47 protein-coding genes are annotated in these 49871 nt (G+C 42.0%); 30 read left to right on the top strand and 17 right to left on the bottom strand.

Annotated elements, in window-relative coordinates; genetic code table 11:
- Positions 1-152 precede the first annotated feature (152 nt).
- Both gppA and rhlB read right to left on the bottom strand, forming a co-directional pair.
- Positions 153-1658, bottom strand: a complete 1506-nt coding sequence (gene gppA / locus PULV_RS00530) for a guanosine-5'-triphosphate,3'-diphosphate diphosphatase (RefSeq protein WP_193330602.1) — start codon at positions 1656-1658, stop codon at positions 153-155.
- 14 nt (positions 1659-1672) lie between these two features.
- Entirely contained in the window at positions 1673-2938 is a 1266-nt protein-coding gene (gene rhlB / locus PULV_RS00525) for an ATP-dependent RNA helicase RhlB (protein WP_086746012.1), read from the bottom strand.
- Between the two features lie 92 nt (positions 2939-3030).
- Between rhlB and trxA the strand changes: the two genes are divergently transcribed.
- From trxA to PULV_RS00510, 3 genes are all read left to right on the top strand, one after another.
- Positions 3031-3357: a thioredoxin TrxA gene (gene trxA, locus PULV_RS00520; RefSeq protein WP_086746013.1), complete on the top strand. Its 327-nt coding sequence runs from the start codon at positions 3031-3033 to the stop codon at positions 3355-3357.
- 167 nt (positions 3358-3524) lie between these two features.
- The gene (gene rho, locus PULV_RS00515) at positions 3525-4784 is read left to right on the top strand and encodes a transcription termination factor Rho (RefSeq protein WP_086746014.1); all 1260 of its coding nucleotides are present in this window, start codon (positions 3525-3527) and stop codon (positions 4782-4784) included.
- Between the two features lie 115 nt (positions 4785-4899).
- Positions 4900-6156 carry a methyl-accepting chemotaxis protein gene (locus PULV_RS00510; protein ID WP_086746015.1) on the top strand — a complete coding sequence of 419 codons (1257 nt, stop codon included), beginning with the start codon at positions 4900-4902 and terminating at the stop codon, positions 6154-6156.
- A gap of 12 nt (positions 6157-6168) precedes the next feature.
- Here PULV_RS00510 and PULV_RS00505 read toward each other — a convergent pair whose 3' ends face one another.
- Positions 6169-6948: an amidohydrolase gene (locus PULV_RS00505; protein WP_086746016.1), complete on the bottom strand. Its 780-nt coding sequence runs from the start codon at positions 6946-6948 to the stop codon at positions 6169-6171.
- Entirely contained in the window at positions 6936-8078 is a 1143-nt protein-coding gene (locus tag PULV_RS00500; RefSeq protein ID WP_193330601.1) for a methionine aminotransferase, read from the bottom strand. The genes PULV_RS00505 and PULV_RS00500 overlap by 13 nt, the downstream gene beginning before the upstream one ends.
- A 153-nt stretch (positions 8079-8231) precedes the next feature.
- On the opposite strand from PULV_RS00500, the gene PULV_RS00495 reads away from it, so the two are divergent.
- From PULV_RS00495 to PULV_RS00480, 4 genes are read left to right on the top strand one after another with little or no spacing between them, the layout of a single operon-like run.
- Positions 8232-8846 (top strand): methylthioribulose 1-phosphate dehydratase, encoded by a 615-nt coding sequence (locus PULV_RS00495; RefSeq protein ID WP_086746018.1) that lies wholly within the window; start codon positions 8232-8234, stop codon positions 8844-8846.
- The gene (gene mtnC / locus PULV_RS00490; protein WP_193330600.1) at positions 8843-9529 is read left to right on the top strand and encodes an acireductone synthase; all 687 of its coding nucleotides are present in this window, start codon (positions 8843-8845) and stop codon (positions 9527-9529) included. The genes PULV_RS00495 and mtnC overlap by 4 nt, the downstream gene beginning before the upstream one ends.
- The gene (locus PULV_RS00485; protein ID WP_086746020.1) at positions 9526-10068 is read left to right on the top strand and encodes a 1,2-dihydroxy-3-keto-5-methylthiopentene dioxygenase; all 543 of its coding nucleotides are present in this window, start codon (positions 9526-9528) and stop codon (positions 10066-10068) included. Before mtnC ends, PULV_RS00485 begins: the two co-directional genes overlap by 4 nt.
- A 12-nt stretch (positions 10069-10080) precedes the next feature.
- On the top strand, positions 10081-10428 hold the full coding sequence (locus PULV_RS00480) for a gamma-glutamylcyclotransferase family protein (RefSeq protein WP_086746021.1): 348 nt from the start codon (positions 10081-10083) through the stop codon (positions 10426-10428).
- 6 nt (positions 10429-10434) lie between these two features.
- Here the strand turns inward: PULV_RS00480 and PULV_RS00475 are convergent, their stop codons facing one another.
- From PULV_RS00475 to mtnA, 3 genes are all read right to left on the bottom strand, one after another.
- The gene (locus tag PULV_RS00475) at positions 10435-10695 is read right to left on the bottom strand and encodes a Rho-binding antiterminator (protein ID WP_193330599.1); all 261 of its coding nucleotides are present in this window, start codon (positions 10693-10695) and stop codon (positions 10435-10437) included.
- Positions 10696-13524 carry a response regulator gene (locus PULV_RS00470; protein WP_193330598.1) on the bottom strand — a complete coding sequence of 943 codons (2829 nt, stop codon included), beginning with the start codon at positions 13522-13524 and terminating at the stop codon, positions 10696-10698.
- 142 nt (positions 13525-13666) lie between these two features.
- Complete coding sequence (gene mtnA, locus PULV_RS00465) at positions 13667-14689, bottom strand: S-methyl-5-thioribose-1-phosphate isomerase (protein WP_086746024.1); 1023 nt, start codon at positions 14687-14689, stop codon at positions 13667-13669.
- Between the two features lie 181 nt (positions 14690-14870).
- On the opposite strand from mtnA, the gene mtnK reads away from it, so the two are divergent.
- Positions 14871-16073, top strand: a complete 1203-nt coding sequence (mtnK, locus tag PULV_RS00460; protein WP_086746025.1) for an S-methyl-5-thioribose kinase — start codon at positions 14871-14873, stop codon at positions 16071-16073.
- A gap of 103 nt (positions 16074-16176) precedes the next feature.
- Positions 16177-16779 (top strand): DNA-J related domain-containing protein, encoded by a 603-nt coding sequence (locus PULV_RS00455; protein WP_319608723.1) that lies wholly within the window; start codon positions 16177-16179, stop codon positions 16777-16779.
- 40 nt (positions 16780-16819) lie between these two features.
- Here the strand turns inward: PULV_RS00455 and PULV_RS00450 are convergent, their stop codons facing one another.
- The gene (locus tag PULV_RS00450) at positions 16820-17404 is read right to left on the bottom strand and encodes a hypothetical protein (RefSeq protein WP_086746027.1); all 585 of its coding nucleotides are present in this window, start codon (positions 17402-17404) and stop codon (positions 16820-16822) included.
- Between the two features lie 343 nt (positions 17405-17747).
- Between PULV_RS00450 and PULV_RS00445 the strand changes: the two genes are divergently transcribed.
- The 10 genes from PULV_RS00445 (at position 17748) to PULV_RS00400 (ending at position 26649) form a co-directional block, all read left to right on the top strand.
- Complete coding sequence (locus tag PULV_RS00445; RefSeq protein WP_193330597.1) at positions 17748-19193, top strand: sensor histidine kinase; 1446 nt, start codon at positions 17748-17750, stop codon at positions 19191-19193.
- Positions 19183-20535, top strand: coding sequence for a sigma-54-dependent transcriptional regulator (locus PULV_RS00440; protein WP_086746029.1), 1353 nt, complete (start codon positions 19183-19185; stop codon positions 20533-20535). The genes PULV_RS00445 and PULV_RS00440 overlap by 11 nt, the downstream gene beginning before the upstream one ends.
- Before the next feature lie 351 nt (positions 20536-20886).
- A complete protein-coding gene (locus PULV_RS00435) occupies positions 20887-21102 on the top strand; it encodes a hypothetical protein (protein ID WP_086746030.1) in 216 nt (71 codons plus the stop codon).
- A 5-nt stretch (positions 21103-21107) separates the two neighbouring features.
- Complete coding sequence (locus PULV_RS00430) at positions 21108-21368, top strand: hypothetical protein (protein WP_086746031.1); 261 nt, start codon at positions 21108-21110, stop codon at positions 21366-21368.
- Between the two features lie 347 nt (positions 21369-21715).
- A complete protein-coding gene (locus PULV_RS00425; protein WP_086746032.1) occupies positions 21716-22138 on the top strand; it encodes a hypothetical protein in 423 nt (140 codons plus the stop codon).
- Positions 22138-22803, top strand: coding sequence for a hypothetical protein (locus tag PULV_RS00420; protein WP_086746033.1), 666 nt, complete (start codon positions 22138-22140; stop codon positions 22801-22803). Before PULV_RS00425 ends, PULV_RS00420 begins: the two co-directional genes overlap by 1 nt.
- A gap of 109 nt (positions 22804-22912) precedes the next feature.
- Positions 22913-24391, top strand: coding sequence for a 4-hydroxy-3-polyprenylbenzoate decarboxylase (ubiD, locus tag PULV_RS00415; protein WP_086746034.1), 1479 nt, complete (start codon positions 22913-22915; stop codon positions 24389-24391).
- Positions 24392-24445: 54 nt separating this feature from the next.
- On the top strand, positions 24446-25159 hold the full coding sequence (fre, locus tag PULV_RS00410; RefSeq protein WP_193330596.1) for an NAD(P)H-flavin reductase: 714 nt from the start codon (positions 24446-24448) through the stop codon (positions 25157-25159).
- A gap of 102 nt (positions 25160-25261) precedes the next feature.
- A complete protein-coding gene (locus tag PULV_RS00405) occupies positions 25262-26077 on the top strand; it encodes an alpha/beta hydrolase (protein WP_193330595.1) in 816 nt (271 codons plus the stop codon).
- Between the two features lie 164 nt (positions 26078-26241).
- On the top strand, positions 26242-26649 hold the full coding sequence (locus tag PULV_RS00400; protein ID WP_405127475.1) for a CBS domain-containing protein: 408 nt from the start codon (positions 26242-26244) through the stop codon (positions 26647-26649).
- A 141-nt stretch (positions 26650-26790) separates the two neighbouring features.
- Here the strand turns inward: PULV_RS00400 and add are convergent, their stop codons facing one another.
- From add to cyaY, 8 genes are all read right to left on the bottom strand, one after another.
- Positions 26791-27789: an adenosine deaminase gene (gene add / locus PULV_RS00395; RefSeq protein WP_086746037.1), complete on the bottom strand. Its 999-nt coding sequence runs from the start codon at positions 27787-27789 to the stop codon at positions 26791-26793.
- A gap of 81 nt (positions 27790-27870) precedes the next feature.
- Positions 27871-30561, bottom strand: a complete 2691-nt coding sequence (locus PULV_RS00390; RefSeq protein ID WP_193330594.1) for a CHASE domain-containing protein — start codon at positions 30559-30561, stop codon at positions 27871-27873.
- A 103-nt stretch (positions 30562-30664) separates the two neighbouring features.
- Entirely contained in the window at positions 30665-31786 is a 1122-nt protein-coding gene (locus tag PULV_RS00385) for a heme biosynthesis HemY N-terminal domain-containing protein (RefSeq protein WP_086746039.1), read from the bottom strand.
- Complete coding sequence (locus PULV_RS00380; protein WP_086746040.1) at positions 31783-33618, bottom strand: uroporphyrinogen-III C-methyltransferase; 1836 nt, start codon at positions 33616-33618, stop codon at positions 31783-31785. The genes PULV_RS00385 and PULV_RS00380 overlap by 4 nt, the downstream gene beginning before the upstream one ends.
- On the bottom strand, positions 33618-34556 hold the full coding sequence (gene hemC, locus PULV_RS00375; protein WP_086746041.1) for a hydroxymethylbilane synthase: 939 nt from the start codon (positions 34554-34556) through the stop codon (positions 33618-33620). Before hemC ends, PULV_RS00380 begins: the two co-directional genes overlap by 1 nt.
- A 35-nt stretch (positions 34557-34591) precedes the next feature.
- Entirely contained in the window at positions 34592-35443 is an 852-nt protein-coding gene (locus PULV_RS00370; RefSeq protein ID WP_086746042.1) for a DUF2914 domain-containing protein, read from the bottom strand.
- Between the two features lie 20 nt (positions 35444-35463).
- Positions 35464-36120 carry an alpha/beta hydrolase gene (locus PULV_RS00365; protein ID WP_086746043.1) on the bottom strand — a complete coding sequence of 219 codons (657 nt, stop codon included), beginning with the start codon at positions 36118-36120 and terminating at the stop codon, positions 35464-35466.
- Entirely contained in the window at positions 36120-36440 is a 321-nt protein-coding gene (cyaY, locus tag PULV_RS00360; RefSeq protein WP_086746044.1) for an iron donor protein CyaY, read from the bottom strand. Before cyaY ends, PULV_RS00365 begins: the two co-directional genes overlap by 1 nt.
- 142 nt (positions 36441-36582) lie before the next feature.
- Here cyaY and lptM point away from each other — a divergent pair, with 142 nt between their 5' ends.
- From lptM to PULV_RS00310, 10 genes are all read left to right on the top strand, one after another.
- Positions 36583-36765: an LPS translocon maturation chaperone LptM gene (lptM, locus tag PULV_RS00355; RefSeq protein ID WP_140372901.1), complete on the top strand. Its 183-nt coding sequence runs from the start codon at positions 36583-36585 to the stop codon at positions 36763-36765.
- A gap of 1 nt (position 36766) precedes the next feature.
- Positions 36767-38017, top strand: a complete 1251-nt coding sequence (lysA, locus tag PULV_RS00350) for a diaminopimelate decarboxylase (RefSeq protein ID WP_086746045.1) — start codon at positions 36767-36769, stop codon at positions 38015-38017.
- A 26-nt stretch (positions 38018-38043) separates the two neighbouring features.
- A complete protein-coding gene (dapF, locus tag PULV_RS00345) occupies positions 38044-38874 on the top strand; it encodes a diaminopimelate epimerase (protein ID WP_086746046.1) in 831 nt (276 codons plus the stop codon).
- Positions 38871-39482 (top strand): DUF484 family protein, encoded by a 612-nt coding sequence (locus tag PULV_RS00340; RefSeq protein ID WP_086746047.1) that lies wholly within the window; start codon positions 38871-38873, stop codon positions 39480-39482. Before dapF ends, PULV_RS00340 begins: the two co-directional genes overlap by 4 nt.
- Entirely contained in the window at positions 39479-40399 is a 921-nt protein-coding gene (gene xerC / locus PULV_RS00335) for a tyrosine recombinase XerC (protein WP_193330593.1), read from the top strand. The genes PULV_RS00340 and xerC overlap by 4 nt, the downstream gene beginning before the upstream one ends.
- A gap of 27 nt (positions 40400-40426) precedes the next feature.
- The gene (locus PULV_RS00330) at positions 40427-41128 is read left to right on the top strand and encodes an HAD-IA family hydrolase (protein ID WP_086746049.1); all 702 of its coding nucleotides are present in this window, start codon (positions 40427-40429) and stop codon (positions 41126-41128) included.
- A gap of 92 nt (positions 41129-41220) precedes the next feature.
- The gene (locus tag PULV_RS00325) at positions 41221-42168 is read left to right on the top strand and encodes a chemotaxis protein CheV (protein WP_086746050.1); all 948 of its coding nucleotides are present in this window, start codon (positions 41221-41223) and stop codon (positions 42166-42168) included.
- 170 nt (positions 42169-42338) lie between these two features.
- The gene (gene uvrD, locus PULV_RS00320; protein WP_086746051.1) at positions 42339-44504 is read left to right on the top strand and encodes a DNA helicase II; all 2166 of its coding nucleotides are present in this window, start codon (positions 42339-42341) and stop codon (positions 44502-44504) included.
- The gene (locus tag PULV_RS00315) at positions 44505-46610 is read left to right on the top strand and encodes a tRNA(Met) cytidine acetyltransferase TmcA (protein WP_086746052.1); all 2106 of its coding nucleotides are present in this window, start codon (positions 44505-44507) and stop codon (positions 46608-46610) included.
- The gene (locus PULV_RS00310; RefSeq protein ID WP_193330592.1) at positions 46573-47670 is read left to right on the top strand and encodes an ABC transporter substrate-binding protein; all 1098 of its coding nucleotides are present in this window, start codon (positions 46573-46575) and stop codon (positions 47668-47670) included. Before PULV_RS00315 ends, PULV_RS00310 begins: the two co-directional genes overlap by 38 nt.
- Here PULV_RS00310 and PULV_RS00305 read toward each other — a convergent pair.
- The gene (locus tag PULV_RS00305) at positions 47667-48827 is read right to left on the bottom strand and encodes a hypothetical protein (protein WP_405127476.1); all 1161 of its coding nucleotides are present in this window, start codon (positions 48825-48827) and stop codon (positions 47667-47669) included. The genes PULV_RS00310 and PULV_RS00305 overlap by 4 nt on opposite strands.
- A 138-nt stretch (positions 48828-48965) precedes the next feature.
- Here PULV_RS00305 and PULV_RS00300 point away from each other — a divergent pair, with 138 nt between their 5' ends.
- Positions 48966-49793 (top strand): CZB domain-containing protein, encoded by an 828-nt coding sequence (locus tag PULV_RS00300; protein ID WP_086746055.1) that lies wholly within the window; start codon positions 48966-48968, stop codon positions 49791-49793.
- Positions 49794-49871: the final 78 nt, after the last annotated feature.

Below are 49871 nucleotides of genomic sequence, written 5' to 3'. Positions count from 1 at the left end.
CTGCCGTCTCAGTGGGGTCGCATTATAGAGCGGCGAACTTTTTTGGCAAGGGTTATTTTAAGAAAAATGCAAAAAAGATCGTTTTAGGGCGAAATTAGTACGAAACGCTCAAAAAGAGTACTTTTATGATGTGTTTCGTACATGTAAATGGTTTAGCTTTGGAATAAAACCAGTTCCCACCCTGCTTTTTTCTGGTATTGAACTTCTTGTTCTAACTCTGTTTGCATCAGTGGGTGCTGTGATAACCAGTGGCTAGGTAAACTTAGTACTAATTTATCTTGCTCAGCGTGTAGTGTGATATCAGGTAATACGTCATTTTTTCTTCGCATTGTTAAAATTACCGCTAAACGCAGTATTCTTAAAATACGCATTACAAATTCGTCCTGATTACCAAATGTCTGTAATGATTTTCGCTCTATATCTGCACGGTGCTGCTTAACCAACTGTCCGATGATTTTATGTTGAGTCTGACTATAACCGGGCATATCGGTATTTCTAATAATGTAGCTAGTATGCTTTTGATACTGTTTGTACTCTATCAGTAATCCGACTTCATGTAGTTGAGCTGCAGCATAAAGCAAAGACACACCTTCGTGTTCTTCTATCTCCCAGCTTGTTTCAACTTGCAAAGCAAGAGTTCGTGTTAATTCTGCAACTCTGTGCCCTTGAACTTGATCGACATGATAACGCTCAATAAAGCTATCAATTGTTCTCTGACGTATATCATGATTTTGCAGCTCTGGAATCATGCTATATAGTACACCTTCACGAAGTGCACCTCCGGCTAATCCCATCGTTTCAATTTCAAGCGCTTCGAATAAAGCTATCAAAATTGCAAGTCCTGAAGCAAAAACCAACCGACGCTCTTCTAATAACCCCGGTAGCTCTAACTTATGAATATTTTTATAGAGTACTGCTTGATGCTTGATCGCATTTAGTTTATCCAGTGTTAGCAGATCATCTTGCCTTTGAGCAATCATGATTTCCTGAATAGCCTGCACGGTTCCAGATGCACCTGAGACACTTAGCCAACCAGTTTCTTTATATTGCTGCGAGATTTTAGCAATAACTAAATGTGCAGCTTTAATTGCGTCGTTGAAATTTTGGTGGGTTAGCTCGCCATCTTTAAAGTAGCGCTCCAAATAAGTGACGCACCCCATATTGAGGCTCTTATAATGCAATGGCGTGAAACCATCACCTATGACAACTTCTGTGCTGGCTCCACCAATATCAATAACTAATTGCTTGCCGATCGCTGCCGACGTGTAAGCGACACCTTTATAAATGGTCTTCGCTTCAGTTTCACCACTTATAATATTGATTTTATGATTGAGGATTTTTTCTGCTTGCTCAATAAACTGATCAGCATTAGTTGCTAAGCGCAAAGTGGCTGTTGCCACTATAGTAATATTGGTTGCTGGGATATCTTGTAATCGCTCAGCAAATAGTGACAAACACTCCCAACCTCGTTGCATAGCTGCAATACTGAGAACATTATCACTATCAAGACCTGCGGCTAAACGCACTTTACGCTTTAACCGCCCAATGGTCTGTAAACTCCCGGCCACTGATTTTGCAATCAGCATGTGAAAACTATTTGAACCTAAATCAATTACAGCATACACATTTTGATGCTGTTGAAATTGAGCACCGGTCATTTCTACCTCTTGTACTATCTCGCTCTATGTCGAGCGTTATGGGGTCTATTGCCACCTGAACGAGAGTTTTGCGATTGTGGCGCGCGCTTTCGTTGGATCCTAGGTGCGGGTATATCATCTATTAAGGCTGTTTTGTCATAATGTGACAGTGGAATAGCATGCTCCACATATTCCTCAATAGGGTCAAGATTATATGCATATTGCTCACACGCAAAGCTAATTGCTTTACCTGATGCGCCTGCACGCCCTGTTCTGCCGATTCGGTGAACGTAATCTTCACAGTCATCTGGTAAATCAAAATTAAAGACATGACTAACCGCCGGAATATGAAGACCGCGCGCCGCAACATCTGTGGCAACCAGAAAGTCCAAATTACCTGCAGTAAATTGCTCTAAAATCGAAATTCGTTTTTTCTGATTTACATCGCCCGTTAATAATCCAACACGATGATCTGCCGCTTTAAGCCATGCATATACCGTTTCGCACATATGCTTTGTATTAGAAAACACAATCGCTTTGTCTGGCCATTCTTCTTCTATTAATGTAAGCAGTAACGGAATTTTATCGGTTTGAGCAGTATGGAATAACTCTTCCACAATTCGTTTACCGGTTTTTTGACTTGGTTCTACTTGCACATGAATTGGATTTGTCATGTGTTCGAAGGCCAACTCTTGAACACGATACGATAACGTTGCCGAGAATAATAAATTTAACCTCTGTGATGCATCTGGCATACGTCTAAATAAATAACGAATGTCTTTAATAAAGCCCAAATCAAACATTCGATCGGCTTCATCTAAGACCACAACTTCGATTTCGTTCAGGCTGTAAGCGCCTTGTTTGTATAAATCGATCAGACGACCCGTAGTGCCAATTAAAATATCTACACCTTTTTCGAGCTGTGCTAGTTGTTTTTCATATTCCTCGCCACCATATACTAAACCTAAGTTAAGATTACAGTGCGGCGCTAAAATTTTAGCATCTTTGTGGATCTGAACAGCTAACTCCCTTGTGGGAGCCATGATCAGGGCTCTTGGGTGTTTGCTTTGGGCTTTTTTGTTTTGCAAAAGGTGATGACATGTCGCGGTTAAAAACGCGAGTGTCTTCCCTGTTCCTGTCTGAGCTTGCCCTGCAATATCGCGTTTTTCGATAGCAAAAGGTAAGCACTGGGCTTGAATTGGCGTACAAAATTCAAAGCCATTTTTAGTCAGGCCAGAAACAACTTCTGGTGCAAGATCAAAGTCCGCAAACTTTTTTTCTGATAGATGTGTATTATTCATAGCGATAAAGCATAACGCTTAAGCTTGCAATAAGAAACAAGAGTGTTTAAATACACATTAAATAAATTTGCTAATATATGATGGAGAGCTCAATGAGCGACAAAATAATCCAATTAACTGATGATAGTTTCGAAGCAGACGTACTTAAGTCTGAAAAACCAGTCCTAGTTGATTTCTGGGCTGAGTGGTGTGGTCCTTGTAAAATGATCGCCCCTATCTTAGATGATGTGGCAGGTGAGTTTGCTGATCGTGTAGTTATTGGTAAATTAAACATCGACCAAAACTCAGGCACTCCGCCTAAATTTGGTATTCGTGGCATTCCAACTTTGTTGCTTTTCAAAGATGGCCAAGTAGCTGCGACAAAAGTAGGTGCACTCTCTAAAACTCAACTTGTTGAATTTTTAGAAAATAACATCTAAATAAGAAAAGGGCTCTGCCCTTTTTTTTTATTTTATTTTTATAAGAGCTGGACGCACTAAAAAATAGCTGCTAGCTTATTAAGCCAAAGATACATCCCTTAGTTAATTTCAAAATACCGCAACTCAAATTAAGTTTGAGCATTTTAAACAGTAAAGAACCCACCAATATGCATTTACGCGAATTAAAAGACAAGCCTATCAATGAGCTTGTAAAGCTAGCCGAGTCCATGGGACTTGAAAACGTAGCCCGCTTAAGAAAACAAGATATTATTTTTGCCATTTTAAAGTCTCACGCTAAAAGCGGTGAGAATATTTTTGGCGGCGGAGTACTCGAAATCCTTCAAGATGGTTTTGGCTTTTTAAGATCATCTGAAGCGTCTTACCTAGCAGGTCCTGATGACATATATGTCTCACCAAGCCAAATTCGCCGCTTTAGTTTACGTACCGGTGACTCGATATCTGGTTTGATTCGCCCACCTAAGGAAGGCGAACGTTATTTTGCTTTACTAAAAGTGAATGAAGTTAACTTTGACCGTCCTGAAAGCTCTCGTACTAAAATCCTTTTTGAAAATTTAACCCCTCTTCATGCCAATGAGCGTTTACGCATGGAGCGTGGAAATGGTAGTACTGAAGACATCACGGCACGAGTATTAGATCTTGCCTCACCTATCGGACGAGGACAGCGTGGCTTATTAGTTGCGCCGCCAAAAGCCGGTAAAACGATGTTATTACAAAATATCGCGCAATCAATCACTCATAACTATCCTGAGTGCGAGCTAATGGTACTTCTGATCGACGAACGTCCAGAAGAAGTTACCGAAATGCAGCGCCTTGTTAAAGGTGAAGTGGTTGCTTCTACCTTCGATGAACCAGCCAGCCGTCACGTTCAGGTTGCCGAGATGGTCATCGAAAAAGCAAAACGTTTAGTTGAACATAAAAAAGACGTCATTATTCTTTTAGATTCGATTACTCGTTTGGCACGCGCCTATAACACCGTTATTCCTTCTTCAGGTAAAGTTCTAACTGGTGGTGTTGATGCGAATGCACTTCACAAACCAAAGCGTTTCTTTGGTGCAGCGCGTAACGTAGAAGAAGGCGGCAGCTTAACAATTATTGCCACCGCTCTAATCGATACCGGCTCTAAAATGGATGAAGTTATCTATGAAGAGTTTAAAGGTACCGGTAATATGGAACTCCACTTAAACCGTAAAATTGCAGAAAAACGCGTTTTCCCTGCGATTGACTTTAATCGCTCAGGCACACGCCGTGAAGAATTACTTACTAAAGCAGATGAATTACAAAAAATGTGGATTCTGCGTAAGATTGTTCATGAGATGACTGAGATTGATGCGATGGAGTTTTTAATCGATAAATTATCGATGAGCAAAACCAACGATGAGTTCTTTGATTCAATGAAGCGCAAGTAAGCATCAAAAACATAAAAAACTCACGCCTGACCTAGTCAGGCGTTTTTTTTGGTTCGTGATTTTTCTATTTTTGAACTATACCTACTGTATTGTTAATTAAATCAATTATGACATTATGCAGGCTTCAAAAATCACTTTACTCTCGTTATCATCCCTTTCCATAATTCACTTAGCTTGTTTATCTTATTTCGAAGTAAACACAATACTGACAATTCTTATTATTTGTGCTGACATAGCTATTATTGCAGCCTTATATTTCTACCTAAAAACACATCCCTCTTTTAAAGAACAATATCTATTTAACTTTGCCAATGCAGTGAACAATCCAGAAAAAATTAATTTAAAATTTCGCTACCAAGATACAGGTCAATTACCCCCTAAAGAATGCGTTGATATCAATAATTGGCTAGAGTTGATGGACCATTTACTCAACGAGATTTATTCATCTTCAGCAAGACTCTCCCCTATGGCCAATGAACTTAGGGATACCTACACCTCCATGAGTCAAAAAGCCACTATGCAGCATAATCATGGAGAAGTGCTCGGTGAATCCATGAATGCCATGATTGAGGTATCACGTAGCCTCGATGAGAACCTTGAGAAAATTTATCAAGCGGTTGGATCAGCAACCAGATCAGTGAAACAAACACGCCAAGATGCCAATAAAAGCCAGTCCAGCCTACTCAATTTAGCTGAGCAAATAGAACAAACCAGCAAACAAATAGATGAACTCAAGCACGATAGCGACCAAATCAGTTCCATTATTGAAGTTATCAATGCTATTGCAGAGCAAACCAATCTTCTCGCGCTCAATGCTGCAATTGAAGCTGCACGCGCTGGTGAGCAAGGACGTGGTTTTGCCGTGGTCGCTGATGAAGTGCGCAACTTAGCCGCACGCACCAGTAAATCAACGCAAGAAGTCAGCACCATGATAGCTAAAATTCAAAAAGGTACAGATACGGTGCATCAATTGATGCTCAAAGGACAAGAAGAAACAGAACAAACAGTGGCCCTCTCAAAAGAAGCCACAAACGAAGTGGATCATATCGAAGCATCAATGCTCGATATTCACTCGTTATCTGAGCAAATTCATCAGCAAGTCACACAACAAAAAGCTGTTTCTGACGAAGCACAGTTATCTGTTGACGCAATGATGGAACTCAACTCTGACGCATTATCCAGTACAAAAATTCAGGTAATCTCAAGTGATGATTTACAAAAATTAGCTCAGAGCTTAAAAGAAAAGCTCGAAATGTTCGACTTTTCAGATATGGATTGGGACACCAAACAACGTCCAGCAAAACAACAAAAAATAGAGTTAAGCACCCAAAAAGAAGCAGACTTAAAACTCGGTGAAGTCGAGCTGTTTTAGCTCGACGTTCAGTTATGATTCGATGGAAAAAACATCAGCATCTAAAAATGCCGGAAACGACGTTTTAAATTGTGCTAAAGCCTGCAAATCAAGTGTTAGCTTACAAATAGCCTCCTGATTATCGGGTGCAATCCCCAAAGGCTCACCAACAAAATCATACCCAGCTGTACCGCCATTATGCGCGACGCCATTACCATCCTCGCCGACACGATTAACACCCAATACAAAGGCTTGATTTTCCATCGCCCGCGCTTTTAATAGGGTATCCCAAATATGCCGCCTGGCTGCTGGCCAATTAGCGACATTGACGAGCACATCATAATCATTGCAATTGCGTGACCACACAGGAAAGCGCAGGTCATAACAAACAAGTGGTAGAATGCGTACCCCTTTGACTGTCAACACTGTTCTGTTTGTGCCTGCAACAACAAAATCGCCCTCGTTACCAAGGCGAAACAAATGACGTTTATCATAAAACTGCACATCACCATTAGGCCATACCCAAAAGAAACGATTCGCTGCTTTATTGCCTTGATGAACGAGCACTGATCCGGCAATCACCGCATCGAGTGTCGCTGACATCTTTTTCATCCAAACAAGTACATCTTCGCCAGTCTCATCAACTCGTATACGTCGCTCGGCAATAGCAAAACCAGTTGCAAACGTCTCTGGCAATAAAATCAGATCCACATCCTTACATTCTAGGAGCTGTGTCGATAGCTTCGCTAAATTAGCGGCGCGATCGCACCACTGAATATCCGTTTGCACAAGCGCAACAGTTAAAGTTGACATAATTTCTCCGCAGCAGCGATAAGCGTCTCATCGTTTTTGGCAAAACATAAGCGAATAACTTTGTCTGTTGATTTTGCCTTATAAAACACACTCAGTGGAATCGCCGCCACCCCAACCTTTTGCGCCAACCAATGGCAAAAATCCACATCATTCAGGTCTGAAATATCGCTGTAATCTAACAATAAGAAATATGTTCCTTCACTCGCAAGCAACTTAAATCGGCTCGCAGATAATGCCGCAACTAATACATCTCGTTTTTGCTGATAGAAGCCAGCTAATTGCTCAACATGCTCAGGTTGTTGCTCAAGCATTGCAGCTAAACCATGCTGAGCAGGGGTAAAGCTTGAGAATGTCACGTACTGATGGATTTTCCTAAACTCAGCCGTTAACTGAGGCGGCGCAACACAATATCCCATTTTCCAACCAGTACAGTGAAATGTTTTGCCAAAGCTAGACACCACAAATGCACGCTTGAATAACGCGTCGTACATCAACGCACTTAAATGTGTGACACCATCAAAGGTAATATGTTCGTAAACTTCATCGCTAATTAGGTAAAGGTCGTGCTTTTCAATCAAACCTGTAAGCGCTGTGATATCGTGTGGTTTGAGTACTTTACCCGTTGGATTGTGCGGAGTATTAATAATAATGGCGCGGGTTTTATCATTGACCGCAGCTTCAACAACCTGCCAATCAATTGCATAGTCAGGAGCAGTTAGGTGGATATGCTTACACGTGCCGCCAGCAAGCTCAATGGCAGGTTGGTATGAATCATAGGCTGGATCAAAAATAATCACTTCATCACCAGGCCTAACCAAAGTTTGGATCGCAACAAACAACGCTTCTGTTGCACCTGAAGTGACAGTGACCGTTTGTTCGCCATTAAGCTGTGTACGATATTTACGTGCGATAAGCGCGGCGATTTGCTGCTGCAAAGATGCAATACCGGATGAGGGTGAATATTGGTTTAACCCACGCTCAATATAAAGTGCCACTTGGTTTTTTAGAAACTCAGGGGTATCAAATTCAGGAAAACCTTGTGATAAATTTATCGCTTGATGTTGATTTGCCAATGCTGACATTTGAGTGAAAATGCTCGTTCCGAGCGCTGGTAGCTTACTTTGAAACACCCTTACACCTTCATATTTAATTCAGAATACCACTTGTTTGTTTTACCATGAAAACAAACAAAACAACAAAAACAGTATATAGTTTTCAGTTAAAAGCGATGGTATTATTGCATAAAATGGATGTATAGCCATCTAAACGTTTTAAGGGGCAAAATGCAAAACCGATACGCAATTGAGCAACTCATCGAAGCCGGTGAGTGGATCAGCCAAAAAGGCTGGGTGCCCGCAACGGGCGGCAATTTTTCAGCTAAAACAGATAGTGGCTTTGTTGTCACTGCCAGCGGTCACGATAAAGGCCAATTAACAGCTGAGCATTTTTTACAGTTTGATATCCATGGGCAAATCGAATCTGGTGCAGGTAAACCCTCTGCAGAAACTGATTTACACCTTAGTCTTTATCAATTAGACGACCAAGCAACATGCGTTTTGCACACTCATTCTGTGGCGGCGACTGTGTTATCGCGTTTTATAACAACAGATACACTGATGATCACTGGTTACGAAATGCAAAAATCCCTAACAGGCGTGGCCAGTCACGAAGAAACCATTCAAATTGCGATTTTTGATAATGACCAAGATATTGAACGATTGGCTGAAAAAGTAACTGCTCGCTATCAGCACTCACCTCTCTATCATGGCATTCTCATCCGCGGCCATGGTCTGTATGCGTGGGGGCGTTCTCCTGCCGAGACCCGCCGTCACCTCGAAGGATTGGAGTTTTTATTTGCATGTGAATTAGAGCGCATTAAATTAGAGGCATCATTATGATCAAAGCATTTATCACCGATATTGAAGGTACCATTACTCGCATCTCTTTTGTGAAAGACATTTTGTTTCCTTATGCAGCCAAGCACATTGCTGAATTTGTCCGTAAAAATCACGCCCATGCTGAGGTGAGCGAACAAATTGAGGCGGCTAAAGTAGCTATGAAGCAACCTGATGCAACTTTAGATGATGTTATAACAACCTTACAGCATTGGATTGAGACCGACCAAAAAATCACCCCTTTAAAACAATTACAAGGGATGATTTGGCAACATGGTTATCAAAATAACGATTTCACAGGGCACCTCTATCCTGATGCTTATCAATTTTTACAGCAACAGAATAATCAAGGATTCGCACTTTACGTGTACTCTTCGGGCTCAGTAAAAGCACAACATTTATTGTTTGAATTTTCTGATTATGGCGATATTCGTGCATTGTTTAGTGGTTATTTTGACACTTTAGTCGGAGGGAAAAAATCAGCTAGTTCTTATCAAAACATCATGGAGCAACTCCCTTACAGTGCCCATGAAGTGATCTTTTTATCCGATGTACTCGATGAACTCGATGCAGCTAAAGCTGCCGGATTACACACCTGTCATTTAGTGCGCGATGGCCAAGAAACCTCACCTGAGCACTTCTCGATTGGTGATTTCACTGAATTTACTCTGGAGCAATATCGATGAGCCAACTAAGCATTTATCACACCTCAGAAAACGTCACACCGATTTTTCACAGCCAAGATCATCAAGAAATAGCAACGCAATTAGACAAAGTGTCTGTTCGCTTTGAACGCTGGCAAGCTGCCACCACCATTACCGATGAAACGTCAAACGAGATGATTTTAAACGCTTATCAACAAGATATTGATCGACTAAAAAGCGAAGGTGGCTATTGCACTGTGGATGTCATTTCCCTCGCTAAAGGCAATCCGAATGCTGCTCAGCTACGTGAAAAGTTCTTATTTGAGCACACTCATAACGAAGACGAAGTGCGCTTTTTTGTCGCCGGTCAAGGGTTATTCTGCTTGCATATCGATGACAAGGTGTATCAAGTTTTATGTCAACGAGGGGATTTAATTTCCGTACCAGCAAATACTCCGCACTGGTTTGATATGGGATCCGATCCTGAATTTACAGCAATCCGTTTATTTAATAATGAAGCTGGTTGGGTCGCTCACGGCACTCAGTCAGAGATTGCCTCTCAGTTCCCACAGCTCAACTAAAGGAGTTAAACAATGGAAGCGCTTTTTTCTTATGGCACTTTGCAGCAGCAAGCAGTACAGCTTGATACCTTTGGTAGAAAGTTAATTGGCGAAGCTGATACATTAGCTGGTTTTATTATAGATAAAGTCGAAATTACCGATGCAGCAGTGCTAAAAAGCAGTGGCCAACGCTTTCATCCTATTTTGCGCCATTCTGGCAATCTTAACGATTGCGTGCCTGGCACAATTTTTTTAGTCACTCACGATGAACTCAAGCAAGCTGATGACTATGAAGTGGATGATTATAAACGGGTATTATTAACATTTGTTTCAGGTAAACAAGCTTGGTGCTATGTTGACGCTCAAACGACACAATTCTAAAATAACTTAAAAAGTCACGACGTCAAAAAAGCGGTTTTTTGTGATTGCTGTCAGTACTGAAATCTCACTGAGTGCAATCGCTACAATTTGTTGCTCAGTTTGAATTTTTAACACTTCAACCTTGTCATCAGAACCATCATTTGCAGCTTGATAGGTCGTGGTCAGGGCATAACCGCTCACTATTTGCTGATCTTTGAGCTGCAACTGGATACGATAACCGTACAAACACGCCACCTCGACATAATCATGGCCAGCACACTGCATCATTTACACCTGCACTTCCATGGTTAAATATTGCTTCACGCTCTCAACCGCCTCTGCCACTTCATCGAAATCTTCATACTTAATCACTTGTTCAAGATAACGCGCCGCACTCGCTAATTGTTCAAACTGGAACATCGCCGCTGCACCTGCAATTTTATGAGCCTGCTGACCGAGTTGATTAAAGTCACCTTGAGAATATGCCAGCGCGAGATCTAAAGCCTCTTGCTGAAAACTACTTTGAAAACGCTCAATTAAGTCAGACATATCGATTTGTTCGAGCAACTCAGGTGCTTTTTCCATCAGCTCTTTTTGCGCCAAATGCTTAGCAAGAGTTTCGATAAACAGCTTGCGCTCAATGGGCTTTTTCAAATGATCATTAAAGCCTAACTCATAATACTGTTTGACTTCATGGGCCATAGCATTGGCTGTCAGCGCGATAATTGGCGTATTACAACCGCACTCTTTCAACAACTTAAACGCTGCGATTCCATCCATTTCTGGCATTTGGATATCTAGCAAAATAATATCGATATCCGTTTTAAGCGCTATTTCGACGGCTTGTTTGCCATTTTCTGCGCACAACACCGTAAAACCAAGTTTCTCTAACATCAAACTAATTAAACGTCGGTTATCTTCGTGATCTTCTGCCACTAAAACAACCCCTTCAAACAATGTCTGTGGCACTGTCTCTAACGGGGCTGGGCTCAGTTCTTCTTGGTAATCAAATAGCTGATCACAAGTTAAATGCAGCGTAAATTGGCTGCCATGGCCTAATTCACTATCGACACTAATGCTACTGTTCATTAGGTTAGCGAGCTGTTCTGATAAACACAAACCTAAACCTGAACCACCAAAACGACGACTAATTGTATTATCACCTTGCGTAAAGCTATTGAAAATATTGCCTAATTGCTCTTGTGTCATACCAATACCCGTATCGGCGATGCAGAACTTCAACCCGAACTTAGTCTCAGAAACCGTAAGGCTAACAGAGCCCTGATCGGTAAATTTCACGGCATTTGAACACAAATTTATTAAAATTTGTTTGAGCCTAAACTTATCCATTTCGATGTAAAAAGGCGAAGGTAAATGATGAATGAGCTCAAGCTTCAAACCTTTGCTACGCGCGGGTTCATCAAACATTTGCATCACGTCGCTCACTAAGCTCACTACATTATGTGGCATTTTATCGAGTGTGAGCTTATTGGCTTCAATGCGTGTTAAATCAAGGATATCGTTGATTAGCTCCAGCAGATGCAAGCTATTGGTATAGATGACTTGCACTTCATCACGTACCTTATCTGCCGATATGTCACCATTTATGATTAACTCAGCTTGCCCCATTACCGCCGTCAATGGAGTGCGGATCTCATGGCTCATATTGGCTAAAAACTGACTTTTAACCTCACTGGCACGTTGTAGCTTTTTACTTATTTCTTCTAGCTCTTCGCTGCGTTGTTTCACTTTTTCACTCAGTTGCAGCTTGGCATTTTCTGAAATAGCGCGACGGAACAGCAAAAATGTAGAGACCAGTAATAAAATCGCGACGACAATCGTAAAGTTTCGCTCAGTACGAGTTTGCGCCAAACTGAGGGCATCAATCCGGTTTGTTTGTTTGAGTTGTTTGACTTGTTGACTGAGCTGTTCTGAATCAAGTAACGCTTGGTATTGTGTCAATTTATCTTGTAGCTGCTTATCTGACTCATCTTTCACTTGGTCTTTGTAGCTTTGCAAGGCGCGCAATGCTTTGATTGGTTGCAGCTGAGATGCTGAGATGAGGGCGTGTAAGGTGAGGTTTTCTTTGAGCTGATCACGGTACATCATCTCACTTGACACTTCACTCGACTGATGTAAAAAATCAAGCGCTAACTCAAAGTTTTTCGCTATAAATGCTAATTTCGCTTGTGTGTATAAACTGCCTGCATAGGCCGCTTTATTACTCGATTGCTCAGCGACTTGCGCCGCCAATGTTGCATATTCATTGGCTTTAGCAATCTCTCCCGTCAAGCTATAGAGTTCTGCCAAATTATGATACTGCGAAGCACTGTTATAGGCATCACCTGTATCAAGGTAATATTGTAATGACTTTTGTAAGTACTGTTCGCTGAGCTGAAATTGACCATCATTTTTATAGGCCGCCCCGAGATCGCCGTAACCTAAGGCTAAACCTACTAAGTCATTAAGCGCTTGGCGCCGGGTTATGACCTGCTCCAGCATTTTAATCGCGTAGTCATTTTGCTTTAATCGTAAGTGCAACCCAGCAATATTAAATAAAATATCGACCTTATCTGTTTCTGAACCCAATTCGTTATAAATCGGCTGTGCTAACTGATAATATTTTAGCGCTTGCTCTACACTGCCCATCGCAGCATTCACTAAACCCAAATTATTGTAGGTTTTTGCGCGCATAAGCGGTTCATCTATTTCGACAAACAGCTGCTCGGCATATTGATACGCTAGCAATGCACTTGGGTTGTTACCCATCAAATAATGAATGACACCTAAGCGATTGTAAGCAGAAGCTTGCTCAAGTTTTAAATCATGTGTTTTAGCGACTTCTAGGGCATTATTTAATTGCGTAATCGTCTGTTGGTATTGCCCATTTTGATAGTAGATACGACTGATTTCAAAATAGACTGTAATTTTTTCAAGTGGCGAGAGTTCAGTTTGAGATAAGAAAAGATCAAGGGCTTTAATTTGGGCTTTATCATCGGGAAGAGCGCTAATTTCTGATATTTTAGCTGTAAATGGTGACGAGTTTTGCGCATACGCTGTCGTCATGCAACAACAAAATAGCACCGCTACCAACACTGTCCATATGCATTTAATCATCAAATTGCCTGCACGCCGTTTGACGTTCCTAAAATAATTATCGAGCCTTGTTTCCTCTTTATACCATTTTATATTTATTAAAAAAACTGCATTCAGATTAACCCCCTATCAAAGGAGTCATCTGAATGTATGTTGGTGTGAATTAAAGCATGCGCAACACGCCACTGTGCACATCCAACTGAGAATAAATTCCCGTGTCGAGTACCCAGCCAGTGACTAACTCTGCGGGCGTCACATCAAAAGCAGGATTATAAACCTGAGCATTATTAGGTGCCCACTGGCATTGTCCAAAACTGCCACTCACCCCTTTAACTTCAGCCGGTTCGCGCTGTTCTATGGGAATCGCCTCACCATTTTCACATTCAATATCTAACGTTGTGGTTGGTGCCACAACATAAAACTCAATGTCATGATGTTTTGCCAGCACAGCTAAGTTATAGGTGCCCACTTTATTGGCAAAGTCACCGTTTGCGGCAATACGATCAGCGCCGACAAAAATCTTATCCACCTTGCCCGCAGCCATTAAACTCGCCGCCATATTGTCACAAATCAATGTGTAAGGGACTTGCCAATGATCTAATTCATAAGCAGTCAGCCGCCCACCTTGTAGTAAAGGACGGGTTTCATCCACCCAAACATGGATTTTCTTATTTGCTTGATGCGCTTTATAAATCACACCCAAAGCAGTGCCGACGCCAGCGGTAGCCAAAGCTCCTGTATTGCAATGCGTTAAGATCTGATCGCCTTCTTGTACTAACTCGTTGCCAAAATTAGCCATAGAGTTACACAAAGCAATGTCTTGCTCAAAAATTTCCTCGGCACAGGTTTGAAGCGCGCGAATATACTCATCTTTAGCAACTGCGGCACTCATTTTATCCATACAATGCATTAGATTAACCGCTGTTGGTCGGGCTTGGCGTAATTGTGCGATGGCTTCGATTAACTGCTCTCGAGAACACTGTTGGCTTGCCAAATGAGCAACCAATAAACTGGCCCCAATGCCGATTAATGGTGCACCACGAATTTTAAGTGCTTTAATTAAACTTTCCATATCAGCGACCGACTCACAAGGCAGCCATACTTCTTGATGCGGTAATAAATATTGATCAAGCACCCATAACTGGTTGTCTTGATATTTTAGGCTAGCGGCTTGTAAATTTTTCATCGTGATATCCGATTTAAATTGTGAGGTAAGAGCTTAAAACTCAATTCATTCATACAAAACTGAGTTTAGCAAAGGAACTATTTTACCCTAGCAAGAACTCACCAGCAACAACAGAAGTATAGACATCTAAACACTTAAGGATATAGAATGCCGAAAGTCCAAATATTGATAAGGTGTGCAAATGAGCCAATATACCGCCTTCACAGAGCAAGATGCGCTTGCCTATGTTCAAGAAAAATCAGGATTATTTACTGCAGACGAACCACTAAACTGCTACGAGTTTGGTGATGGAAACTTGAATATGGTATTCAGGATCAGTAATCACACTGGGACGAGTGTTATTTTAAAACAAGCTTTGCCTTATGCACGTTGTGTTGGCGAGTCTTGGCCTTTAACACTAGACCGTGCGCGTATCGAAGCGCAAGCACTCATTGCCCACAGTAAAGTATGCCCTGAACACACAGTAAAAGTACTCGATTACAACCCAGATTTAGCGCTCATCTTATTAGAAGATTTAGGTGACATGCAGATTTTGCGAGGCGCGCAAAATCAAGCCAAACAATTTGACTTGCTAGGTGAGCACGTCGCTGATTACCTTGCCAAAACCGCCTTTTACTACTCTGACTTTTATTTAGATGCTCAAGAAAAAAAGGCTCTGGTTGCGCAGTTTATTAATCCCGAGCTTTGCCAAATCACTGAAGATTTATTTTTCAGTGATCCTTATCGCAAACACGAACGCAATAATTATCCTGCGCAATTGCAGCCACTCGTCTTAGAGCTTTGGCAAGATGACGCACTCAAAACAGCCGTTGCTCAATTAAAAGCCAAGTTTTTATCTTCCCCACAATCACTATTGCACGGTGATATGCACAGTGGCAGCATCTTCGTCGATGCACAGCAGACAAAAATGATTGATCCTGAATTTGCTTTTTTTGGCCCAATCGGTTTTGATCTTGGTTCATTTATTGGCAACTTGTTACTCAATTATTGCGCTCAAAATGGCCGCATTCAGGATGAAAATGAGCGCCACACGATGCAAGCTCACCTTTTGCATACTTTGCATACCACAGTGAGTGAGTTTGCCCGTCAATTCACCCAATTGGCTTCACAACATACGCAAGATGTTAATTTTCAAGAACCTGCGTATATCAGCGCCTTTATTCAGAGCGTAATCAAAGACGCGGTTGGCTATTGCGCAACTGAGCTTATCCGGCGCACAATCGGTCTAGCACATGTGGCCGATATTGATACTATTGCGGATGAAAGCGCGCGCTTAGATGTGCAACAGCAAACGATTAATTTAGGACGACAGCTCATCAAATCGGCTGACGATATTCACGACGCTCAGTCACTCAAAGCTGTCTTATCGTCATTACTAAATTAATACACTGACAACGTTTATAGATAAGGGCCTTGTTAAACAAGGCCTTTTTATTTTTAACTATCCCTGCTAACGTTTAAATACACATGTTTATAAAGGGTCAAACATTATCAATAATCCAATCCTTGATGACGTTTTAACTGCGTTGTTGCAGCAACCTCAGTGGAAAGTCCACGAACTCACTAGCATGCTCGGCAAACAAAATATCTTGACGACCTTAGACACAGATGCAAATAAAGACCTATTCAAACGCAATTTTTTGGTGATGAATGCATTGTTTACATTGCAAACAGAGCTACAAAAACAGCAGCTTAGTATTGAGATCGACAGCTTTAACGTCACACTGATTGATACCTCCCTTCATCCACGCCTTACCACTCCCAATACATTAGCGAACTATTATCTCAACTGGCAAAACTACGACACCAGCGCAGAAGAAATCACACAGTTATTGACCGATTTTTGGCAACAATTTGGCCAGCAATCTGACTTTTCATCAATCAATCACACACAAGTAGAGCAAGCGTTTGCGCGATTTGAACTAAACGCCACCAGCTCCTTTGAGGCCGTTAGCCAACGCTGGCGCCAATTGGCATTAAAGTATCACCCAGATAAAGCGGGAGGCGACACAGAAAAATTCCAACAATTACAAAATGATTGGCAATTGTTGAAACGTCATTTTAAATTGCTTTCAACCGCACAAACATAAAAAGCCACATGCAGTGGCTTTTTATCAACGCGTTAGGTCATTATTTGCTATTCAATAAGGTTTGAATCTCGTCAATCTGCTCAGGCGTTAATGTCGCGTTTTGTAACAACGATTTAATCACCGCAAATTCGTGGCCACCTTCTCCCTCGATATCCAAAGCAAACTTCATCACTTTGACATGTTCTGGGTGTTTTGGTGCGTTTGGCGCAGCCGGTGGGGGTGGGATATCGATATTCAGTTCATCGCCTTGGCTAATGAACACCATTTTGTGAGTGATATCATCGCCATCGGTGTAAGCTTCAATCACTTTATCTTTTAAGACAAAGACATTTTTACCTTCCCCTGACTCTATTTGTGTCAGTAATTTACGCACTTTCTCTTGAGATTCAGCGGGTAACTGGCTAATTTTTTCATCTAACTGCGCACTGCCCAGCTCCGACTTATCAAAGTGAATAACATGATTGCCTTGGCCTTCATTCACCATCACTTTCAGATCCGATAAATCTTGTTCAAGTTTAATCATTGTTGTTTGCGTGTTTTGCGCCGCAACTACCCCTGATGCCAACATCAACCCAGATACAAGTAACAACTGACTAAATTTATTTAAACTATGAGTAAGTAACATATTTTTCTCCTTGCGATACCATCGCTAATGATTGTTTAAGTGAATAACTCTCTTACCCTAATGAAAAATACATGCCAAATAAAAAACATGTTTATTTTTAATGCTTTAGCTTAAATTCAGGTTCAAAGCCCTCTCCCCGATATCCTGATATGAGGAAATGCGAATACTGATATCAGGAAACTCGGTTTTTCACCCGCGGCATAACACAGCGAATAAATTTAATTTCCCTTAAATTACAGAGCGTTAAAAATATGCTTTGTTGCTTATTTTATGGAATGTTTCTTGATAGATACGTACAAGGCATTTATGTTATCTGAGCGTGAGCGAACAATAAGGAGTTTCAGTGAGTATTCGACGGTATTTTATTTTAGGCATTAGTCTGATTTTTCTAGTACTTGCGGCCTGTCAGGCACTATTGGTGCTGTACTTTAAAGATCAAGTGCGCCAAGACATCACTCAGCAATCACAGGTCATTACTAAAAAGCTCATCGGCAAAGCCCGGGACGATCTCAATGAGCGAATTATTGAATTCAGCGACGCAACTCCCAAAGTCATCATGTTGTCTGATGGTATTACGGTTTCAAACACCAGTGTTCCGCCGCCACCGCCCCCTAAACCTGATGAGGTCAACGCGCCCAATGCACCTAAAGCACCTCATCCGACAGTGAAAAAATATGAATTTAGGATCAATACTGAGCAAAGTAGCAACAACACCGCAGTCGCACCAGATCAGCTCATTGAGCTTCATCAACAAGCACTCAGCAATGAACTCAATACGCTGTTTATCCAGCTCGAAAGTGATGAATCGATTCAACATGTCATTAATGGCGAATTTCGCAGCTTTACCACCAGCTCCAGTTTCGATCAATTTGCACAGTTGATTTTATGGAGCATTATTGCCTCAAGCCTCGTTGCTGTAATACTGATGGTGTATTTTACTCACGCGCTTACTCGTCCAATCACAGCATTAAATACCGGCTTTGTCGCGCTACGCAATGGCAAATTAGGTTGCCAAATCACACCGCAAGGGGTGGCCGAAATCGCTTCATGCATCACTCAATTTAACCATACCAGCCAGCGCTTAGCCCAATTGAGCGAAAGCGAAAAACAACTAGAACAACAACGCCAACTGGTTGAACTAGGCGAGCTCAGTCGTGCCGTTGCACATTCGCTTCGCAATCCCATTCATACGTTAGGACTCACTTTAGAGCAATATTGGCAAAGCCAATCAACCCAGCAGCAACAGCAATTACAACGCATCGCTCATAATAAAATTGCGCACCTCAATAAAAATATCACCGCGCTGCTCACTCTTAGCAATAATGATGTCCGACGCGATCAGCCAGTGCCGCTGTCAGCCGTCATTCAAGATATTTTGCTTGAACTTGGCAATCAACACGCACTCTTTACTCTTGAACTTGATCACTCACTGAGTCTATACGGATTAGAGTCTGAAATTCGCACCATTTTACACACTGTTATAGTCAATGCCGTTGAAGCGAATCAACTCAAAAGTAGCACGCGCAATGCAATCACCATTACGAGTCAACAAATTGAAAATAAAGTGGTTGTGAGCGTGCAAGATCACGGCCCAGGCTTTAGCGAGGCTATTTTAGCCCATTTATTCGAACCTCATATTAGTAGCAAAGCCGACGGAGCGGGAATGGGGCTCTATTTAGCCAATCGGATCGCGCATTTGTATTATCAAGGCACACTCAACGTCACCAATCAGGCCGAAGGTGCTTGCGTGACAATCACACTGACCACAGGGATTGACCATGAGCACTAACACCCCCATTTTATTAGTTGAAGATGATCATGCTCAAAATGAACTCATCAGCGCCATGCTCAGCGCGGCAAGTTATCAAGTATTTAGCGCCTTTAGTGTCGAAGATGCCATCGTACTATTAAAACAACACCCCCATATTCAACTGGTTTTTACCGATTGGAAACTGGGCCAGCTCAGTGGGCTTGATTTAATCAATTACATTCGAGGTAACAAACTAGAGCACGGTATCGTGGTCGCAACCGCATATGGCTCTATTGAACATGCCGTACAAGCGATTGAGCAAGGGGCTGATGATTACCTCAGCAAACCCTTTCAACGCCAAGAGTTATTGTTAGCCTTAGCGAAAGCGAACAAAGCCAATATGCTGCGTTTAACGAATCAACAACTCAATAACCAACTGACAGAGCAAAGCAGTTTAGTCGATATCATTGGTCATGCTCCCTGTATGCAAAAAGTGTTTCAACGCATTGAGCGAGTGAGTGCCACCAGCGCAACCGTGTTAATCAGCGGCGAAAGCGGCACAGGTAAAGAGCTGGCTGCTCGGGCATTGCATCAGCTGTCTCATCGCAATAATCGCGCCTTTATTGCCATCAATTGTGGTGCCATCCCCGAAAATCTCGCCGAAGCAGAGCTCTTTGGTTCAGTCAAAGGAGCGTTCACCGGCGCCACCCACGATAAACAAGGTAAGTTTTCGGCCGCGGATCAAGGTACTATTTTTCTCGATGAAATTGCTGAACTCAGCCTAAGCTTACAAACAAAATTACTGCGTTTGTTACAAGAAGGGGTAGTCACACCGATTGGCGCCAATCACGAACAAAAAATTGATGTCCGGGTTATTGCTGCCAGTCACAAGAACCTGCACCAGATGGTACAAGATGGCGAATTCAGAGAAGATTTATTTTATCGTTTAAATGTCGTGCCCATTCACATGCCACCACTGCGCGAACGTACAGAAGATATTCCGCGCTTAATTCAACATTTTTTAGCTTTGTTTAGCCAACGTTATGGTATCAGCGGTCTGCAATTGAGTGGTCAGCTACTGAAACAGCTAATGCAATTTAATTGGCCCGGCAACGTCCGCCAACTGTCTAATACTTTAGAGCAGTTTGTACTTTTGCAAAATGAAGACGAACTACTCGATACCCTCATTCGACAACACACCCCAACAAATAACACCACACACTTCACCTTGCCAAGTGATGGCATTGAGTGGGATAGTTTTGAAAAAAACTTGTTACAACAAGCCCTCAACCGCGAAGCGGGCAATAAAACCCAAGCGGCGAAATTGCTTGGTCTAAACTACAAACAGTTTTTATACCGCTTAGAAAAACACGCGCTGTAGTACACAACTCAAAGGGTGAGCCTGAAAAACTCCCCCCTCCTCCCACCTACAGCGCGCTTTAGCGGATCGCACTAAATACAACCATAACTCAGTAAAATAAAAGGCTTGCACTTAACAGGCCGCGCTAACTGCGCTCAAATATCAGCCTATCAATAATCACCATAATATTCATCTGGACTTACATATCACATTGCAACAATGTTAAAACCTTGTTATTAAAGATAAAAAACCTCAGAATCACCAGCGCGCCCAAAACGGGTAGCGCACCAAAAAGCCGCCCAAAATCAATTAAAAACGCTGTGCACCCGCTCAATATCGCGTACTATGACGCGCCTAACAAAAAGGATTGTCATGTCAAAAATATCTATTAGTGGTAATGGTTTAAATATTGAACGCAAAATTAGCGATGAATTAGCAAAAGAGATTGCCATTATGGTACTGACCAGAGGTGAAATCGTTAAAAAAGAAATAGTTAAGCCAGCTCACACGGTTAAATCTACAGCCAAAGAAGCAATGCCTGAATTTGTTGATTTTGCCAAAGCGCACAACGCGCGTGTGAGCTTGTAGCCTGCGTGGCCGTTTATTTAGAACAACAAGGCAGCCCTGTTTTTAGCAAAACGCAATACCGCGAGTATTTTAAAGAGGTCAGGCACAAGCCATCAACCAACGCGCCTTCAGATTTTCAATGGGCGCTTGATGCTAACTGGATTAGCCGAATAGCTGACGATGAATATAAAATTACCGCAATCGGTAAAAAAGTTGTCAGCGAGAAATTTCCCAATACCGTAAAAGGCTCAACCAGAAGAAAGAAAACCACCAACCTTGAAGGTTAAGGTTTTTATAACTCGAAAATAAAACTATACCCACCTTGAAAGATTAAAAAGTTGCAAAAAAAAATCGTAGTTAAAGTAGGAACAAATTAAACTTGGAGACTACAATGAAAAAAAACATTTCAGACTATCAGCCTTAGCTTTTTTATTTTATCAACAACCGTATTTGCAGCAAAGCCAGTTCCTAATAATGGAGGAGTCAGTTGTAGACCTGGTTGTCATGTATTTGTTTGTGGGCAAATCTCGTGTACTGCTTGTAATACTGATGGTTGCGCCAGCTTTCCAAACTCTAATCCAGGCAATAATTAAGACATCTATACTAGTAACTTCGGCTCAAGAGATAAAACCTAATGAAATATTTACTTGCTATCACTCTTTTATTCTATGGAGCTGAAGTTTTTTCTGAGCCTTCTACAATTTATATTAATCAATTCAAACAAGCTCTTAAAATCGAGAGTGACTTTTTTTATGTTCCTGCTCTTTTTGTATTTGATAGTAATGGTCAATTAATTCAGGCGTTGCAGCAAAAAGATATCCGAATTAAAACTTCAGCATCGGATCATGACACCAATCATCAATACGCCACTTTGGAAGAACTAACAAACAAAATCTCACAGTTGCAATTATTAAAAACTGGCGAGCTTGCGTATATTTTGGTTGATGCTAGCTATTGCGCTCCCTGCAAACCAATAATTACTGAATTTAAACAAGAAACACTACCTACACTCCCTAACAACAAAAATATTACAACAATTAACTTGGAGTTAGATTAATGAAATCTATGTGGATAAATATCGTGATTGCAATCACTTGCGCAGCGATAGGCTTTCTGTTGGCGATGTTTTTTCAATCCCGCTCTGAAGCCGAGCAATCGACAACAATTCTAGTAAACGCAGAGCAGCCAACAAAGTCACAAGCAAACTTAAACCAAAATCTACATTCCCCTCAAACAAACTCAACAAGCGCTAACCACACAAAAGATAGACACCTACAAATACACGAGGCTAATAAATCCGCAAGTGTACAAAGCAATAATACCGAAACTACAATTTCAATGGCTAATGTTTTATCTCTAAGTAATAACAAAGAAGCGCTAAGTATTTATCAACAATATCAGCAAGGTGAATACGATCCAACCTTCGATGATACTTGGCAATACGATGCGCAAGATGCTGTTTTTAACCTACTCAAAGAATCACCTTTGTACGAAAATACAGAGATTGAACATTACATCTGTGATGAACAAAACCGCTGCAGTGCTAAATTGATGCTCAACAAAATAGGCAATAACACAATGAACGAGTTTAGTGATTATTTTTGGTCATTGAAAAAAACTCCCAGCATCATGAAAAGCGGCAAACAAAGAGATGTGGGTATTAGCTCAATCCAAAATAGCCCTAATGGCATAACCATAGAACTTGATATAGGTAATTATTAAACACTGTTTATTATCATGATCCTCTCAAGCACTTAACGGGTATTATTGGTCACCAAGCGCGCATGTCGTTATAATGCGTCAACTTTTATTTGTGACTGACTGAGCTGCAATGAAATATAAAGATCTTCGCGACTTTATTGCGTTACTCGAAAAACGCGGTGACCTCGTGCGTATCAAACAAGAAATTGATACATACCTAGAAATGACCGAAATTGCCGACCGCACCTTGCGTGCCAAAGGCCCCGCCCTATTATTTGAAAACCCTAAAGGGTTTGATATTCCTGTATTAGCCAATTTATTTGGTACCCCAGAGCGGGTCGCTCTTGGCATGGGTCAAGAAGATGTCTCGGCATTGCGTGAAGTAGGTAAATTATTAGCTTTTTTAAAAGAACCTGAGCCTCCCGCTGGTTTAAAAGAAGCGTGGAGCCAGATCCCTGCTTATAAGCAAGTGCTGAACATGCCCGCTAAAGAAGTAAAAAAAGCACCGTGTCAGCAAGTGATTTTAAGTGGCGAAGAGGTCGATTTAACTAAACTCCCAATTCAGCATTGTTGGCCAGGTGACGCAGCGCCACTAATTACCTGGGGTTTAACCGTCACTAAAGGGCCGTATAAAAAGCGCCAAAACTTAGGAATTTATCGCCAGCAATTACTCGGTAAAAACAAAATCATTATGCGCTGGTTATCACATCGTGGGGGCGCACTCGATTATCAAGAATTCTGTAAAGAAAACCCAGGTGAAAAATACCCGGTATCGGTCGCATTAGGTGCAGATCCGGCCACCATTTTAGGCGCGGTTACGCCTGTTCCTGATACCTTAAGTGAATATGCATTTGCTGGTTTACTTCGTGGCAGTAAAACCGAAGTGGTCAAGTCTATCTCAAACGATTTACAAGTGCCTGCCAGTGCCGAGTTTGTTCTCGAAGGCTATTTAACCCCAGGCGAAACAGCTCCAGAGGGGCCGTATGGCGACCACACCGGTTACTACAACGAAGTGGATGAGTTCCCAGTGATGACAGTCACGCACATCACGCATCGCCAAGATCCCATTTACCACAGCACCTATACTGGCCGCCCACCTGACGAACCGGCAATTTTAGGTGTCGCGCTCAATGAAGTTTTTGTGCCTATTTTACAAAAACAGTTCCCTGAAATTGTTGATTTTTACTTGCCGCCTGAAGGGTGCTCGTACCGCATGGCGGTAGTGACCATGAAGAAGCAATACCCAGGTCATGCCAAACGCGTGATGATGGGTGTGTGGTCGTTCTTACGGCAGTTTATGTACACTAAATTTGTGATTGTCTGTGATGATGATGTGAATGCCCGCGATTGGAATGACGTTATTTGGGCCATCACTACGCGGATGGATCCGGCTCGCGATACCACTTTAATCGAAAATACGCCCATTGATTACCTCGATTTTGCCTCACCAGTTTCAGGTTTAGGCTCAAAAATGGGTATGGATGCAACCAATAAATGGCCAGGCGAAACTACCCGCGAGTGGGGTGAACCGATAGTGATGGATCCAAAAGTGAAAGAAAAAGTCGATGATATCTGGGATTCCCTCGGTATCATCAAAAACAAAGCTTAATTGCTGAGCAAAAAACAGCTAAAATAAATAAACGCGTCGTGAAAAGGTATTAAAATGCAACAATTACTCGCTGATGTGATCAGCATCAGCCCACTGACCGAGTTCATCTTTAAGGTCGAACTCAAACCTGCACAATCTGCAGCGTTTAAAGCCGGTCAGTATCTTCAAGTGGTGCTGGGTGAAAAGGACAAACGCGCTTTTTCTATTGCCAGCAAACCAAGTCAAACTGAGTTACTCGAACTCCACATCGGTGCAGGTGAGGCCGACAGTTATGCGCGCCAAGCGCTTGACCATTTACGTGACCACCATGTCGCTGGAACTCAAGCGACGGTTGAAGTGGGCTTAGGGATTTCTGAGCTACGCGAGCAAAGCTCACGTCCGATCATTTTATTGGCAGGTGGAACCGGCTTTTCGTATGTAAAATCAATGGCTGATCACTTAGCTGAAACAGGCTGTGAACGCCCAGTCTTTTTTTACTGGGGTGTGAAAGACCCAAGTGCACTGTATGCTGACGATGAAATGAAAGCGTGGGCAGCCAGCAATCCACACTTTAACTATATCCCTGTCATTGAAAAACCAGCTAACGATTGGCAAGGTCACAGTGGTTATGTGCATTTAGCGGTATTAAAAGATTTTGATTCTTTAGCTGATTACGATATCTATATGGCAGGTCGCTTTGACATGATTGGTATTGTCCGTGATGACTTTATTAACCAAGGTGCAGTACGCGAACAGATGTTTGCCGATGCTTTCGCGTTTATTAAGTAACACTAAATGCTAAATTGACGTTGAAAAGCTGGCTTCGGTCAGCTTTTTGCTTTGCTATTCCCTTCCTTGTAATATATTTATTTCTCCAATAGAAACAAATATATGAATCAGTTAAGTTTATTCGGTTGCTTGTCACTAATCCTCTCATCAATGTCGAGTGTTGCGGCATCAGATAACACAACATCAGTCAATCAACCCCATCACACACTTAGCCAAACACTCCATGATGATGCTCGCCAGCGTGATATCCCAGTCACTTTATACTTTCCAACTGGAAAAATGTGTCAGGTCTCTTCTCCCTGTAAAGTCGCCATCTTTGGTGCTGGCTATGGTATCCCAAGTACCGATTACTCTTTTTTAGCACAAACAGTGAATAGCCATAACATGTTAATGGTGGCAATCACACATGAGCTGCCCACTGATCCACCGCTGTCACGTGAACAACCATTTTTAACAACCCGTATGGAGAATTGGCAACGAGGCGCTGACACCACGCTGTTTGTTCGCAAAAAACTAACAGCACAGTACCCAGAATTCAATTTTGATGCGCTCACTCTTATGGGACATTCAAATGGTGGTGATATTGCGGCGTTACTAGCCAGTCAACAGCACTCTTTTATCGAAACTGTGATTACCTACGATCATCGCCGTGTGCCTTTACCGCGCACTAAAAACATCCAAATATTATCAGTCAGAGCATCTGATTACCCCGCCGATGACAACGTGCTGCCTAGCAAAACCGAACAACAGCAATTTGGTAGCTGTGTTGTCACCATCGCTGATGCTCGCCACAATGATATGGCCGATCATGGCCCTAAATGGCTTACAAAAGCAATGAGCCAACTCACCGCAGGCTTTTTGAATAAGCAATCGTGCCAGACATTAACCCGCAACTCTTTACGGCTTGAGCATTCTTAACTTATCAGACTTACACATATTGCCAGTTTAATAGCTCATCTATGCTGGCAATGCGCAACAAACCATCAAAAAAAACGAACGCTCTGATATAAACAATCAATTTTTAAAATAATATAGCTCATCGCATACTGACTGTAACGCAACAGAATTCATTGGAGAACATCATGGATACAGTCATTCAACATACCATCAAACAATTACCCACTCTAACAGCAGAGACTGAAATAACTCACGCCATTAATGAGCTACAAAAGCATCGCCTCTTAGGCGCTCCGGTATTAAACGAACAGCGAGAATTAATTGGCTTTATTTCTGAACACGAACTGTTGAAGCCAATGTTAAGCAGTAGCTATTTCTGCGATGGGGTGATCAAAGTCAAAGATTTAATGCGCACAGATGTCGTCGCGGTTGATGCTCATACCAGCATTGCTGATTTAGCTGAGCGCATGCTCCTCACGCAACCTAAAAATTACCCTGTGGTTGAAAATAATAAGGTGATCGGTTTAATTAATCGCAGCCAAGTATTAAGCGCACTAGCCGCCAGTTATTTACGCTGTCAAACCGCGAGTTAAAGCCAACACATTCACTTAAAGCTCCTTGTAACTCAAGTTCAAGCAGCATGAACACTCGCCAGTTCTTAAACTTATAAAAATGTTAGGTGGTGATGGATATAAAAAATGCGCTATCAAAGCGCATTTTTTAATTTTTAGCGGTTATGCTTTGAGGTTTCGTAACGCCTGCTTTTCGGTGTCGCTTAAAAAAGCGATTTGCAGTGCGTTATTTTGTGCTTTGCTAATATCAGCTGCAGTTAAGCCCGCAAGTGGGGCTGCAACTTCAAATTCGTGACGTATTTCAATATTGCTCACACCCGGATCATCGGTATTGATACAGGCTAAAATGCCATGATCTAAAAAGCGTTTCAGTGGATGCTGTGTGATATCGGCGACCGTACTTGTTTGCAAATTACTCGTTAAACATGACTCAATACCAATTTCATGAGTCACTAAATAATCCATCAGCTTAGGATCTTCAATGGCTTTCACGCCGTGGCCAATACGCACAGCACCGAGTTCATTAATCGCATGCCACATACTTTCAGGCCCTGCCGCTTCACCTGCATGGACTGTAATGTTTAAGCCCGAATCGCGCGCTTGTTTGAAATGACTAATAAATAAATCACTCGGAAAACCAAGTTCATCACCCGCTAAATCAAGGGCAACGATATGTTGTTTATGCGCTAAAATAGCATCGAGCTCTAACTGACAAGCAGCTTGACCAAACGTACGTGATAAAATACCAATCAAGTTCGCTTTAATTTGCGGAAACTGTTTTAAACCTGCATGTACCCCATCCACGACAGCTTCTACAACTGCTGTGGGGTTCAACCCTTGGGTTTTTGCCATGTAATATGGACTAAAACGCAGTTCAACATAATCTAAACCTTGCTTGACTGCATCTTCAATATTTTCAAATGCAATACGACGACAGGCATCATAATCACCCAGCACCGCCACCCCCCAATCAAGCTTACTTAAAAAGCCTAATAAATCGGGTTCATTTTTAAGTACTTGAACATGCGGGCGCAATGATTCGATATCATGACCTGGCAACCGAATATTAAACTGTTGACCAAGCTCTAAAATGGTTTGCGGACGCACATTGCCATCTAGATGACGGTGAATATCAAGTAATGGTAAGTTGTTATTTATCATAATTGAGCTCGGTTTAATTAAAGTTGCCGCATGATACGCAGGTGATGTATTTATTCAAGGACATATAGCCGATATTGACAATTAAACCACGCTTAAAATTGATTTAAATAATGCATCTGGTTCGATGGGTTTAACCACATAATCATTCATGCCCACCGCCATTGCTTTTTCGATGTCTTCTTCCATCGCATTGGCCGATAAACCAATGATCGGGAGATTTTTATATTGCTGTTCACTGCGAATAATTTTGGTGGCCGATAATCCATCTAGCTCAGGCATTTGGATATCCATTAAAATCAAATCGTAGTGCTTTTTTTGCAGCATATTGATGGCGATTCGCCCGTTTTGTGCAATGTCTGGCGTACAGCCTTTGCCTGCCAAAATTGCGCTAATCACTTGCTGATTAAGCGGGTTATCTTCGACCACTAAAATTTGATATTGTGCTAACGATACAATGCTAGCATCAAACTCATCACCCCCACCTCTGTTTACAGCACATTCTTCTTTACCTATTGGGAGTGTGAAATAAAATTCACTGCCTTGCCCTGCCTCACTTTTGAGGCCTATTTCTCCTCCCATCAGCACGACAAGCTTTTGGCAAATACTGAGTCCTAGACCTGTGCCACCAAACTTTCGAGAAGTTGAGTTGTCTGCTTGCGAAAAAGGTTTAAACAGCTTTTTCTGTAAAGATGGGTCAATACCAATACCCGTATCAGAGACAACAAACATCACTTGATCATCATTAAAAGCAACCAGCTTGACGCTAACTGAGCCTTTTGGCTCTGTAAACTTAATCGCATTATTGACTAAGTTCAGCAGCACCTGATTTAAACGAACTTCATCTGTGTATATTTGCTCATTAGCAAAAGACTCATAATCGACACTAAAATCGATATTTTTTTGGTTAACATCATGTTTAACCATAACACTGAGCTGCTCAAAAACTTGCTTATACGAAACAAGGCTTTTTTCTAACACCAATTTTCCTGCTTCAATTTTAGAAAAATCGAGCACGTCGTTGAGCACACGCTGAAGTACATTGACTGCGCTATCGGCTTGCTCAATATAACTGCGAGTTTGCTCAAAATTACTTTCCTGCAGAGCCAAATAATGCAAACCTTTTATTCCATTAATAGGCGTGCGGATCTCATGACTCATATTGGCTAAAAACTCTCCTTTAATGCTATTGGCTTCATCAGCTTTTTGCTTTTGCGCTAATAACTTACGCGTTTGAGACTCGACTTGTTGCGAAACTCGAATATTCGTTCCAGTCAGCATTAATAAAAAAGTAATCAGCAACCAAACAAACAACATACCAAATAGCTGCGCGCGCCAATGCTGAACCCAGAAACTACGCTCACCCACGCCTAACTCTTCATACAAACTTAACTGCCAGACTCGCTGGCCAAAGCTCACTTTCTCCTGAAATACCCGTAGATCATCCAAATAATTCCCTGTTTCAAAAAGCATACTGACTTGAGTGTGATCTGTGATGTCTTCTAATTTCACTTTGTAACCCGAGAACTCTAATGGTGCTAAAGTTGCAGCGATTATATTAGGCAAGTGAATAACAGCCACGACATAGCCTTTTAAATGAGGTTTAGGTTGTGCAGCCATCACAGGTACTAGGTATAACACACCTGCCGATTCAGTTTGTTTTTGCACTAACGAAATCACTTCAGATACCACAGGTTTTCGCGAGCGAGCAGCTTGATTTAATGCGCTTGCCCGCACCGGATGTGATGACAAATCAAACCCGAGCGCCGCTTCATTACCTTGAATAGGATTGACAAAATAAACCGGGAAATACCAAGGGCGAGTTGCCGCTGTCACTAACTGCCCTTGCGAGTTTTTTTCTTTAAATTCAAAGTTATTAAAACCAATATCACGCAAGCGCTGCTCATAATCGCTACGCTGTTCATCGGCCACTTTAGGAAGCCATTCAATAGCACTGATTTCAGAACTAAATAACAATTGCTGATCGGTAAAGCTCATAAACTCAAGGTAGTTCACTTCTTTACTGCTCTCATAATAAGCTTTGAGTAAACCAATATTGGCTTTGATTTTCTGTAGCTGTTTGTCGAAGCTAAATTTGAGCATTTTCGATTTAACTAAGACTTCCTGCTGGATGGCTTGTTGCTCTGTGCGGTAAGAGATATAAAAAAGCAGATTGAGCGATAAATAAACCACTAAGGTTGGTACCACTACTTGAACTCGGCGTAACTTTTGCTGCTGATTAAACGTGATTAAAGTCAGCGGAGTAAAAATCAGCACTCCGAGGGTATCACCACTCCACCAAGTAAACAGTGTCCGAGGTAATGTCTCTGAAGATAAAATGCCAAAGCCATATAACGTCATCGACCCAATAGTCGCAGAAATTAAACAACACAGCGGCCCACCCAATAACATCAACTGCAAAGTCGATTTAAGTTCTATCAGTTGCTCGGCTTGATCATTGACCCGACGAATCAACCAGTAGCCCACAGCGGCCTGTGTCACGACTCCAATCGAAATAATAAAAGATTGACTGACATCCTGAAGGTCCAACGACCAACTAAGGGAGCCAAAATGAAAAGAATTAATACAAAGAGAACCAAGGAAAACATAAGGAATTGCACGGTACTGCAACAAAAAAAAGCCCGCCAACGCAATACCCGCTGATGGCCAAATGGCGGCGGCATACGTTCCAGCCGTTAGTAACGTATTTGATAACACTCCCATCACAATGTAAGCGAAAAATAGAGCCGCCCCCCATGCTTTATGATTGTGCACGCCACCTTCCTTAAATGATTTTTATCGAACAACCTCACATGCTAAAACTCAGTCTAGCTTATTCATAATCATAGAGTTAATTTCAATACAAAAACGCCAGTATTTATACTGGCGTAAAACGTTGATAAAGCACCAGAGCTTGCTCAGTCAAACCCTGAGCTGCATAACATTCAGCTGCGGCTCGCCAGTGGCGCGGGCTGTTCTCATCATTTAATACTGTTTTAAAGACTTTGCTCGCCAACTCCGCATCATTTTGTGCTTTGGCGGTATAGGCCAAACACAGTAATAACTGCGTTGATTCGGGTTGTTTTTTTAGCTGCTCTTGAATTGCTTTTTGCAAGCTGACTAAACTCAATTGCTGGCTTGTTGATAAAACCTGACAAATTGCTTCAAAGTGGCCCTTTTTAAGCAATTTAAGTAATATTTTTTCGCCTGTTGCGACCTCACCATTAGTTAATATTGCTTGGCAATACTGCACTTCAGCTAGCGGTTTCAAATTGCGAGGCAGCTGTTCAAACCTTTGTTGCAATATTTGTCCGTCACCATGCTCAAAAATCACTTCCCAAACACTTTGCCATTGCTGATCAGTAAAATCGGCGAATTTAGCTAACTTGGGCAAAATATTGAGTAAGTTTTCACTGTCTTTTTGTGCCACCAGCAACTGGCTGTATAAACGTAACTGCAGTGCATCCGGCTTTTTTTGTTCGGCCGCAATCGACAACAGATCTGCAGCCATTTGCGCTTCACCCGACTGTGCATACAGATGGGCCACATAATTTTGCTGCTCGTCAGGCACCTTGGCTAATAAAGCCAGAGCTTTAGCGCTTTGCTTTGATTTAAGTGCCGCATCTGCAGCAAACGCATAACTGATACCTTGCCATTGCTCTGGAATTGCTGCGCTATCGAGCTTTTTTAATACAAAACTATGGTCGTTATTCAACGTCGACCAAAGGCCTTGCTGTAAATTGGCTAATTGCTTTTTTTGACTGCGTTCAGTGAAACGAAAACGAGTTGAACCATAAATTGATAACAAGTAGCGCACCAATTTATAAATAATAAACACACTCGAAACTGCTAACAGCAGCATAATCGCAAAACTTACAATGGTGCCTTCAATCGTCCAGTTATCTAATGCGATTAAAATATAGCCTTTTTCACCAATCACCCAAGGTGCCACGCCAAGCACTAAGGCAGCCAACAAGAATGCAAGTATCGGTTTAATCATTGCGCCCACTCCTGCAATGCCGCGGCGCTGACCAACTCAACTTGCGGGTTAAACTGCAAATCTTGCTCGGCCAATGTGGCAAGTTGTTGAGTGATATTGACGACACTGCTGGCTTGCTGATCATAATAATCGGCTATGATTTTCTGTGCTTGCGCTATCGATGCCTTAAACACGTCCACTTGCTGATTTAATAATGCACTTTGGCTTTGGGTCACATAAAAAGCCAAACGTTGGCGCACTAAAGTTTGTTCTTGTGGCGACAAAAGTGGCTCAATTGGAGCCGAGCGTTCGCGCACTTTAATAAAATCATCAACCAATAAACGCCATGAACGTTTCAAGTTGGATTGCCAATCGGAAATATCATCACTCAATGCGGTCGCTTGTTGAGTTTCAAGCAGATCAGGCAATTGCACCATGTTTAAAGGCAGTTTAGGTAATTGTTGAGTGATGCCATATAAATTTAAATACAACTGTTCGACTGGCACATTCTGAACAGCAGCGAGAGCCTGAATATCTTGGTGGATAGCTTCGCGCAATCGGGTATGGCCGGCATGCTCAGCCAACAGGTGGTCAAGCTGCTGTAAAATGGCAATCGCCGCCTGATAATTTTGCTCGCTTTGTACTTTAAAAATCGCCATTCGATGAAGGCTTTTCACTTCAAAGGGATTAAGTTCGACTTGCTGGTTATTTTTTTGTTCAAGTGTTTGACTCAGCTGCGCAGCTATTTGTTGCTCGGTTGTTTTAAGTGCTTGCTGAATATTGGTTTCGCTATTGCGTAATTGTGCATTGAGTTGAGTCGCTTGCTGATCAGCCAGATTTTGCAGAGCGTGCAGCTTATCTGCCAATGCTTGATTTTCATCATTCAACTGACTAAATAGCTGATTACTATATTGTTGCTGTTGTATGTAGCTGTAAGCGACCGCGCCACATGCGCCAAGCGATAATAATATAGCCAATGCCGCCACCCACTTTGCACCGCTGGTTTGTTGAGTCTTTTTTGCTTGCGGTTCAGTGCGAGAAGATTTAGGTTTCGACGTTGGCTCCTTGTCCTGTGTAGTCACGGTGGCATCTGAGTTGATGATCTTTTCGTCCGACATAAGGCTTTCCTGCGATGTAATACCTGCCACAATTGCCTCATCAGAAGCTCCGGCACATATCTGAATATTAGTAGGTGAAATGGCCTGTGTTGCTAAGTAATCTGCTATGCGATTACTAGCCACATAAAAGCGACATGTTTTCAGCCATTCAAGTTCATTCGCTGCTAGTTCATTGAATATCGCGTCCACTGCAGCATTACTGGTTAATACTATACTGTCTATTTTTTGTTGTTGCCATTGCTTTATTTTATCACTGATTTTGCCAGGTACAGGTTGTCTGCGATATAACGCTAAACTGTGGATAAAGGCACCACGGGATTTTAGTGTTTGCGCAATAAGTGGGCGGCCATCTTGCCCTTTTATCAACACAATATTTTTTTGATCAACGTCTTGCAGGCCTGGTAGCGCCAACAATCCTTCTGAATCATGCTGTTTTGGTTTGCGCGCTTTGACTTGAAACAAATCTAAAATCACCTCAGCCGTTTTATCGCCAATGGCGTAAAACTCAGGTTGGTGTTTTAAATTTGGTTTGAGGGCATATAAAGCTTTAACTGCATCTTGTGAGATGAAAATAAGTTTATCGGCCTCAGTTAAGGGGCTCAATTGAGCACTTGAGACAGCGATTGCCTCAAGCTCTAGCAGAGGAAAAGACATTGTTTGGTGGCCCAATTGTTGTAATTGTGCCACCAGCTGTTCACCCTTAGTATCTGGTCGGGTGACTAAAATAACCGCCATTAAGCATCCTTATAAACGGCTTGTAAAATAGTATCAGCACCTTGGGCGAGTAACTTCTCAGCCAATTCAATGCCTAATTTTTCTGCATCATCACATGCGCCATTGACTTGGTCACGCAAAATTTCACTGCCATCAACAGCCCCCACAAGACCACGAAGTGTAAGTTGCGAACCTGAAACTTCTGCAAATGCACCGATTGGCACTTGGCAGCCGCCTTCAAGGCGTCGATTCATAGCGCGCTCTGCTAATACTCGAATCCGTGTTTCGTGATGCTCCAGTGCCACGAGTAACGCTTTCGTGGCGCTATCATCGCTGCGACATTCAATCCCAACAGCACCTTGACCATTAGCTGGCAATGATTGCTCTGGTGAGATAAAACTGGCGATGCGCTCAGGCATTTCAAGGCGAATTAATCCTGCCGCCGCTAAAATAATGGCATCGTATTGGCCTTCATCAAGTTTTGCTAAACGCGTATTAACATTGCCGCGTAAGTCACGAATATCTAAATCAGGGCGCAGTGCACGGATCTGGCACTGGCGACGCAAACTTGATGTGCCAACAATCGCTCCCTGTGGCAATGCATCAATCGAATCAAAATGATTTGAGACAAAGGCATCGCGTGGGTCTTCGCGCTCACAAATGGTGTGCAGCTCTAACCCGTCTGGAAACTCAACAGGCACATCCTTCATGGAGTGAACGGCAATATCTGCTCGCCCTTCTAACATTGCTTGTTCTAACTCTTTAACAAATAAGCCTTTACCGCCAATTTTTGCCAAAGGAGTATCTAATATTTTATCGCCTTGTGTCGACATAGGTACCAGTTCAACTTCAATACCTGGGTGATGAATTTCAAGTTGCGCTTTTACAAACTCCGCTTGCCATAATGCCAATGCACTTTTACGTGTCGCGATACGAAGAATTTGGCTTGAAGATGTCATGGGTTACCTTTTACGTGTTTTATTTTATAAATATCTTATAAATTTCGTTGTTTATTAATGATTCGAAATGACTTTTCAGCCAATATTTTTTGTTCTTTATCTCGTAATTGCACTGTCCAATCGCCAGTCTGTGAGGTCATAATATTTTTCGATGAAAAAGTTCGAAAGTGATTTGAGCTAATATCGAGAGGGATCTCAGCCATTGTGTTGCCATTATATTGCCAAACATGCGTCACTTGCTGTGGCGTGAAATTATTCAGTTCGGTAAAGAAATAGAGTTTTTCTTCAAACTCATCGGTGTAAACCTCACTCGGCAACACATCTATCGGCTCTCGTTCTTGGACGGAACGCGTCAATACCGCACGACTGACCACACTGGTATCAATATACACGCCGCGAGAGACCGGACTTAACTCGGCGATGATTAAATCAGCGGCGAGAGTGCGCTCTTGTGGTGGTTCATTTTCTTGAGGCGCTTCAATGACCGCATTGCTCGGCTCGTTAATCACCTCAACAATGATAGTTTGCTCAGTGTCAGGCAAAGAAATCTCGGTATTTTGCTCAGCCGTTTTCTCATCCTCAACACTGCTTAACTCGATGTTATCGTCAATTATTGACGCCTCAACCGGAGCAACACTCTCCTCTGAGGTAAAAGAAACATCAGCACCCAGTGCAGGGGCGGCGGCAGGGGCGACAATTTTAGCTTCGTTGGCATTCACGACCGATAAAGTACCCTGAATTGCTGCAACTGAGAGAATGCTCACCACCCCACCCGCCAAAATGATGCGTCGCCAGTGCCACTGATAACTCACTTTAGGCACAGTGAGCTTTTCAGAGTCAGTACGGTGTGCTTTTACATTTGCGGTTACAACAATTTTTTGTCCCATCGGGCACTCCTGTTAGCGAATTAATGAAGACGCTCAATTAACCATTGACGGATCAGGGCAATTTCTTCACCACACACCTGATGAGCCATCGGGTAATCATACCATTTTGCGTCAAGCCCGTTGGTGCACAGCACATCAAATGCTTGTTTTCCGGCGTCCATGGGGACAACTGGGTCTTGGCGACCGTGCACCATAAGTACCTTAAGATCCGTGTGTATGGCTTCATCGGCAAATTTTGACGGTGCACACATATAAGTAGACAACGCCATAATTCCGCCCAAAGCTTGATGAAAGCGCGGCGCTAAATGAAGGGCTATCACGCCACCTTGCGAAAAACCCGCCAATATAATTTTATCGGCTGCAATTCCTGATGCGAGCTCTTGCTCAATCAATTGCTCAACCTTTGCTGCCGATTCTCTCACACCTTGCTCGTCAGCTCTTTTATCTAGATCAAAAGAGACGATGTCATACCATGAGCGCATTTTCATGCCGCCATTGATTGTGACCGCCTGAATAGGTGCATGTGGAAACACAAATTTAACCCCAAGCTCGCTGGGCATATTCAGTTCAGGCACAATTGGCGCAAAACCATCACCAGAATCCCCTAACCCATGGAGCCAAATCACAGTTGCACGATGCTCAGCAACGGGTGAACAAACAACGGCTTCTAATGTCATTAATTTGCTACCCACTTAATTGTTGCATCTGCCTGACGTGATGATGCTTCAGACATAAATTGCCAAAATTCAGCACCAGAACGGTTATCAATCCATACTCCATCACGTAATTCAAAGTGGTGGCCATTGAATTTTGTTGCCACCCAAATTTGATGAAGGGGTGTTTGTTTATTCAAAATAATTTTTGTTTGATTTGGGAAGATAATCTCTAAAATCCCAGCAGCAGATTCAAAATCTAAATCGACTTCAGACTCTTCTATTTGCTCTTCAAGGGTCAACATTACGGCATCAACCAACTCGTGGTACTCATGATCAGTCATGGCTTTTCCTTATTCTGAAATAATGCGACTAAAATCGATAAAATAAAAATTAGTCGACTGGCTGCTTTTTATCTGATTTCTGTTACTCTGCGATTATAAAGAGCGTAACTCGTCAGTAAATACTTTTATCTAAAGAAACACTATGCAACAGAAAAAATTGGTTCGTGTCTGTACTATTTTAAGCTTATCTCTGATTATTTTGGCATGTGGCCAAAGTGGTTCCCTTTATTTGCCTGATGAACCACCGCGTAATGTGCAGGAACAACCCACTCCAACGTCTACAATTGACACCACTTCAGCAGATACGCCGATAAAGGAAAAGTAACATGGATTATTTTAATTACCGAGAAAATACGCTCTTTGCAGAATCTGTAAGTGTGAATGATATTGCTCAGCAATTTGGTACTCCGTGTTATGTCTATTCTCGTGCCACACTTGAGCGACACTATAAAGCATTTACCGAAGCTGCAGCCAATCATCAACATTTAGTCTGTTATGCTGTCAAAGCGAACTCAAACTTGGCTGTGCTGAATGTATTGGCGCGTTTAGGTTCAGGCTTTGATATCGTTTCTCAAGGTGAACTGGCACGGGTTGTCGCTGCAGGAGGCGAGCCAAGTAAAGTGGTCTTTTCTGGTGTCGCCAAAACCGCTGCCGAAATTAGCTACGCACTTTCTTTAGGGATCAAATGCTTTAATGTCGAATCTGAAGCTGAATTAGAACGCATTTCTCATGTTGCAAGCCAAGAAGGTCTGGTTGCACCTATTTCAATTCGTGTTAATCCAGATATTGATGCTAAAACCCATCCGTACATTTCGACCGGATTGAAAGAAAACAAATTCGGTATTGCAATTAGTCGCGCACTTGAGGTTTACCGACATGCCGCGCAATTGCCTGGCATCGACATTCAAGGGATTGATTTTCACATTGGCTCGCAACTAACTGAAGTTGAGCCTTTTTTGGCGGCCTTAGACAAGGTGCTGGCCATCGTCGCGCAATTAGCCGAATACGGTATAACACTCAAACACTTAGATGTCGGAGGGGGATTAGGTGTGGCGTATTTAGCTGAAGAGCCTCCTCATCCAAGTACCTACGTGAGTCAACTAATTGAGCGATTAGCGCCATTTCCAGACCTTGAACTCGTTTTTGAGCCCGGCCGAGCGATTGCGGCCAACGCCGGTATTTTAGTCACCCAAGTCGAGTACTTAAAACAAAATCAAGATAAACACTTTGCTATTGTTGATGCTGGTATGAACGACTTATTGCGTCCGTCATTATATCAGGCATGGCAAAACATCATTCCTGTATCACCTCATGAAGGGGACACGCAGCAATATGATATTGTAGGCCCGGTATGCGAAACTGGTGATTTTTTAGGTAAAGACCGCGCTTTGTGTTTAACACAAGGGGACTTATTAGCCGTGAGAAGTGCTGGGGCCTATGGATTTACCATGAGCTCTAACTATAACTCTCGCCCTCGCGTTGCTGAAATTATGGTTGACGGTGATACTGTTCATGTTATTAGAAAGCGTGAAACCATTGCTGATTTATACCAAGGAGAAAACACGCTACCTGCTTAACAGGTGTGTGACAATAAAAGGCTTTTATGTTAGTTAATTTTTCAAAAATGCACGGATTAGGCAACGATTTTATGGTGATCGATAACGTCACCCAAAACGTGTTTATTTCGCGCGATCAAATCATTAAATTAGCCAATCGACACTTTGGCATTGGTTTTGACCAATTGTTAATGGTCGAAGCGCCTTATGATCCAGATTTAGATTTTCACTATCGTATTTTTAACGCTGATGGCAATGAAGTTGAGCAGTGCGGTAACGGCGCCCGTTGTTTTGCTCGTTTTGTCAGGATGAAAGGCTTAACCAATCGACACAAAGTCATGGTATCAACTAAGTCTGGCAATATTACGTTGCATATCGAAAAAGATGGTTTAGTCAGTGTCAATATGGGTCACCCTAAGTTCGAACCCAGTGATATTCCGTTTAAAGCCACAAAACGCGAAAACACCTATATTTTTCGCGCCGGAGATCACACGGTATTTTGTGGTGCTGTCTCGATGGGTAATCCACATTGCGTACTCTTGGTCGATGATATTGATACAGCCCCCGTTGAAACCCTAGGCCCAGCTTTAGAAAACCATGAGCGCTTTACACAAAAGGCCAATATTGGCTTTATGCAAGTGATCTCTCCTGAACATATTAAGTTACGCGTGTGGGAACGAGGGGCTGGCGAAACACTCGCATGTGGCTCAGGCGCATGCGCTGCGGTTGTGATTGGTATTTTACAAAAGAAACTTGCCACTCATGTACGCGTTGACTTACCAGGTGGTTCATTACAAGTTCGTTGGCAAGGTGAAGGACATAGTGTCCGCATGACTGGCCCTGCTGAACATGTTTTTGATGGGCAAATCGCGTTATGAGTCACTTGAGCGAAAAAGACGTCTTTGATTATTTAGTCTCGCACCCAAATTTTTTGGTTGAACATCCGCAGCTACTCGATATGCTCAATGTCCACCACAATGAGAGCGGCACGACATCATTACAAGGGCATCAGCACAAGCGGCTCAAAGTTCAGTTACAACAGCAACAGCAGCAGCTAGATACACTAACCTTGCATGCTCGTCGCAGTGAACAAATTTATCAGGTCTTTAGCTCGTGCCATCGCCATTTAATGATGCACAATAATTTTGCTGACTTAGCCGATAACTTAGTCACATTGATCAGCGCCAACCTTGATATTTGCGAATGCAAATTACTGCAATATCATGACGGTTTGGCCAGCATCGTGACTCATCGCTTGAGCGCATCGCCTTGTTATTTAGGTCGAATCAATCAACAAGAGCAAGCGTTATTATTTGATACAGAATGTCAGTCGGTGGCGCTTTATTTGATTGGTGATACACAAACACCTTTAGCGGTCTTAGCATTTGCAAGTAAAGATCCAATCCATTTTGAGCCTTCGCAAGATAGTTTCTTTATCAATGAATTTGTCAAAGCGTTACAGACTAAACTCGCTGATTTTGCATGAGTGAACCCCAGACACTAAAAACAAGCTGGCTCAATGGTATTGAGGTATTTATGCAATACCTCAAATATGAAAAAAATTACTCTAAACATACGGTGCTGCAATATCGTTTACAACTTCAAGAGATTGGCTGCTTTTTACAAGATAAAGCCGATAACTGGTTAACCGTGCAGCCTGAACAGCTACGCGCTTATAGCATGAGCTTAAAGGCGCGTAACTTAAACGCTCGCACTATTAATCTGAAATTGTCATGTATTCGTAGTTTTTATAAGTACCTACAAATCAAGAAAACCGAATTGGTCAATCCTGCACTAGGTATTCGAGGTCCTAAATTTCAACGCCCTCTCCCTAAAAATCTCGATGTTGATCAGATGCATCAACTACTCGAAATGAGACCTGAAGATAGCTTAGGCTTTCGAGATAAAGCGATGATGGAACTCATGTATTCATCAGGGTTGCGCGTTAGCGAGCTAGTAAATGCAAACTTACAGGATTTAGACTTAGCCCAAGCTGAAATACGCGTCTTAGGTAAAGGGAATAAAGAACGCATTTTACCCATCGGCCGTCAGGCGATCGACGCATTACAACAGTGGCTAAAGTGCCGTGGCGAATTTGCTTTGCCAGAGGAGCCAGCGTTGTTTTTAAGTAAAAAAAAGCTTCGTATTTCGACCCGCCAAGTACGCACCAGAATGAATCAATGGGGCACGACTCAAGGGATCAGCAGCAGTATTCATCCTCATAAACTACGCCACTCGTTTGCATCTCACATGTTAGAATCTAGCGGCGATTTACGTGCTGTCCAAGAACTACTTGGTCACAGTAGCCTTTCTGCGACTCAGGTTTATACTCATTTAGATTTTCAGCATTTAGCCAAAGTGTATGACAGCACTCATCCTCGAGCTAAAAAAAATCGCCCTTAACTTCGCCTCCATATAAGGTTTTTTGTTGTGCTAATTTATAAAAAGATTAATCCTATTCGCATCGTTAGCTTTGATTTAGACGATACCCTCTACAATAACCACCCGATTATCAAAACGGCAATTCAGGCGCAGTTAAACTACCTTAATGAATTGACATTATGGCAGCAGCAACCCGCTAATTTTTGGTCACACTGCCGCGACACAGTTGCAAGCCAGCACCCTGAAATTATTGATGACGTCACAGCTTGGCGCCAACATACTCTAAGATTTGCTTTGCAAAAAATAGGCTATTCAGCGCAAGACGTTGAGCATCATGCCACACAAGCCTACCAAGCATTTGCCGAGGCTCGTAGTCAAATCATCGTCAATGAGCCGGTGTTATCTCTGCTCAATCGATTGAAACAGCAATATAAAGTGATCGCTATCACCAATGGTAATGTTGATGTTGAACGATTTAATCTAAAAGGAATATTCGATTTAGTCTTGATGGCAGGTCGTGATGGAAAAGCCAAACCTCACGCCGATTTGTTTAATCAAGCTGCCCAGCACTTTAATGCTTCCTTAAACAGTATTTTACATGTCGGCGATAGCCTTGATACTGATGTGCAAGGTGCAAATAACGCGGGTTGTATGTCTGTTTGGCTTGATAATCAAACAATTAACTACCAATACAAAGGCCTTGCTCACATTACAATAACCGATGTTTTAGCGCTTGAAATGATTCTTTGAGCGTACGCCACAAAAATTACCGGAATTAATTAGGTTTATGAGTAAATCGTATTAAACTATAAAGATATTGATTTGATGAAGTGTGGTTAAACATGGCAGGTATTCTCGATTCCGTTAATCAACGTACTCAGTTGGTCGGTGAAAACCGTCTTGAATTACTCCTGTTTCACCTTCATGGTCGTAACCTATTTGCTTTAAATGTATTTAAAGTGAAAGAAGTCGTTAAATTACCCAAACTCAGTGTGTTACCCAATGCGCACCCTAAAATTTCTGGGGTTGCGAATATCCGTAATGAATCAATTCCGGTCATTGATTTACGCCAAGCCATTAACCTTCCTCCCATTGAACATGGTGAAGATTGTAATTTAGTCATCACAGAATATAACCGAACAGTGCAAGGGTTTTTAGTTGGTAAAGTGGATCAAATAGTTAACATGACTTGGTCAAACATCATGCCACCACCGTCCAGTGTTGGTAAAAACCATTATCTGACCGCCCTGACCAAATTAGAACGAAATGGTGTGCAAGAGTTAGTTTCTATCATCGATGTTGAAAAAGTCTTAGCTGAGATTGTTGAGTACACAGTCGAAATATCAGAAGGTATTTTAGATCCAGATATCGTTGATAAGTTTGCTGGTCGTAAAGTATTGCATGCAGACGACTCTCCGACTGCAAGGCGCCAAGTTAAAGACACTCTGTCCCAATTAGGGATTGAAATTATTCCTACTCAAAATGGCCAAGAAGCTTTTGATTTACTGCAATCATGGGCTAATGAAGGCATTGATGTAGAAAAAGAATTTTTAATGGTCATCACAGATGCAGAAATGCCGGTGATGGATGGTTACCGACTTACTTTTGAAATCCGCAATCACCCTAAACTCAAAAATCTATTTGTAGTACTCAACACCTCGCTAAGTGGCAGTTTTAACGAAGCCATGGTTGAAAAAGTGGGATGTAACGCCTTTTTATCTAAATTTCAGCCCGATAGACTCGTTGAAACCGTTCAGGATCGCCTAAAGCAAACCTTAAAAGATCAGTAAGTCGCGTAGCGAGCAGAGTTTAGCCTCTGAATCTTTTCACTTAAAGTAAGCGTTTGTGTTTGTGATTGGTGTACGTTTCCATACACAACTGTTCATAAAAACAGTATTTTATTTAGCCCACTAAAAACTCCTGTTATACTGCCTGCATAAGAATTGAAAAAGGTATACTGATGGACGTTTCTGAATTACTCGATGGCTTAAATGATAAACAGCGTGATGCTGTTGCTGCGCCATTACAAAACATGCTGGTTCTCGCTGGTGCGGGTTCTGGCAAAACCCGAGTACTCGTCCATCGTATTGCTTGGTTAATGCAAGTCGAGCATGCATCGCCTTACAGTATCTTTGCCGTCACTTTTACCAATAAAGCCGCAAAAGAAATGCGCTCTCGCGTTGAAGAAACCATCAGCACGTCTGCTGGCGGGATGTGGATTGGGACTTTCCATGGCTTGTCACATCGAATTTTGCGCGCACATCACCGTGAAGCAAATTTACCTGAAGCTTTTCAAATTCTCGATTCTGATGACCAACAACGTATGATCAAACGCTTACTTAAAGCGATGAACATTGACGATAAAAAATGGCCTCCCAAACAAGTTTCTTGGTATATCAGCGCTAAAAAAGACGAAGGTTTACGCCCTAAAGATATCAAAGCTTATGATATGAATGAGCAGATGTTCTTGAATATTTATACTGCTTATCAAGATGCCTGTGACCGTGCAGGTTTAGTCGATTTTGCCGAGATACTCTTGAGGTGTTACGAGCTGCTCAACACTCAACCAACATTACTTCGTCATTACCAACAACGCTTTCCTCACATGCTGGTTGACGAATTTCAAGATACCAATACCATCCAATATGCATGGTTAAAGTTACTGGCTGGTAGTGGCGGCAATGTGATGATTGTGGGTGATGACGATCAATCAATTTACGGATGGCGCGGCGCCAAAATCGAAAATATACGTCGCTTTTTAAGCGATTTTAATGCACAAACGATTCGCCTTGAACAAAATTATCGCTCAACAAGTACCATACTCAAAGCTGCCAATGCACTCATCGCCAATAATTCAGAGCGAATGGGCAAGAGTTTATGGACCGATGGCAATGAAGGTGAGCCGATTTCTATTTATGCTGCTTATAATGAGTTAGATGAAGCGCGTTTTATTGTAGGTAAAATCCGCTCTTGGTTAAACGCTGGCAACGCGTTGCAAGACAGCGCAATTTTATATCGCAACAATGCGCAATCACGAATCTTAGAAGAAGCTTTACTTCAAGAAGGTTTAAAATACCGAATTTATGGCGGCATGCGCTTCTTCGAACGCCAAGAAATCAAAGATGCGCTGTCTTATTTGCGCTTAATTGGCAACCGCCAAGATGATGCAGCATTTGAGCGTATTATCAACACGCCCACCCGAGGCATTGGCGATCGAACATTGAGTTTAGTTCGTGACTGCGCTCGCAATGAATCACTCCCTCTTTGGTATGCAGCTAAAGCACTCATAGAACAAAAGCACTTAACTGGCCGTGCAGCATCGGCAATTACAGCATTTGTTAATTTAATCGAGCAAATAGAAGAAAACATTCAAGAACTCAATCTTGAAGAACAAGCTAAATACACCATTAACACTTCTGGCTTGATGGCCATGTATCAAGCCGAAAAAGGTGAAAAAGGCCGAGCCCGAGTAGAAAACTTGGAAGAATTAATCAACGCTTGTGGCCAATTTGAACTCCCTGAAGAAGAAGAGTTCGCCTCTCCTCTGACTGGTTTTTTATCGTATACCGCATTAGAGTCTGGCGAAGGTCAAGCAGAAGAACACGAAGATGCCGTGCAAATGATGACGCTCCATTCGGCAAAAGGGCTCGAATTTCCATTAGTCTTTATGGCTGGTGTCGAAGAAGGGATGTTTCCATCCCAACAAAGTAACGAAGAGTCTGGCCGCCTTGAGGAAGAGCGACGCCTTTGCTACGTTGGTATGACCCGCGCTATGGAAAAGCTCTACATTAGCCACGCCGAAACACGCAGACTATACGGCCAAGAAAAATACCACAGTCCTTCACGCTTTTTACGCGAAATACCAGAGCAATGCATCGAAGAAATTCGCATCAAAACTCAAGTTACACGCCCGCAAGCGAGTAACCGCTTTAGCTCCACAATGAGTCATGCCGCCTTTGAAGATACGGGTTTTAATTTAGGCCAACGTGTACTTCATACTAAATTTGGTGAAGGTACTGTCCTCAATTATGAAGGAACCGGTGCGCAGTCTCGTATTCAAGTCGCTTTTGATGATGTTGGCACAAAGTGGTTGGTCACCGCGTATGCTAGGCTGCAGAGCATCTAAATGTCACTTAGTTTTCAGTTAAATAACTATTTATCGCAGCTGACGCAAAACCGTCATCGTCAGCTGCTGGTTATTACTGGTGAACAATCTTGGGTTTACCAACAAGCACTGCAACTTAGTGAGGATTGCTCAAGCTCTCCCTTAATTCTGAGTAATCATGAATTGCTCCAAAATGCGATTTGGCCCGAACACACTCACCAATTACTTGGCCAAGAAAATCAGCATGTTATTTATGATGGCTTTTCAGGGCTAAAGCCAAATTTACTCGCGGCAGTATCAGGTACAGTAAGAGCAGGTGGATTGCTGATACTCTTGCTTCCTTCTCGGGCGCAATTAAATACTTTTATCGACCCACAATTTAGTTCATATCAATCTGCCGAACAAAGTAGTGCTCGCAGCAACTTTAATACACGATTTAACCGCACATTAACCCAATGCTTCTGCATTTTTTATGATCAGAACGATGGTCTATACATTCCAGATATTTCACCTCAGTCCAGCGAAGATCCGTATGTTGAGCAGCAAGCAGCGCTAAAAACACTACAAAAATACGCATTAGGCCGAGCCCATCGCCCGGTATTATTAAGAGCCGATCGCGGACGTGGTAAATCTGCGGCCCTTGGGATCACAGCGGCGATGTTAGCTTATAAAGGTAAACGAGTAACAATTTGTGCCGCTCAAAAAAGTGCAATAGACACGACCTTTCAGTTTTATCACTCGCATCTCGCACTTAAAAGCAATCAAGTACAACCGCCAGCTGGCGCACTACAGTTTGTTCCACCAGATCAGTTATTTGAGTATCACAATCAAACTGACGTTTTATTAATTGATGAAGCAGCCACGTTACCTGTGCCTTTTTTAATCAAAACGCTTCATACTTTTAATCGAATTATTTTTGCCACCACAGAGCATGGTTATGAAGGGTCGGGCAGAGGATTTACGCTTCGTTTTTGCCCTTATATAAAGCAGCATTTTGCAGGTGCGCATTTTATTTCACTTCACCAACCTATTCGGTTTGCCGCTCAAGATCCGCTCGAAAATCATATTAATCGGCTATTGTGCCTTGATGCTGAATCATCTGACACACAAAATGATGATACAACGCATTTCGCATTAGTAACCCAAGAAGAATTAAGCCAAGATGAAGCCTTACTCAAACAAGTTTTTGCTCTGTTAGTAATGGCCCACTATCAAACCTCTGCCAATGATCTTCGCCACTTGCTGGATGCAGCAGGGCTCAAAATATTTATTGCCACACAGCACAACCGAGTCATTGGCACCGCCCTAGTTCAGCTAGAAGGTCAGCTCAGTCATGAATTAAGCGAACAAATTATCACTGGATCACGCAGACCAAAAGGGCACTTAATGGCACAATCCCTTGCGCAACTAACTGGTGATAGTAAAGACTTACAGCGTTCTATGGCAAGAATCGTGCGAATTACTGTGCAACCTCAATTACAACGCCAGCAAATAGGGAAGCAACTTCTTTCGTTCATTGAAGCGACTCTCGCAGGGCAAATTAGCATAATAGGCGCTAGTTTTGGCGGGCAAGCTGAGCTAATTAATTTTTGGCAAAGCCAAGCTTATCGTTTATGTAAAGTTGGTTTTAGTAAAGACCATATTAGTGGCGAACATGCATGTTTAATGATCAAAGATCTAGCAGAAGAAATCTCGCAGCTTACTCTATTAAACTCTCGATTTAATCGGGATCTACCACTGAATTTAATGCATCACTTTTCTCATCTCGATCACCATTTAGTGTTACAACTATTAACAGATACAAAGCATGATGTAGCGCAAATGCGTGATGTACACATTGTGAAACGATACTTAAATGGGCAGCTGCAATTTGCTGATAGCTTTGCAAGCTGTTGGCGCTTACTTTGGCACTGTCATCATTTACTTAATGAATGTTCGATAAACTCGCAAGCAATGCTAATTAAGCTAATATTACAAAAGCAAACATTGCAAAGTCTCGCTTTAGAACTGAATATCAATGGTAAGAAATCATTGCAAATCAACATAAAAGAGGCAATTAATGAGTGGTTTCTATTAGTCGAGGGACAATTTGATACGCTGTTTAATTCCGATCATACTCTTACTTAGCCCTTTATGTGCGGCTGAATATGGTATCACTGACAACTCTATTACTTTGGGCATGTCGAATGCTTTATCTGGCCCATCAGAACAATTAGGCCAACATATTAAGCAAGGCTCGCAATTGTATTTTGATGAAGTTAACCGTAAGGGCGGTGTATTTGGTCGAAAAATTCAAGTGATTAGCCTTGATGACGGTTATGAACCCATCAGAACAGTCGAAAACACCCGTTTATTACTGCTTCAAAAAGATATTTTTGCTCTGTTCGGATATGTTGGCACCCCAACTTCACATGCGATTCTCCCCTTACTTGAAAGCAGTAAAGTCCCCTATTTAATGCCCTTTACTGGCGCAGCGTTCTTGCGTACACCGACTCGCCCTACGATTTATAATTTAAGAGCCAGCTACCAACAAGAAGCCGTCGCACAAATACACTACCTCGTTAACTCTCGCAAATACACTAAAATTGGCCTGTTAATACAAGCTGATGAGTTTGGACTTGCACTAGAAGAAGCACTTCATACAGCACTTGCTGAACACAAACTCACCCCCGTGATTACAACCCGCTTTAGGCGCAATACATCAGATATAAAAGCAGCATTGCTAGCACTCGAACAACACGATCTTGAAGCTGTCAGTCTAGTTGGCACCTATAAGCCCTTAAGTGAACTAATCAACTTAGGCTTTGAACATCAGTTTAAACCTACCTTTGCCACTGTTTCTTTTGCGTCGAGTAAAGAGTTATTCAAGCACATCAAGTATCCAAGCGATATTATTGTATCTGAGGTCGTACCAAATCCTTCAACATGCCAACTTGAAATCTGCTTTGAATTTAGGGCATTAGCAAAAGCACAAGGCATGACCGAATATAATCAAGTAAGCTTTGAAGGATTCATTAATGCTAAAGTCTTTATCGAAACTGCGTCAAGTTGTGGCCGCCAATTAAATCAAACCTGCTTGCTAAATAAACTAACATCACTATCTGGTGATTTTTATGGCTTAGAAATAAACTCTGATAAGAGTGACCACCAAGGCTTAAAACACGTTTACATGTCTTTCTCTCACTAAATTTCAGTTAACGACAAGCGAAGCATTTCTTTTATTTGTGCCGTCACTGCTAAATTTGCTTTTTCGTCGAAGCCAATAATACGCGGCGTATGGATATGCCCGGTCGGGATCTGGGAGCCTAATAAGTTCCGTAGACGAATACTACGATAAGAAATTTCGTTAGATAAATAGCCACCGCCACCACCTTTGACCGCTGTAGCATGTTCTAACTCTGATAAACTTTGTGCTGCAAACTTTTTATTCTCAGGCTGCTGAAGAATCACAACTTCACGATTATCAATCACTTTATATTCACCACTAGCTTGAGTCATCGCACTGTAAGGCAAGCTATAGCTTACAAACTCAGGACCACTCAATGGCAAATTACCGAGCAAAGGAATAATAGGGTTTGATTCATTCGCCCCAGTCACCACATTCAAATTATCAGGAGCTATCACACTGCGGCGCTTTCCTGGAAAATGCTCTAAATCGAAATGTTCGCGCCCCATTGAGATCGTAGCGATTAAATCAACACTTTCGGTAGCATAAAACGGCGCTAACAAGGATTCGATCTCACCATGATCGAAGTCCTCATAGCGTACAGGGATCATGACCGTATTTATTTCAGCAGTAATACCTTTATATTCAATTACCTGCCCATCAAGAAGTAAAGCAGCGATACCAGAAGGGTTACTCTGAGCTATATTCTTATCGAGTAAAAACGGGTCAAAACCTGTTAGCAAAATCTTCTTGGTTGCTCCCTTAGAATAAGCGAGTTCGGTGCGACCTCGACTTGCCGCTTCAAATACTTCGATCAGCGCATCTCGTTGAGACGCACTAAATGAAAGACCATGTTGCTTTATAGCTTTTGTCCCAGCTAAGCGCTGCCAATATAATGCCCTATCATCCAGCGCACCTAATTGTACTGCTTTCTTTTCATTGCTCCATAATTGCTCAGCGTAAGCTCGTAAATTATCAATAGTCTGGGTAAAGTCACCCTTCTTGAGCAATAATGCCATATCTGTATCTACTTGATGGTTTTTATGTTTTAAAGCAGGCAGCACTTTTTGAGCTTTATCTAATCGAAGTTCTTCAATTGTGAAAGTCTGCGCTTGGATGAGCGGGCTAAATAAAGAGGCAGTAAACAAAAGAGATAATTTAAACATAGCGACAACGATGATTTTTAATTTTGTTCAGCTTAACGAATTTCGACATAGGTTGAAACAAAACCCGATAAAAAGGCGAATTAATTCAAGCATTATTTAATCCATGTTCTATGCTTTTAGTAGTAAAACGCTAACAAAAAAGAGGGACTGATGGACTTTATAAACTTCAAGGTTGGCCAAAAAACAATAGCACTCAAAATCCTTGATATTTTATTAACTGAACGGTTTGAGAACAATCTAACGGCTCTTCCTAACAATAATAAAAGCTTTATCGGCGTTAAAGATTATATGGGCTCGCCAACCCCAATTTTCGATCTTGGCTTAATTCTCAATAATGAATCCACACACGTAACCAATGCAAGTCTAGCTGATTTATTACAAGCGCGAGAAAAAGACCATATCGAATGGTTTAAACAGCTTGAGCACAGCATTACAACTGGTGAACCATTTGGCCTTGCTCGGGATCCACATCAATGTGCTTTCGGAAAATGGTATGACAATTTTAAAACTGATAATGAAGATTTAGACTCAATCTTAAAACGTTTCGATGAACCTCATAAGCGCATCCACTCATTAGCTGACACATTACTTAATTTAATTCGGCAAGGACAAAAAGAGGAAGCACTCGAGATATTTGCCTCAGAAAAAAGAACAACTTTCACACTCTTGCTAAGACTATTTGAATCAGCCCGAGAACAAGTCGTACTAGATTACAAACCTATCATTATATTTACGACGAAAGACGGTCAAAATCCACATATTGGTTTACTTGTCGATAAGGTAGAAGACAGTGTCAGTGTTGATAAATCAGATATCAAACCTCTAGATAAATTGACTAGTATCGGTTTTGATATCGACCCACAAACTCGCAACATGATGCGCGGTTTAATCAAAATGGAAAAATCACACAGTGTAATAATTGACTCTAGTGCAATTTTTAAACCTAGCGAGCTCGAAGAAGCAACTCTAATTGAATAAAAGTGATTTGTTAAAACTTAAACAGCAGACAGCAAAAAGCCCGACTCAGTGAGTCGGGCTTTTCTTAATAGGAGCCTG

It is taken from the genome of Pseudoalteromonas ulvae UL12 (assembly GCF_014925405.1).
GTDB classification, from domain to species: domain Bacteria; phylum Pseudomonadota; class Gammaproteobacteria; order Enterobacterales; family Alteromonadaceae; genus Pseudoalteromonas; species Pseudoalteromonas ulvae.
The sequence above is the reverse complement of the archived record's forward strand: the minus strand, read 5'-3'. Positions and strand labels throughout refer to the sequence as shown.

Bases quoted from the DNA above. Each gene is read 5' to 3' on its own strand.
- gppA (WP_193330602.1), bottom strand. From the start codon at position 1,658: ATGACCGGTGCTCAATTTCAACAGCATCAAAATGTGTATGCTGTAATT.
- rhlB (WP_086746012.1), bottom strand. From the start codon at position 2,938: ATGAATAATACACATCTATCAGAAAAAAAGTTTGCGGACTTTGATCTT.
- trxA (WP_086746013.1), top strand. From the start codon at position 3,031: ATGAGCGACAAAATAATCCAATTAACTGATGATAGTTTCGAAGCAGAC.
- rho (WP_086746014.1), top strand. From the start codon at position 3,525: ATGCATTTACGCGAATTAAAAGACAAGCCTATCAATGAGCTTGTAAAG.
- PULV_RS00510 (WP_086746015.1), top strand. From the start codon at position 4,900: ATGCAGGCTTCAAAAATCACTTTACTCTCGTTATCATCCCTTTCCATA.
- PULV_RS00505 (WP_086746016.1), bottom strand. From the start codon at position 6,948: ATGTCAACTTTAACTGTTGCGCTTGTGCAAACGGATATTCAGTGGTGC.
- PULV_RS00495 (WP_086746018.1), top strand. From the start codon at position 8,232: ATGCAAAACCGATACGCAATTGAGCAACTCATCGAAGCCGGTGAGTGG.
- mtnC (WP_193330600.1), top strand. From the start codon at position 8,843: ATGATCAAAGCATTTATCACCGATATTGAAGGTACCATTACTCGCATC.
- PULV_RS00485 (WP_086746020.1), top strand. From the start codon at position 9,526: ATGAGCCAACTAAGCATTTATCACACCTCAGAAAACGTCACACCGATT.
- PULV_RS00480 (WP_086746021.1), top strand. From the start codon at position 10,081: ATGGAAGCGCTTTTTTCTTATGGCACTTTGCAGCAGCAAGCAGTACAG.
- PULV_RS00475 (WP_193330599.1), bottom strand. From the start codon at position 10,695: ATGATGCAGTGTGCTGGCCATGATTATGTCGAGGTGGCGTGTTTGTAC.
- PULV_RS00470 (WP_193330598.1), bottom strand. From the start codon at position 13,524: ATGATTAAATGCATATGGACAGTGTTGGTAGCGGTGCTATTTTGTTGT.
- mtnA (WP_086746024.1), bottom strand. From the start codon at position 14,689: ATGAAAAATTTACAAGCCGCTAGCCTAAAATATCAAGACAACCAGTTA.
- mtnK (WP_086746025.1), top strand. From the start codon at position 14,871: ATGAGCCAATATACCGCCTTCACAGAGCAAGATGCGCTTGCCTATGTT.
- PULV_RS00450 (WP_086746027.1), bottom strand. From the start codon at position 17,404: ATGTTACTTACTCATAGTTTAAATAAATTTAGTCAGTTGTTACTTGTA.
- PULV_RS00440 (WP_086746029.1), top strand. From the start codon at position 19,183: ATGAGCACTAACACCCCCATTTTATTAGTTGAAGATGATCATGCTCAA.
- PULV_RS00435 (WP_086746030.1), top strand. From the start codon at position 20,887: ATGTCAAAAATATCTATTAGTGGTAATGGTTTAAATATTGAACGCAAA.
- PULV_RS00425 (WP_086746032.1), top strand. From the start codon at position 21,716: ATGAAATATTTACTTGCTATCACTCTTTTATTCTATGGAGCTGAAGTT.
- PULV_RS00420 (WP_086746033.1), top strand. From the start codon at position 22,138: ATGAAATCTATGTGGATAAATATCGTGATTGCAATCACTTGCGCAGCG.
- ubiD (WP_086746034.1), top strand. From the start codon at position 22,913: ATGAAATATAAAGATCTTCGCGACTTTATTGCGTTACTCGAAAAACGC.
- fre (WP_193330596.1), top strand. From the start codon at position 24,446: ATGCAACAATTACTCGCTGATGTGATCAGCATCAGCCCACTGACCGAG.
- PULV_RS00405 (WP_193330595.1), top strand. From the start codon at position 25,262: ATGAATCAGTTAAGTTTATTCGGTTGCTTGTCACTAATCCTCTCATCA.
- PULV_RS00400 (WP_405127475.1), top strand. From the start codon at position 26,242: ATGGATACAGTCATTCAACATACCATCAAACAATTACCCACTCTAACA.
- add (WP_086746037.1), bottom strand. From the start codon at position 27,789: ATGATAAATAACAACTTACCATTACTTGATATTCACCGTCATCTAGAT.
- PULV_RS00385 (WP_086746039.1), bottom strand. From the start codon at position 31,786: ATGATTAAACCGATACTTGCATTCTTGTTGGCTGCCTTAGTGCTTGGC.
- PULV_RS00380 (WP_086746040.1), bottom strand. From the start codon at position 33,618: ATGGCGGTTATTTTAGTCACCCGACCAGATACTAAGGGTGAACAGCTG.
- hemC (WP_086746041.1), bottom strand. From the start codon at position 34,556: ATGACATCTTCAAGCCAAATTCTTCGTATCGCGACACGTAAAAGTGCA.
- PULV_RS00370 (WP_086746042.1), bottom strand. From the start codon at position 35,443: ATGGGACAAAAAATTGTTGTAACCGCAAATGTAAAAGCACACCGTACT.
- PULV_RS00365 (WP_086746043.1), bottom strand. From the start codon at position 36,120: ATGACATTAGAAGCCGTTGTTTGTTCACCCGTTGCTGAGCATCGTGCA.
- cyaY (WP_086746044.1), bottom strand. From the start codon at position 36,440: ATGACTGATCATGAGTACCACGAGTTGGTTGATGCCGTAATGTTGACC.
- lptM (WP_140372901.1), top strand. From the start codon at position 36,583: ATGCAACAGAAAAAATTGGTTCGTGTCTGTACTATTTTAAGCTTATCT.
- lysA (WP_086746045.1), top strand. From the start codon at position 36,767: ATGGATTATTTTAATTACCGAGAAAATACGCTCTTTGCAGAATCTGTA.
- dapF (WP_086746046.1), top strand. From the start codon at position 38,044: ATGTTAGTTAATTTTTCAAAAATGCACGGATTAGGCAACGATTTTATG.
- PULV_RS00340 (WP_086746047.1), top strand. From the start codon at position 38,871: ATGAGTCACTTGAGCGAAAAAGACGTCTTTGATTATTTAGTCTCGCAC.
- xerC (WP_193330593.1), top strand. From the start codon at position 39,479: ATGAGTGAACCCCAGACACTAAAAACAAGCTGGCTCAATGGTATTGAG.
- PULV_RS00325 (WP_086746050.1), top strand. From the start codon at position 41,221: ATGGCAGGTATTCTCGATTCCGTTAATCAACGTACTCAGTTGGTCGGT.
- uvrD (WP_086746051.1), top strand. From the start codon at position 42,339: ATGGACGTTTCTGAATTACTCGATGGCTTAAATGATAAACAGCGTGAT.
- PULV_RS00315 (WP_086746052.1), top strand. From the start codon at position 44,505: ATGTCACTTAGTTTTCAGTTAAATAACTATTTATCGCAGCTGACGCAA.
- PULV_RS00300 (WP_086746055.1), top strand. From the start codon at position 48,966: ATGGACTTTATAAACTTCAAGGTTGGCCAAAAAACAATAGCACTCAAA.